The 57,671-nt window shown below is 42.8% G+C and carries 52 protein-coding genes and 1 pseudogene (1 of these 53 running past the window's edge); 19 read left to right on the top strand and 34 right to left on the bottom strand.

The window, feature by feature from the left end; genetic code table 11:
• Together VB836_RS07895 and VB836_RS07900 are read right to left on the bottom strand one after the other, a co-directional pair.
• Positions 1-124: helix-turn-helix domain-containing protein (locus tag VB836_RS07895; RefSeq protein WP_323218875.1), on the bottom strand; the 124-nt coding region annotated here is incomplete at its 3' end.
• A 197-nt stretch (positions 125-321) separates the two neighbouring features.
• Positions 322-1,359, bottom strand: a complete 1,038-nt coding sequence (locus tag VB836_RS07900; protein WP_323218814.1) for a tetratricopeptide repeat protein — start codon at positions 1,357-1,359, stop codon at positions 322-324.
• A gap of 542 nt (positions 1,360-1,901) precedes the next feature.
• Between VB836_RS07900 and VB836_RS07905 the strand changes: the two genes are divergently transcribed.
• Entirely contained in the window at positions 1,902-2,276 is a 375-nt protein-coding gene (locus tag VB836_RS07905; RefSeq protein WP_323218815.1) for a hypothetical protein, read from the top strand.
• Between the two features lie 57 nt (positions 2,277-2,333).
• On the opposite strand, the gene VB836_RS07910 is transcribed toward VB836_RS07905, so the two are convergent.
• The 3 genes from VB836_RS07910 to VB836_RS07920 form a co-directional block, all read right to left on the bottom strand.
• Positions 2,334-4,247, bottom strand: coding sequence for an ABC-ATPase domain-containing protein (locus VB836_RS07910; RefSeq protein ID WP_323218816.1), 1,914 nt, complete (start codon positions 4,245-4,247; stop codon positions 2,334-2,336).
• Positions 4,248-4,444: 197 nt separating this feature from the next.
• The gene (locus VB836_RS07915) at positions 4,445-5,527 is read right to left on the bottom strand and encodes a M28 family peptidase (protein ID WP_323218817.1); all 1,083 of its coding nucleotides are present in this window, start codon (positions 5,525-5,527) and stop codon (positions 4,445-4,447) included.
• 12 nt (positions 5,528-5,539) lie between these two features.
• Positions 5,540-6,088, bottom strand: a complete 549-nt coding sequence (locus tag VB836_RS07920) for a hypothetical protein (RefSeq protein WP_323218818.1) — start codon at positions 6,086-6,088, stop codon at positions 5,540-5,542.
• Positions 6,089-6,296: 208 nt separating this feature from the next.
• On the opposite strand from VB836_RS07920, the gene VB836_RS07925 reads away from it, so the two are divergent.
• A complete protein-coding gene (locus VB836_RS07925; RefSeq protein WP_323218819.1) occupies positions 6,297-6,824 on the top strand; it encodes a zinc ribbon domain-containing protein in 528 nt (175 codons plus the stop codon).
• 14 nt (positions 6,825-6,838) lie between these two features.
• On the opposite strand, the gene VB836_RS07930 is transcribed toward VB836_RS07925, so the two are convergent.
• The 5 genes from VB836_RS07930 to VB836_RS07950 form a co-directional block, all read right to left on the bottom strand.
• Positions 6,839-7,714: an SPFH domain-containing protein gene (locus VB836_RS07930; RefSeq protein WP_323218820.1), complete on the bottom strand. Its 876-nt coding sequence runs from the start codon at positions 7,712-7,714 to the stop codon at positions 6,839-6,841.
• A 137-nt stretch (positions 7,715-7,851) separates the two neighbouring features.
• Positions 7,852-8,340, bottom strand: coding sequence for a zinc-binding dehydrogenase (locus VB836_RS07935; protein WP_323218822.1), 489 nt, complete (start codon positions 8,338-8,340; stop codon positions 7,852-7,854).
• Between the two features lie 26 nt (positions 8,341-8,366).
• Positions 8,367-9,542: an RNA-guided endonuclease InsQ/TnpB family protein gene (locus tag VB836_RS07940; RefSeq protein WP_323218824.1), complete on the bottom strand. Its 1,176-nt coding sequence runs from the start codon at positions 9,540-9,542 to the stop codon at positions 8,367-8,369.
• A 3-nt stretch (positions 9,543-9,545) separates the two neighbouring features.
• Positions 9,546-10,172: an alcohol dehydrogenase catalytic domain-containing protein gene (locus VB836_RS07945; protein ID WP_323218825.1), complete on the bottom strand. Its 627-nt coding sequence runs from the start codon at positions 10,170-10,172 to the stop codon at positions 9,546-9,548.
• Positions 10,173-10,405: 233 nt separating this feature from the next.
• Positions 10,406-11,212, bottom strand: coding sequence for an SDR family NAD(P)-dependent oxidoreductase (locus VB836_RS07950; protein ID WP_323218826.1), 807 nt, complete (start codon positions 11,210-11,212; stop codon positions 10,406-10,408).
• Between the two features lie 248 nt (positions 11,213-11,460).
• On the opposite strand from VB836_RS07950, the gene VB836_RS07955 reads away from it, so the two are divergent.
• Positions 11,461-12,381 (top strand): DMT family transporter, encoded by a 921-nt coding sequence (locus VB836_RS07955; protein ID WP_323218877.1) that lies wholly within the window; start codon positions 11,461-11,463, stop codon positions 12,379-12,381.
• A 166-nt stretch (positions 12,382-12,547) separates the two neighbouring features.
• Positions 12,548-14,461, top strand: a complete 1,914-nt coding sequence (locus VB836_RS07960; protein WP_323218827.1) for a transketolase C-terminal domain-containing protein — start codon at positions 12,548-12,550, stop codon at positions 14,459-14,461.
• Positions 14,462-14,597: 136 nt separating this feature from the next.
• Here VB836_RS07960 and VB836_RS07965 read toward each other — a convergent pair whose 3' ends face one another.
• The 3 genes from VB836_RS07965 to VB836_RS07975 form a co-directional block, all read right to left on the bottom strand.
• Positions 14,598-14,981 carry a hypothetical protein gene (locus VB836_RS07965; protein WP_323218828.1) on the bottom strand — a complete coding sequence of 128 codons (384 nt, stop codon included), beginning with the start codon at positions 14,979-14,981 and terminating at the stop codon, positions 14,598-14,600.
• Between the two features lie 100 nt (positions 14,982-15,081).
• Entirely contained in the window at positions 15,082-15,414 is a 333-nt protein-coding gene (locus VB836_RS07970) for a XisI protein (protein ID WP_323218829.1), read from the bottom strand.
• Positions 15,415-15,484: 70 nt separating this feature from the next.
• Entirely contained in the window at positions 15,485-15,754 is a 270-nt protein-coding gene (locus VB836_RS07975; protein ID WP_323218830.1) for an element excision factor XisH family protein, read from the bottom strand.
• A gap of 291 nt (positions 15,755-16,045) precedes the next feature.
• On the opposite strand from VB836_RS07975, the gene VB836_RS07980 reads away from it, so the two are divergent.
• Positions 16,046-16,630 carry a hypothetical protein gene (locus VB836_RS07980; RefSeq protein ID WP_323218832.1) on the top strand — a complete coding sequence of 195 codons (585 nt, stop codon included), beginning with the start codon at positions 16,046-16,048 and terminating at the stop codon, positions 16,628-16,630.
• Positions 16,631-16,884: 254 nt separating this feature from the next.
• Here VB836_RS07980 and VB836_RS07985 read toward each other — a convergent pair whose 3' ends face one another.
• The 4 genes from VB836_RS07985 to VB836_RS08000 form a co-directional block, all read right to left on the bottom strand.
• Complete coding sequence (locus VB836_RS07985; RefSeq protein ID WP_046278717.1) at positions 16,885-17,343, bottom strand: DIP1984 family protein; 459 nt, start codon at positions 17,341-17,343, stop codon at positions 16,885-16,887.
• A gap of 39 nt (positions 17,344-17,382) precedes the next feature.
• Positions 17,383-17,637, bottom strand: coding sequence for a hypothetical protein (locus VB836_RS07990; protein ID WP_323218834.1), 255 nt, complete (start codon positions 17,635-17,637; stop codon positions 17,383-17,385).
• Positions 17,638-17,762: 125 nt separating this feature from the next.
• On the bottom strand, positions 17,763-17,909 hold the full coding sequence (locus VB836_RS07995) for a hypothetical protein (protein ID WP_323218835.1): 147 nt from the start codon (positions 17,907-17,909) through the stop codon (positions 17,763-17,765).
• A gap of 233 nt (positions 17,910-18,142) precedes the next feature.
• Complete coding sequence (locus tag VB836_RS08000; protein ID WP_323218837.1) at positions 18,143-19,624, bottom strand: DASH family cryptochrome; 1,482 nt, start codon at positions 19,622-19,624, stop codon at positions 18,143-18,145.
• A 166-nt stretch (positions 19,625-19,790) separates the two neighbouring features.
• Here VB836_RS08000 and VB836_RS08005 point away from each other — a divergent pair, with 166 nt between their 5' ends.
• Positions 19,791-20,012, top strand: coding sequence for a helix-turn-helix domain-containing protein (locus tag VB836_RS08005; RefSeq protein ID WP_046279434.1), 222 nt, complete (start codon positions 19,791-19,793; stop codon positions 20,010-20,012).
• Positions 20,005-20,847: a hypothetical protein gene (locus VB836_RS08010; RefSeq protein WP_323218838.1), complete on the top strand. Its 843-nt coding sequence runs from the start codon at positions 20,005-20,007 to the stop codon at positions 20,845-20,847. The genes VB836_RS08005 and VB836_RS08010 overlap by 8 nt, the downstream gene beginning before the upstream one ends.
• A 22-nt stretch (positions 20,848-20,869) precedes the next feature.
• On the opposite strand, the gene VB836_RS08015 is transcribed toward VB836_RS08010, so the two are convergent.
• The 3 genes from VB836_RS08015 to prfB form a co-directional block, all read right to left on the bottom strand.
• Positions 20,870-21,766, bottom strand: a complete 897-nt coding sequence (locus VB836_RS08015; RefSeq protein WP_323218839.1) for a DNA adenine methylase — start codon at positions 21,764-21,766, stop codon at positions 20,870-20,872.
• 248 nt (positions 21,767-22,014) lie between these two features.
• Positions 22,015-22,626, bottom strand: a complete 612-nt coding sequence (locus tag VB836_RS08020) for a hypothetical protein (RefSeq protein WP_323218840.1) — start codon at positions 22,624-22,626, stop codon at positions 22,015-22,017.
• A gap of 328 nt (positions 22,627-22,954) precedes the next feature.
• Positions 22,955-24,077, bottom strand: a protein-coding gene (gene prfB, locus VB836_RS08025) for a peptide chain release factor 2 (protein ID WP_152964658.1) whose coding sequence is annotated in 2 segments (ribosomal slippage) — positions 22,955-24,004 and positions 24,006-24,077 — 1,122 coding nt in all. Because the reading frame shifts where the segments join, the coding sequence is not laid out codon by codon here.
• Between the two features lie 96 nt (positions 24,078-24,173).
• Between prfB and VB836_RS08030 the strand changes: the two genes are divergently transcribed.
• The gene (locus tag VB836_RS08030; protein ID WP_323218841.1) at positions 24,174-25,883 is read left to right on the top strand and encodes an ArnT family glycosyltransferase; all 1,710 of its coding nucleotides are present in this window, start codon (positions 24,174-24,176) and stop codon (positions 25,881-25,883) included.
• A gap of 247 nt (positions 25,884-26,130) precedes the next feature.
• Here VB836_RS08030 and VB836_RS08035 read toward each other — a convergent pair whose 3' ends face one another.
• A complete protein-coding gene (locus tag VB836_RS08035; protein WP_046279426.1) occupies positions 26,131-26,535 on the bottom strand; it encodes a hypothetical protein in 405 nt (134 codons plus the stop codon).
• Between the two features lie 284 nt (positions 26,536-26,819).
• The gene (gene surE, locus VB836_RS08040) at positions 26,820-27,623 is read right to left on the bottom strand and encodes a 5'/3'-nucleotidase SurE (RefSeq protein WP_323218842.1); all 804 of its coding nucleotides are present in this window, start codon (positions 27,621-27,623) and stop codon (positions 26,820-26,822) included.
• Between the two features lie 140 nt (positions 27,624-27,763).
• Here surE and pheS point away from each other — a divergent pair, with 140 nt between their 5' ends.
• Positions 27,764-28,756: a phenylalanine--tRNA ligase subunit alpha gene (gene pheS, locus VB836_RS08045; RefSeq protein WP_323218843.1), complete on the top strand. Its 993-nt coding sequence runs from the start codon at positions 27,764-27,766 to the stop codon at positions 28,754-28,756.
• A gap of 48 nt (positions 28,757-28,804) precedes the next feature.
• Positions 28,805-29,446, top strand: a complete 642-nt coding sequence (locus VB836_RS08050) for an SH3 domain-containing protein (protein WP_046279423.1) — start codon at positions 28,805-28,807, stop codon at positions 29,444-29,446.
• A 90-nt stretch (positions 29,447-29,536) separates the two neighbouring features.
• Here the strand turns inward: VB836_RS08050 and VB836_RS08055 are convergent, their stop codons facing one another.
• The 3 genes and pseudogenes from VB836_RS08055 to VB836_RS08065 all read right to left on the bottom strand — a co-directional run bounded on the left by VB836_RS08055 (position 29,537) and on the right by VB836_RS08065 (position 35,316).
• Positions 29,537-30,058 carry a phycobiliprotein lyase gene (locus VB836_RS08055; RefSeq protein WP_323218844.1) on the bottom strand — a complete coding sequence of 174 codons (522 nt, stop codon included), beginning with the start codon at positions 30,056-30,058 and terminating at the stop codon, positions 29,537-29,539.
• 62 nt (positions 30,059-30,120) lie between these two features.
• Positions 30,121-31,375 (bottom strand): annotated as a pseudogene (locus VB836_RS08060) (RNA-guided endonuclease InsQ/TnpB family protein).
• Positions 31,376-31,530: 155 nt separating this feature from the next.
• On the bottom strand, positions 31,531-35,316 hold the full coding sequence (locus VB836_RS08065) for a diguanylate cyclase domain-containing protein (protein WP_323218846.1): 3,786 nt from the start codon (positions 35,314-35,316) through the stop codon (positions 31,531-31,533).
• Positions 35,317-35,650: 334 nt separating this feature from the next.
• Between VB836_RS08065 and petP the strand changes: the two genes are divergently transcribed.
• The 5 genes from petP (at position 35,651) to VB836_RS08090 (ending at position 41,382) form a co-directional block, all read left to right on the top strand.
• A complete protein-coding gene (petP, locus tag VB836_RS08070) occupies positions 35,651-35,857 on the top strand; it encodes a cytochrome b6f subunit PetP (protein WP_323218847.1) in 207 nt (68 codons plus the stop codon).
• Positions 35,858-36,090: 233 nt separating this feature from the next.
• Entirely contained in the window at positions 36,091-37,212 is a 1,122-nt protein-coding gene (locus tag VB836_RS08075) for a Get3/ArsA fold putative tail anchor-mediating ATPase NosAFP (RefSeq protein ID WP_323218848.1), read from the top strand.
• Positions 37,213-37,430: 218 nt separating this feature from the next.
• The gene (gene chlG / locus VB836_RS08080; RefSeq protein ID WP_323218849.1) at positions 37,431-38,429 is read left to right on the top strand and encodes a chlorophyll synthase ChlG; all 999 of its coding nucleotides are present in this window, start codon (positions 37,431-37,433) and stop codon (positions 38,427-38,429) included.
• Positions 38,430-38,576: 147 nt separating this feature from the next.
• Positions 38,577-41,075 carry a transglycosylase domain-containing protein gene (locus VB836_RS08085; RefSeq protein WP_323218850.1) on the top strand — a complete coding sequence of 833 codons (2,499 nt, stop codon included), beginning with the start codon at positions 38,577-38,579 and terminating at the stop codon, positions 41,073-41,075.
• Positions 41,076-41,172: 97 nt separating this feature from the next.
• A complete protein-coding gene (locus VB836_RS08090; RefSeq protein WP_046279418.1) occupies positions 41,173-41,382 on the top strand; it encodes a hypothetical protein in 210 nt (69 codons plus the stop codon).
• Positions 41,383-41,445: 63 nt separating this feature from the next.
• Here VB836_RS08090 and VB836_RS08095 read toward each other — a convergent pair whose 3' ends face one another.
• Positions 41,446-42,279 (bottom strand): DALR anticodon-binding domain-containing protein, encoded by an 834-nt coding sequence (locus VB836_RS08095; RefSeq protein WP_046279417.1) that lies wholly within the window; start codon positions 42,277-42,279, stop codon positions 41,446-41,448.
• 307 nt (positions 42,280-42,586) lie between these two features.
• Here VB836_RS08095 and VB836_RS08100 point away from each other — a divergent pair, with 307 nt between their 5' ends.
• A complete protein-coding gene (locus tag VB836_RS08100; protein ID WP_046279416.1) occupies positions 42,587-43,312 on the top strand; it encodes a Crp/Fnr family transcriptional regulator in 726 nt (241 codons plus the stop codon).
• 451 nt (positions 43,313-43,763) lie between these two features.
• Here the strand turns inward: VB836_RS08100 and secA are convergent, their stop codons facing one another.
• From secA to VB836_RS08140, 8 genes are all read right to left on the bottom strand, one after another.
• Positions 43,764-46,556, bottom strand: a complete 2,793-nt coding sequence (gene secA / locus VB836_RS08105; protein WP_323218853.1) for a preprotein translocase subunit SecA — start codon at positions 46,554-46,556, stop codon at positions 43,764-43,766.
• A 173-nt stretch (positions 46,557-46,729) separates the two neighbouring features.
• Positions 46,730-47,293 carry a cytochrome C gene (locus tag VB836_RS08110; protein WP_323218854.1) on the bottom strand — a complete coding sequence of 188 codons (564 nt, stop codon included), beginning with the start codon at positions 47,291-47,293 and terminating at the stop codon, positions 46,730-46,732.
• Positions 47,294-47,335: 42 nt separating this feature from the next.
• Entirely contained in the window at positions 47,336-48,244 is a 909-nt protein-coding gene (locus VB836_RS08115; protein WP_407659599.1) for an MBL fold metallo-hydrolase, read from the bottom strand.
• A gap of 153 nt (positions 48,245-48,397) precedes the next feature.
• A complete protein-coding gene (gene panD / locus VB836_RS08120; protein ID WP_323218855.1) occupies positions 48,398-48,757 on the bottom strand; it encodes an aspartate 1-decarboxylase in 360 nt (119 codons plus the stop codon).
• A 26-nt stretch (positions 48,758-48,783) separates the two neighbouring features.
• On the bottom strand, positions 48,784-49,323 hold the full coding sequence (locus tag VB836_RS08125) for an inorganic diphosphatase (protein ID WP_046280541.1): 540 nt from the start codon (positions 49,321-49,323) through the stop codon (positions 48,784-48,786).
• A gap of 253 nt (positions 49,324-49,576) precedes the next feature.
• The gene (locus tag VB836_RS08130; protein WP_323218856.1) at positions 49,577-49,774 is read right to left on the bottom strand and encodes a hypothetical protein; all 198 of its coding nucleotides are present in this window, start codon (positions 49,772-49,774) and stop codon (positions 49,577-49,579) included.
• 276 nt (positions 49,775-50,050) lie between these two features.
• Positions 50,051-50,635, bottom strand: a complete 585-nt coding sequence (locus VB836_RS08135; protein ID WP_323218857.1) for a hypothetical protein — start codon at positions 50,633-50,635, stop codon at positions 50,051-50,053.
• A 182-nt stretch (positions 50,636-50,817) separates the two neighbouring features.
• On the bottom strand, positions 50,818-53,916 hold the full coding sequence (locus tag VB836_RS08140; RefSeq protein WP_323218858.1) for a GAF domain-containing protein: 3,099 nt from the start codon (positions 53,914-53,916) through the stop codon (positions 50,818-50,820).
• 731 nt (positions 53,917-54,647) lie between these two features.
• Here VB836_RS08140 and VB836_RS08145 point away from each other — a divergent pair.
• The 3 genes from VB836_RS08145 to VB836_RS08155 form a co-directional block, all read left to right on the top strand.
• Positions 54,648-55,328, top strand: a complete 681-nt coding sequence (locus VB836_RS08145; protein ID WP_046281753.1) for a Crp/Fnr family transcriptional regulator — start codon at positions 54,648-54,650, stop codon at positions 55,326-55,328.
• A 110-nt stretch (positions 55,329-55,438) separates the two neighbouring features.
• Positions 55,439-57,241: a M61 family metallopeptidase gene (locus tag VB836_RS08150; RefSeq protein WP_323218859.1), complete on the top strand. Its 1,803-nt coding sequence runs from the start codon at positions 55,439-55,441 to the stop codon at positions 57,239-57,241.
• A gap of 94 nt (positions 57,242-57,335) precedes the next feature.
• On the top strand, positions 57,336-57,671 hold the 5' portion of the coding sequence (locus tag VB836_RS08155; RefSeq protein ID WP_046281751.1) for a tellurite resistance TerB family protein. 153 nt of this gene lie beyond the right edge of the window; 336 of the gene's 489 nt are visible here — the first part of the coding sequence; it begins with the start codon at positions 57,336-57,338; its stop codon lies off the right edge, out of view.

Here is a 57,671-nt window from a genome sequence, read left to right on the forward strand (position 1 = left end):
AGGTCTCGATTGACTTATTTAGAGCGTAATTCCACCACCATCTAGCACAACCAAAGTGCTGAGACAGTAATACCTGCTGGTTTGGTGTTGGATAGAGTCGAACCTTGAGCGCTTTGTGTAGCATCTTAATCCCTCCTTACCGCATTATACATAAAACAGTAACGATATCGGAAGATTTGGAAAACTACGTCCCTCCGTTTTCCCCGACTTTCATCCCACCACCAAGCTGAGTACAGCTATGGTGGGGGACTTCCCGTCGGCTTAGTTAAATTGATTTGGCAATTTAACCGTTACCCCTATCATTTTAATGGGTGACGGTGATTAATTTCCCATAAAATCTGAACGAACAGTGACTTGATTCCCCCAAGTAATCACTTTGTTCTGAAGCTTCCCGCAAGTAATTTCTTCACCGATTTCTGTGTAGATTTCGATCCAGTTCTCAAACTTTCCAGCCCCTGCAATTGCCATCGCTTCTAGAGCGTAAGTGGGCAAACCTGCGACAGAAACATGATAAATACAAACACAGCCAAAGCTTCCGGGTTGGGCGAAGTTTTCGCCGTAGAAGGCATAAGCTTCTCTGACGTTATCAGGAAGAACGATGGATGATTCTACAGAAGTTCCTAAATCTCCAACAAATACGAACTGCTGATCATCGTAATTTTTGAGAGCTTCATTAAAAAACTGTTGAACGGCTTCTACGTTAAATTCAGTTCCGACAATGGCTTTAAATCGTTCATCTGAACGAATATTGTCAAAATCTGAATCCGTTTTGGCTGACTTTTTGATTTCTGAATCTAAACTAATCGCTTTCTTTAAGTTGTCCAGAGCCAGTTCAACTTTGTTTTGTAAGCTATAACAGCAAGCTTTACTATAAAAGATTAACCCATTCTTCGGTGTATATTCTAGAGCTTTATCATTACTTTTGATCGCTTCATCATAGTTTTTAGAACAGTACAGAGCATATCCTCGATTACACCAATTTTGTGAGATATCTTTGATCACTTTCTCATTCCATTCCAGAGCTTTTTCATACCATTCAACAGATTCTTCATATTTTTCGAGCTGTAATAGAGTGAGGGCTTTATTTTTCTGGGCTGTATGAGCATCATAGGGATTTTTTTGGATTTTCAATGCTTGGTCAAATATCGTCAAGGCTTCTTCATATCTTTCTAAACTTAAAAGAGCGCATCCTTTTGTATTCATTGCAACAAAATGGTCACTAAAGAATTCGGGTTGTTGTTGGATTGCTTGTTCGATTACCGCAAGTCCTTCTTGGGGATTACCAGCCTCCCAAACTAGAGCTATTCCTTGATCCATTAACTTCTTCGCTTCCATGATAGATTCGTTGGCTGATGTCATTTTATATCCTCTATTTCTACAAATTATGTACAGAATATCTTCACTCAAACTTGATGAATTTGAGGAGTTGGGTTGTATCGGTGGGTTGGGTTCGGGGTTTGATCAAAACTCGACCCGTCGATCAGCCTGATTAAATCTATTCCTACAGGGGTGACTGTAAACAGTTAACAGTGAAAAAAAACGGATTGCTGTAAAGACTGGTACAGATAATTTATGAATGATCCCTACGGTGACGAGTCATAGGTGACTGATGACATGGAGCGAATCAAAGATCACCCATTTAGGTGAATTCAACTCAGTCTCGCTGACGATATATTGAATGTAACAACTGAGGAAGGAAATTGCAAGATGACAAATCCAACCTTAAACTCTCAACTTCAATCCTCGGTATAATCGAGATTGAAAACAATTTTTGCAACGCATCAAATCACTCGCAATGACTTACAAACGCTGATTCTTTTTATTAGAGGTTCTCAAGAATTACAAGCTGATGACCTGCATAAAATATATCAAAGGCTTTCACGATTTTACCGGGGGTAATTATGAACGATAAAAGCAGAAGTTCTTATTCAGTCTATGCCCAAATCATGCAATGGGAACGCGCAAAACGATTAGCAGAATATCAGGAAGAGGAGGAACTTGAAGGCTTTCTGACGACATCAAAGCTCTCTCCTCCGGCTAAAAAAACGACAACTCTTTCTCGTATTTCTAAACCCAAATCTTCATTAACTCCTGTTAAAAACACTTCTCAAGCTAAAATCTCGGCGGGAATTATCTTGATTTTGGGTTGGTTGATGGGAATAGTAACTTACTGGGGTTTTACTCTAGTTACGGCTAATTTTACCGCTCAAACTGAACAGGAAAGTTCGGTTTTATTGCAGAGTTCTTCTTTGATTCCTCGTCAATTTTTTCTCTAAATCGGTTAGGGGAATTCCGATAGAGACGTTGAAGACAACGCCTCTACATTTCTCTATTTAGGAATCTTCGTCAGTCGTCGTCACCTCTACAGATTCGACTTCTTCTGGTACAGATTCGACTTCTTCTGGTACAGATTCGACTGCTTCTTCTACAGATTTGACTTCTAATGTTCGGACTCGGTTAATAGCCGCCGCGAGTTCAAATCGTCGAAATAGGGCTAAATCTCCTTGAGGAAAAGGGGTAATTATATCTAATCCTTTTTCGGCGATATCTGCCATAACTCGATCTAAAATTTGAGATAGAGTATGTTCACCATTAATATACTGTTTTCTAGCATAAACCATTGCGGCTGCGATCGCTCGTAATTGATCTCTAGAAACTAACTGTTCGACTCCTGACAAATCAACATCTTCTGTTCCAAATGTGACTTCATCGAGATCGCGAACTTTCACCCGTACATCTCGCCGTCCGCGACTGGGATCTAAACTTTCTGGAAGGGGAACACGGGGTCGAATTTGACCAAATTGTTCACCGCCTTCGGAAGTGCGACCTGTTGCATATTCTGCGGCGATTTCTTTGGCTTTTTCGGTTAATTCTTGGGGTTGAAAATTGTCCATTGCAATCACCGTATCCGCCACATCAAAATAATCGCCACTTCCCCCCATAACTAAAATTGTAGAAACCCCATAATCGGTATAAAGTTGACGAACTTTATCAATAAAGGGTGTGATCGGTTCTTGGTCTTTGGCGATCAAGGCTTGCATTCGGCGATCGCGAATCATAAAATTAGTTGCAGCCGTATCTTCATCGACTAATAAAACGGGAGAAACCGCATCAGTAACCGAGTCATTTTCCGACTGAATTAACACCTCTAAGGCTTCCATAATATTGGCTGCTTGCGAAGTGCTTCCACTGGCGTTTTCGGTGGTAAATTCGGTGGTAGAACGGCTTTGAGGTAAGTGATTGACAAAAGGTGAAATATCAACTCCGGCAACGCTACGACCATCTTCAGATCTAATTTTAATGGCGGCTGGACTGGTAATTACAAATTCTCGTCCATCTCCTGAAAGATGATTATAAATGCCAAATTCTATGGCATTGAGTAAGGTTGATTTACCGTGATATCCGCCACCCACAATTAAGGTAATTCCTTTCGGAATACCTAAACCTTTAATTTCTCCTAAATTGGGGCGATTGAATTCAACTTCTAGAGATTCAGGAGATTGAAACGGCACAACATCAGTTTCTAAAGGTCGGCTATCAACGCCACTTCGTCGGGGTAAAATTGCCCCATTGGGAATAAAGGCAACTAAGCCTTTTTCGGGTAATTGTTGGCGTAACCAGTCGGCATCTTCTACGGTTTCGACATGAAGTTTACAGACTTCTGGATCGAAACTATTATATTTGAGAGAACGTTCAACAATTAGGGGAATATCATCACAAATCATCGCGGCGGCTTGTCGTCCTAATATTTGCCGTCCTCGGGCGGGAAGTCCGACAAAAAATCGCATTTCAACGCCTTTTTCTTTGGTAGAAGGCATGGGTTTAGCGCGTTGAAAGACGGGGTTTCCAATGGTTAGTTTGGGTTTAGGGGGGGCGACATAAATAAAGCTTGCAGAGGTTCGTTCTAATACCTCTTGTCCCATTTTAGTAATCGCAATCATCCCGCTTTTTCCGGTTCCTCGACGGCTGCTAATGTCACGGGCGTTTTTATCAAACTGACGGGTGAGATAGTCTCGCAAAGCGATTTCTCGAATGCGATTTTTGTAAAGTTCTGGAGGAAATCCGGCAATGTTAGGGGGGATGTGAACTCGAAACTTACTGGGAGCTGCAAAAGGATCGCCTTGAACGTAATCAATAATTAAGGTAAATTCCTCAAACTCATAAGTACCGAGAATATCTTTGTATGATCTGTAGCCTTGGTTGTCAAGGTCGAGTAATTTTCGGCGGAGGTCTTCTTTTGTGTTCATGAGTTAGATCTCGATGAGTGTATTATTCAGTGTTTCCTTGCGATTTGAGAGGATCTTGGTTTGAGCTGAACAGTTAATCCAATGTGCAAAGTTTGCCGAATCGGAAGACAAAGATAGAGCTTTTTTTTAGAGAATGACCTCATTATATCAGAGGATTTTGAGTTTATCTCGGGGGTTCATCCATCTAAATCGATTATTTAATTGTCCAATAAGCGACTGACGACATTGACAATTACTTGAGCCGAACCCATCAAAAATTCTCGATCAAGATGAGCCAGAGTATCACTCGGTTGATGATAGTGAGGAGAACGAAGATTAGCGGTATCTGTGATCAACACGGCGGGAATATTTTGATACCAAAAGGGAGCGTGATCACTTCGTAAAACATCAGGGGTCAGTACCCCTTTTAAGGGAATCGGTAAGGGAACAACGGGCGGTAAATTTAGGTTGGATAGGCTTGAGGATATTCCCTGAAATGATTCTAATATTTCGGGATGTTGAATTTCCCCGACAACGACTAAAAACTCTCCTTTCTCGGGAGAATTAACGCCACTGGCTTGTAAGAAAGGCTCAACATTTAAGCCTGTAGGATATTGTTGACAGCCATCTGTTCGACAGGCATAACCGACCATATCGAGGACAATAACATGGCGTAAATGTTGTAAGTTTTCGGGACGACCACTAAAGGCAAAACTCCCTAAAAGTCCTGATTCTTCTTGATCAAAGAAGACAATTTCTAAGGAATTTTTGCTGGTTTGTGAACCGAATAAACGAGCCACTTCTAGCAAAACAGCGATGCCACTGGCATTATCATCAGCTCCTGGTGAGTTGACAACGGTATCATAATGAGCGCCAATTAATAGGGTTTCTGCTTCAGGATCATCACCGGATCGTTTAGCGACAATATTAACACCTTGTTCAAAGGTTTGCAATGTCGGAGAAAAGCCCAATTGTTGTAATTGTTCGACTAAATAATTTCGCGTAAATTCCCGATCGCTTTCTGTATATCGTGAGCCAACTAGGGTTTCCATCTGACTCCAAATTTTCTCGGGGTTAATTTCAGCAATGTTAGCGGAATTAGAAACATTAACCTCAGACCATAATGGGGCTATGGGGTTGACATTCACCTCAAAATATGAGGTCTTTGATGAGTTGGGATCAGGGAGAACAGCCGGATGTTCTCGGGTCAATAAAACACTTGAAATCTCGGTCTTCCAGTTCAAGCTGCAAACCAGAAGACCTCCTAATAAAAACAACGCGATGAGGCTTTTCTTCATCATGTTTATCGACGCTTAATTTTCCTCAAAATCAATCTCTTGATTGAACAGTTGAAGTCCCTTTTCAGTCTGTTTGATCTTGGGAATGGTTATAATTTCTTCAAAACCAGCCAGTTTAGGGGGTGAGGGTAGCCAATCTTCTAAGCGGGGTTTAAAATCGTGAGCCATTTGCCAAAATATTTGGATTTCCTGGTCTAATTTTTGAGCTAATTGATTGATAATATTGGCTTGCTGACACAACTTTGGCCAGAGTTCTTGGGCTTGTAATTCATAAAGTTTAGCTTGTTTAACGGCAAGCTTTGCTTGGACTTTTTTGAGTTTCAGGTGAGTGGTTTTAATATTGCGATCAAGTTCCGACAGGTTGACTGACCATTCAGCAACTTGAGTTTGACAAATTTGATTAAATTCAGCTTTAGCTTCCGGTGAATGGTCTTTCGGAAAGATCACCGATACATAAAAACAGGAACGTTTGTCGCACAAAGAATTATACTCAGCTTGTACTTCATCAACTTGTGCTTTGATCTGGTTCCATTCCGATAGAAACTGTTCTATTACTTGACTCATGGTTTAATTACCAGTTCAAACAGAGGCATTTCTGAGTTTAGCAAAAATTTCGCCTCTAGGTTATGTTTATTTTCAGTAATCGCCGTTTAAAATTAGATTAGACTCTATTTTTCCCTGAATTTATAACGCAATAATTAAGAAATTTCGATTTCTGTTGACATCACTTTACTATAATTGAGTCAGATGTCAAGTAAAAAAGGGGGCAAATATGGCTTATCTGTGCGAACTGAGTCCCAGTCAAAAAGTCTATTTAGATGTTCAAGCCAACCAAACCGTAGTCACAACAGTTACCAGCAGTCCCGGACAACAACAGCAGTCAAGTAGCAGTTTTACGACTGGAAGTTGGACTTTCCTCCCCGTTATTTACCGCACTGACGCTGGAATTGTGATTGAAATCGAAACTGCACAGGGAAAACACTATGTTAATGTGCAGGGAAACAGCATGGGAGTAATGAATGATACACCTTCAATCACTCAGTCTGAGAGGCTACAACTTCAGCAAGTTTCCAGCATTCCCAACGCTACAATGTCTCCGATGAAACCGATGGAACCGATGAAAATGCAACCGATGAAAATGCAACCCATGCAAATGCGAATGGGAAATCTGGAAATGCAAATGAATTCTACTTCTGAAAGTTCAAGCTCTCAAACTCGACAATTTTGTAGTCAATGTGGAGCTTCTATTAAGCCAGAAGATCGCTTCTGTTCGAGTTGCGGTTATCGTCTCGATTCCTAAAATTGAGCGCGAATTTAGCTGGCACTATTGCTAATATCATTATCCGGTTTTTTGCTCATATCAGGCTTGACGATTTTGAGTTTGCGAGAAGCTGAACTATCTCTCGGGGTATTATCGAGATCATCTTCCATTAAGTTTCCGATTGCTTCATTGAGTTGACCAGGATTCATAAAGATAATCTTAGAATTGTTACTCTCGCTGAGTTTCTGATGAGCCTCGACATATTGTTTCGCAATCAGATATTGAATAAACTCCCGACTGTTGGGCTGTATTTGCAGGGCATCTGAGATAATCTCAATAGATTGGGCTTCACTGCGGGCAATACTAATTTCAGCTCGTTTTTTGTTTTCTGCGGCTTTTTCTTGCTCCATTGATTTCATAATTGCAGCCGGAGGCGTAACACTTTGCAGGTTTACCCGAATAATTTTAATCCCCCAATTGTCTGTGGCTTCATCTAAGGTTTTTAGGAGTAAATCGTTGATTTCATTAATCGAGGAAAACAGTGTTCTCATCTCAATGGTGGCAATTTTTGCCCGCAACGTTGTCAAGACTAAATTAGAGATTGATTCATCAACTTGTTCAACGTTGTAAAAAGATTTCTCGATATCTTCGATTTTCCAGTAAACAACTGCATCAATGGTTAAGGGAGTATTATCACTGGTAATCACTTCCTGGGGTTTGATATCGATAAACCGTTCACGAGTGGTATCATAGTGAACCACTTTTTCAAAGAAAGGAAGAATATAACGAACTCCTGGTTTTAGGGTGCGATGACGGCCATTTAAACCTTCGACAATGGCCTGATCTCCACCACTGACGACTTTAATTGAGGAATTAAACACGACCCCAATGACTAAAGCTGCAAAGAAGCTGAGTAAATATTGAGCCATAACAGTTAATAATGTGTCAAGTACCAAAATTAAGAATAGGTCTATAGTAGCACCGTTTCTCTAGCAATGACCTATTCTCTGATTTACTGTTACGTTAAACCCAATGCTTTATTTCGTCATCTTTTCTTAACCCAACGTTACACCTGATGACTCAAAACCGCCCGATAACGCACTTGATTATTTCTCACTTTTTCCAGGGCTTCCTGGGCTTTTTCCATCGGAAAAATTTCCACCTGGGGTTCAATGTGATAGCGGTCCGCGACTGATAACATTTCCTGCATCATCGCCCGTCCCCCAATGAGAGAACCCAAAATTCGCCGACGCTTCATAATTAAAGGAAAAAGAGGAAGTGTCAACGGGGCGTCAGGGACACCCACAATCGTTAAAGTGCCATCAGAGTCGAGAAAATTAACATAAGATTCCCAATCAATTGACACCGGAACCGTACTTAATAAAATATTAAACGGTTGAGACGGGGCAGAAGGGGCTTGATTTTTTTCGACAATGACAGTTTCCTTCGCCCCAAGTTCATGGGCAAATTCTGCTTTATCTTGGGAGGTGGTAAAAACAGTGACTCTGTTGCCTAATTTACTCGCAAATTGTACCGCCAGTTGACATCCTCCCATCGCTAAAAGCGAGGGATTCCTAAACCTCACGATTTAGGTTTCTGCTTCTTAGCACCTGCCTTCCGAGACTTACTCTGTTCGGGTCTTACGGTCGCTCCACAGACTGACACCGCAAGTCCTGCGGCCAAAATGTTTATACTTGCATTGAGATCTCGGTCATGGCGAGAATTGCACTTAGGACAATCCCACGCTCGGATATTTAACGCCATTTTTTCTGCGATATATCCGCAGTTGGAACATCGCTTTGAACTGGGAAACCAACGGTCTATTTTGATTAATTCCCGCCCGTACCACTCCGCTTTATAAGTGAGTTGTCGAACAAATTCTCCCCAGTTAGCATCGCTGATTGCTCTAGCTAATTTGTGATTTTTGACCATGTTCTTCACTGCTAAGTCCTCAACTACAATTGTTTGGTTTTCACGAATGAGTTGAGTGGTTAGCTTATGGGTATGGTCGCGCCTACAGTCGGCAATTCTTGCCTGAATCCGAGCTACTTTTACTCTGGCTTTCTCTCTATTCTTTGAGCCTTTAATTTTTCGGCTTAAAGACTTTTGAGCGGGTCGGAGTTTTTTGTACAGTTTGTCAAAATGTTTGGGGTTTGAAACTTTAACCCCATCGGATGTGGTAAACAGACTGCTGATGCCAAGATCTATCCCTACTTTTTTATCGACGGGTTTTAATTTGTGGTCGGTTGGGTCGTTAACTCTTAAAGACACAAACCATCTACCGCTCGGGTCTAATTTAACTGTAATGGTCGATGGTGTACAACCTTGGGAGAGTTGACGACTCCAACGAATGGGTAGAGGCTCCTTGCATTTGGCTAAGTAGACAAGACCTGCTTTGAACTTGAATGCCGACTTGGTAAATTCAGCACTGCCACCGTTACGCTTTTTCTTGAAATTTGGATATTTGGCTCTACCCACAAAGAAGTTGGTAAAAGCGGTTTGCAAGTGCCTTAAACTTTGCTGAAGAGGAACACAACTCACATCATTTAGGAAGTCTAGTTCCTCTAATTTTTTCCACTCTGTCAGCATTGAAGAAGTCTCGGAGTAGCTCACTCGCTTTTTCTCTTCATACCAAGATTGAGTCCGCACCGCCAGTGCCTTGTTATACACCAGTCGCACACACCCCAAAGTCCTCCTCAACAGAACTTCCTGTTCAGGAGTTGGATAGAAGCGGTAGCGGTAGGCTTTCTCTGTCATGTCTCACATTTTAACATACAGTCTGTGAAGTTTACAATTAAAAGAGGCGTTTCCTCCCATCGGTAAAACCGAGGGTCTCCACGCCAAATTCAGATGACCTAAACCGCCCACACCGATAATCCCAATTTCTAATCCTGAACCCATTCCCGCATATCGTAAGGCTGAATAAACGGTAATTCCTCCACAGAGTAACGGCCCTGCTACATTGGTTTTAATGCCATCAGGAATCGGAAAAGCAAAGCGAGAATCCATTTCTAAATAATCCGCAAATCCACCGGGTCCTGTGGCAATTAAGGCTTGAATATCATTGCAGAGATTTTCGTTTCCTCGCAAACAATCTCGACAACTTAAACAGGCGGTTCGTTGCCAACCCACACCCACGCGATCGCCAACTTTGATATGATGAACTTGGGAACCGATTTCAACCACTTCTCCGATGACTTCGTGACCGGGAATAATCGGATAATTGCTGATTCCCCAATCATTATCGATCATGTGGATATCGGAGTGACAAATTCCACAAGCCAAGACTTTGATCAGACATTGAAAATTTTCGGGAGATGGGCTTTCATAGCTGTAGGCTTCGAGTTGAGACCCTTTCGTTTTAGCGGCGAGTCCTTGAATTTTCATAGATTGTTTGGAGAAAAGATTTAAGTAGGGGCGGGTTCGCCAAAATGCTGATTTCTGACAAATCATCTGAATAAACCCGCCCTAATCGGATTCATCAATAATAATACTGTAGGGGCAAGTTCTGCAAAAATATTTTTTTTACAAATAATCTGTATAAACCCGCCTCTTAAGTTTCAAAACCTTTGGAGTAGGCTTTTAGTCCGAAGAAAGAGCGCTCAAGCGCAACAACGAACTTACTGATTTCGGCTTTGAGTCATTATAAACTGCATTAACCCTGGAAACAACCGATACGCTTCTGTCGCGATAGAAGTTAACCCAACAACGGTATCGGATTGTTTTTTATGAACGGCTTCCCAAATGGCTTTTGCAATGTCTTCCGGTTGACTAACAAAAGATGATTTTAACACCGTTTCCATTTGTTGGCGACGGTTCTCAACTTCGCTGTTATTTTCTCCACGAAATTGCGCTCTTTCCATGAAGTTACTGTTAATAATACCGGGATGAACAGCACCAACGTTAATCCCTTTGGGGGCGAGTTCTAACCGTAGGGTTTCTGTTAGTCCTGTTACTGCATATTTACTCGCACAATAAGCCGTCATATCGGGTAAGGGTATTTTCCCTCCAAAGGAACCCACGTTAATAATCGTTCCTTTTTCACGTTCAAGAAAATGCGGTAAAATGGCGTTAATTGTGTATACATAACCCCAGAAGTTTGTATTCATAATTTGATGCCAATCTTCTAAGGTTGTTTTTGCCATTGAACCGGTTAAACAAATTCCAGCATTATTTACCAAGACATCAATATTTCCGTAAGTTTCTAAGGCTTTGTTGACTAACTCTTGAACCTGTTTAGCATCACCCACATCCGTCGGAATTGCTAACACTGAACCGCCCAAACTTCGCACTTCGTTTGCTGTTGCTTCTAAACGCTCTAAATTGCGGGCTGCTAATACTACATTATAGCCTTTTTGAGCAAAGAGTAAAGCGGTTGCTTTTCCACTCCCTTGAGAAGCGCCAGTAATTAAAACCGTAGAAACCATAATAATTTTCAAACGATAAGATGTATGATCACAAACCCAGTGGGCGATAAAGTTACCGGGTTTCTAGAACTATTATGATAGATGATTGATTTTTCTGCAACAATTGAGAAGTTAACTGTAAGGAGGGCGGGTTTATATCGGTTATTGATGGGAAAGATAAATTTGTTCAGAACCCGCCCCTACGGTTTTCTTGATCATCGATATTTATGCAACAATTGAGAAGGTTTTTTCTGTTCCCTAATTTGATGATGCAACAATCAAATTCAACTTCTCCCTGGCTAATTGGGTTAATTGTATTTATTGGAGTGATTGCGGTTTCAACGGGTGCAATATTAGTCCGTTTAGCAACAACAACCGCCGCAGTGAATACAGTCGGATTTAGTTTAGTGATGTCTGCTTCTCGTTTAACGTTTGCGGCGTTATTGTTAGTTCCAACCTGGCATAAAATAACTTGGAATTCCCTACAACCCGGAGCGTTATTTTATGCAATAATAGCCGGAATTTGTCTCGCTTTTCATTTTGCTACTTGGATCACCTCTTTATCTTATACCTCAATCGCCGCTTCGACTACGTTAGTCACGACAAGCCCCGTTTGGGTAGCAATATTATCGGCAATTGGGTTAAAAGAAAAACCCTCAAAATTAACAATATTGGGAATCTTCATCGCTTTAAGCGGGGGGATAATAATTGCAATCGGCGATCGCAATACAACAGCCGTCAGTCAAAATCCCCTATTAGGAAACAGTTTAGCCTTAATTGGTGCTTGGGCAATTAGTTTTTATCTAATTTTCGGACGAATTGCCCAAAAACGCGGCTTTCAAATAGGCGGTTATATTGCAGTGGCTTATACCGTCGCCGCAGTGATATTACTCCCCCTACCCTTTTTCTTCGGAACCCAATATAGCGGCTATCCGAACTTAGTGTATGTTTACCTAATCTTAATGGCAATTTTACCGCAACTCGTCGGACATACCAGCTTTAACTGGGCAGTGACTCGCACCTCGCCGACTTTAGTCATGTTAGCGATATTATTTGAACCTGTGGGGGCAAGTGGTTTAGGATATGTCTTTTTTCGGGAAATTCCTTCTTTAACGGTTGTCGGAGGTGCTATTGTAATTTTAATCGGGGTAGCGATCGCTGTATTCGGTGCAAAATCGAATAGGGTTTAATCCCCAAATAACGCTAAACTTCAAAATGGCAGCAATTAACAAACTCTTCGAGACTCCGAACTTTTACCTAGAGGATTGGCAGATGTCACCCAAATCTATAAGCTTTAACTAAAGTTGATTGCTGCATTGATAAATTAACACTGACTCACTCTATAAAGTATTACCGATGACTGCGACTCAAATTCCTTCTCCGATCAACCTGGGCGGCTACAAACCCCTATCACTCGATCCCGCCAATTCTACCCTAACCGACGAACAACGGGAAACCCTGAAAGCGAATATTCAATTTTGTCGAGATTTAATTGTTTTCTTCACAGCAACCGGGGCGGCTAGAGGCGTAGGCGGTCACACAGGCGGCCCTTATGATACAGTACCGGAAGTGATGATCCTCGATGCTTTCTTCCGAGGTCAACCCGACAAATTTGTACCGATTTTCTTTGATGAAGCCGGACACCGAGTGGCGACTCAATACCTGATGGCGGCGCTAGCGGGTGAACTTCCTGCCGAAAAACTGTTACATTACCGTGAAGCCCATTCTACCCTACCCGGACACCCGGAACTCGGACTCACACCTGGGGTAAAATTTAGTTCCGGTCGTTTGGGTCATATGTGGCCCTATGTTAACGGTGTGGCCTTGGCAAACTCCGGTAAAACCGTTTTCTGTTTGGGTTCAGACGGTTCCCAACAAGAAGGAGACGACGCCGAAGCCGCCCGTTTAGCCGTGTCTCAGAATCTTAACGTTAAACTGATCATTGATGATAACGATGTCACTATCGCCGGACATCCTTCTGACTATATGCCCGGTTACACCGTTTCCCAAACCTTAGCAGGTCACGGCCTGAAAATCTTAGAAGGAGACGGCGAAGATATTGATGATCTCTATCGTCGCATCTGCGAAGCCGTGAATACTGACGGCCCAGTTGCCGTTGTCAATAAACGCCCCATGTGTGTGGGAATAGAAGGCTTAGAAGGGTCTGAACATGGTCACGACGTTATTTCCTTCGATCTTGCGATCAAATACCTAGAAACACGCGGTAAAACGGCTGAGGTTGAATATCTCAAGAATATTGAGAAGCCGAAACAAACCTATACCTTCCTGGGTTCGAGTGATAAACAAGGGTCGAACCGCAATGTATTCGGGGATGCAGTGGTTTCCGTTTTGCAGGGAATGAGCGATACTGAACGCAAAGAAAAAGTAATCTGTATTGACAGTGACTTAGAAGGATCTTGTGGGTTAAAAGCGATCGGTCAAGCGTTCCCTGATATTTATGTTAAAGCGGGAATTATGGAACGAGGCAACCTCTCCGCCGCCGCAGGGTTTGGGATGGAAAAAGGCAAACAAGGAATTTTCGCCACCTTCAGCGCCTTTTTAGAAATGTGTATTTCTGAAATTACAATGGCGCGGTTGAATTATTCTAATTTGTTGTGTCATTTTTCTCACTCCGGTATTGATGACATGGCCGATAATACTTGTCACTTTGGTTTGAACAATATGTTCGCCGATAATGGCTTGGATGATGGCTATGAAACCCGGTTATATTTCCCCGCAGATGCCAACCAAATGAAGGCTTGTGTGGAAGCAGTCTTTTTTGATCCGGGGTTGCGGTTTATTTTCTCCACTCGTTCAAAAGTGCCTTATATTTTGAATAGCGAGGGCGGGAATTTCTTCGGCGACGGATACAAATTTGTTCCCGGAAAAGATGAAGTCATCCGCGAAGGAACAGCCGGATATATTATTAGTTTTGGGGCGGCGTTGTATCGTTCTCTCGATGCGGTTGAACGTCTCAAACAAGAAGGAATTGATGTCGGTTTAATTAATAAGGCGACATTGAATGTTGTCGATGAAGACATGATCGCCAAAGTTGGTCAGTCTCCAATGGTTATCGTATCAGAAGCGTTTAACCGTCGCACAGGACTCGGTAGCCGTTTCGGAACCTGGTTACTCGAACGGGGTTTTGCACCCAAATTCGCCAGTTTAGCCACCCATCACGAAGGCTGTGGCGGGTTGTGGGAACAGTTCCCCCATCAAGGAATTGACCCCGATGGCATTATGAACAAGGTTAAACAGTTACTCGGTTAAAACCTCAAAAACCCGGTTTCTCAAGAGTTACCGGGTTTTTCTTCAAAGTAGGGAATAAGGAACAGTAGAGATAATATTGAATACAAACTTTGTGTCTTTGTTTCTTTGTGTTTTTTCCCCTTAAAATCGGGTATAATTAGTCATCATCACTAAAATTAAGACTCACCATTTCGTTAGAATTTCCCCGACGACAAAACACAACATTGTTGCTAGAACGATCTTCTTTTAAACAAGAAACTTGCTGTTCAAAGGCTTTGAGGTTATTCTGATAACGACCCGGATCAATTCCAAGTTTTTGTCTAAATTCTCCCCAAGTGACATCCACAACCGCTTCACCCCCGCAGATCATTTCTACTTCCCCTCTTTCGATATCCACATCGCCGAGATCGACTTCTGCTTCTGCATCTTCTATTTCTAAAATGCGACAGGCTTCGAGTTTATTATCTCCACAGGCGACGAGGCTGGTAGCAAGTGCGATCGCCAGGGTAAAAATTCCGATTGATTTGATAGACTTTAACACGGTAGTCTAGGTTTAATTTTACTCGATATGATTAACTACATCAATCTTCGAGTAATCTTCGGAAAGTTTCAAAAAGTTAAGCGATTCTCCTATTGAGAGGCTACGCGATCGCAAACCCAGTATGGGGACGCACATCCGGGAGGTGAAACCCCAAGACAATGCGATCTTTCGGAATTCCAGCTTCCATTAATTCGGGTGTCACTCCATCTTCTGTATCATCCCGTTGAACCCAGATTTTACCCTCAATAATATCTAAGTGAACCATACAACTATGGATTCGTTTGACTCCATCCCATCCCAAACTAATGATCAAATAACTATCTGTTTCGGAGTCAACAACTAACTTATATTGTACCTCATCAGTTGTATAAAATTTTGCATTAGCCGCTAAAACTTGTTTAATAATTTGTCGATCAGGGTTTAAGGTATCCATCGGACAATTACCTCTTGTTTGGGTTCAAAAATTAATAAATTTAGGTTCTCCGTTTCTATTAAAAGCTGACCTATCGGTTCTTCAGAAGAACAGCACGATACATCACAAACTGTCCGACTGCATTTCGCAAATCTTCAATATCAGAATAACCCATAAAGCTTTTAATTTCAACTGCTATTTTTCGGTCTTCTAATTCGGCTGCGAGTAGCTGTTTTGCACCCAAGTCTACATACATATCCTTAGTTCCCCACCTCAGATGTAAGGGCTCGTGAGTTATCGTCCAATTCTCTTTAATGAGTGCAGTTTTAACCGCATTATGATAGAGATCTAAGGCTGGCATAATTATCAACAGCAGCAATTGATATGAACTATTATACCTAATTTAGTCGATTTTTAAAATTCCTATTTTTTTGATTTGGCTAGAATAATATTCTGAAAGTAAACGTTCATAAGGCTAAATTTACGCTCAGAGTTTTCACGGTAATTCAATTATTATATCCACCACAATCAAAATATACAGTCCTTTTTAACTCACCATAAAAAGTCTGTTTTTTTCCAAAATTTACCTTTACTTTCGGAAATTGCCTAGCAAAAAGCTGTTGTTATCAATACTGAGTTAAAGCTTAGAAAGATGAACGTTAAAGAAATGATTCAAAAAGCCATTCGTGAGGAACTTGCAGGAACTCGTGAGAAATGGGTAAGATTTTCAAGACTAGCAGTAATATTAAGGGGTAATGGAATTTATATCAAAGCAGAATATTTTCACAAAAATCCTGATTTTCTGGTCTACCGAACCGAAAATATTAATGTTTTTTATGTTTCACTTCCTGAACGTTTCCCTTTTTCTCAAAATCCGAAAAAACATCCTCCAATCAAAAAAAGAACATCTCGATCTAAAAAAGTAATTTCTACATCACTTCATAAACTTTCTGTAGAAGATGCAACCTCAATTGATATCAATTCGCCAGACAGTTTTGAACAAGCTTTACGGAAGATTCTGATCTCTTTAACCGGAAATCAGCCAGATTATTTTATTCAGCTTGAAGTCTTGAGTCATCAATTTTATGAAATTTATCATCAACCGATTCGACAAGTGATGAAAAAATTTTATCCCAATAAAAAACTGAAGAATATATTAGCAGAAAGTCCTTTATTCCTCCTTCGAGAATCACCTGAAAAACCCAATAAGTGGGAAGTTGCAGTCAATGACTCCTGAAATACAGGTTGGAGTTAGTAAAACTAAAAATTTCCCCTATCCCACCCTCACCAAAAAAACAGATCAGTACGCGGTTGTAACATTTAACATTACCCAATACACAGGTAACAATACTGGGCGTAAATTGTACTTGGGAATCGAACCCTTTGACACTGCCCCGGTATCACCAATAATCACCTGAATAGGGTGAGAAATTCCAACTTTCCCAGTTGGCGGGTTGTACTCGCTTCTGCTGTTTTGGCTACCAACTATTTTTAAGCTTCTACTAACTCCGTTTGCCAGTTCATCGCTTGAATTTGTGAATCTAACTGTCGATATTCTCGCGCTAAGTTATCAATTTTTCGTTGTATTTCGGCAATATCAACGGTACTAATAAACCGCACTTCTGAACGAGAATAGCGATCTTGACGAATCGATGCAGTTTGAATTAGACTGTTGTAGGTGTTCCACATTTGTTGTAAAACATCCCGTTCCGCTAACGCATCAGCCAGAGTTTTGCCTTGAAATTCTGTGATAGAATTCGTGCGGTTAATACGCTGAATTAAACTCGTCAGTTCAGTTGAAATTGCATCCAACTCTACCATCAATTCTTGAGGATTTTCTGGCGGTTGTTCTCCTTCTTGGACTTTGGCACTTCTAACTAATCGTTGTTGCAATTGTGCGATGCGTTTCTGACAGTCTGCGCGTGAAATTAAAGCTTCTGCTAACTTCACAGTTATCACCTCCTTTATTAAAGTTATAAACGAAATAATTTAGTATGTTCCTAGTTTTGAATTAAAGTTACTTTTCCGATCAGGAACCCAACGACTACCACCATCACCTTCTGTTGGTGGCTTGCGGTTAGAAGGATGAAAATCAAACTCCACTGCTTCTTCTATTGCATTCTCTGGCGTGAAATTGGAATAACGATACAGTGATGAAGCCAAGTTTAATCCCATCGATGCGACAACAAAAGTCGTCGTTAATGTGACGAAGTGATAGACTCTTTTTTCTAATGTGATAGCCATTTTAATCACTCCTCTAGAAATATATATTATCTGTCCGGGCTACTGTAGAGTGTGTGATTAAACCCGGTAACAGTTGAAAGAGGAGTTGGCGATCTTTTAACAACAAAAAGGTCAAAGATCTAACTTTAAACTGCTTCCCAGGGAATCATCACATCTTGACTCAGTTGAGGATTAAACCCATCCAAACTGACAGGTTTTTCATTCCCTTTTAATGATTTCGCTACCCGTTTTTGAGTATCGCCCAAACGTCCTTCACATTTAATTTGAAGCATAATTTCACCTCGCTTTTCTTTAGCGTTATCAATATACTACACAAGTATTACAAGGCTGTCAAGTGGGTTTTCTGAAATTTTTGAGTGGTTTGTTGTCTCCAGTCGCTCAAAAGCCTTCACAGTAAGTGTTTCAGTAAATTATTTTTATCCAATTTTCAGGGAGGTTAAAGCAAACAACAGGGCGCAAGCCTTGCGCCCCTACAAAGTTGTATGATCAATCCTAGAATTTCACGTTATCGTAGAGGATGTTTAGCTTTATTTAAAGCCGCCTCATAGATTTTTTGATTGCTTTGAACCGACTTCATCAAATCAACAACAGGATGAGGATAATTCACGCCTAATTGTACACCAAATCGCTTTTGTTCAACCGGAAGTAACGTCCAGGGTTCGTGAACTTTTGATGCAGGTAAAGCTACTAATTCCGGCAACCAATGCTTCACATAATCCCCATTAGGGTCATAATCTTTCGCCTGTTTGGGAATATTAAAATACCGAAAACCTCGCGCATCATTTCCCACCCCTGCGGTATAGTTCCAATTTCCCCAATTACTACAAACATCATAATCAATTAACACCGACTCAAACCATTCCGCCCCCATTTTCCAGTTAATTCCTAAATTTTTAGTCAGAAAACTCGCCACATTTTGTCGTCCTCGGTTCGACATAAAACCCGTTGCTGCAAGTTCCCGCATATTCGCATCAACCAAGGGAAAACCTGTGGTTCCAGTCTGCCAACGTTCAAAGCGTTCCCAGTCTTTTTTCCAGGGAATAGGAACCCCTTGTAAACCCGATAAACGGAAAATTTGATTGCCATGTTTCAGACAAATAAACCGAAAATAATCCCGCCATAGCAACTCAAAAACTAACCAATAAGTCGAGTCATTTTTCACCCGATGTTCTTCATAATCTTGCACCTGATCATAAATAAACCTCGGCGATAAACACCCCATTGCTAACCAAGGAGAAAATTTAGAAGAATAATTCCCCCCTAACATTCCATTTCGGGTTTCTTTATAGTCTTTTAAACAATCTTCTTCCCAAATATAATTCTTTAACCGGGTTATTCCGGCTGTTTCTCCCCCTTGAAACTTTAAAACCGCCCGTTCATCAAACCTTGGTGTTTCCAAGCCCAAAACTTGCAATGTTGGTAACTCTCCAATATCAACTTTCGGTAAACTCGGTAAACGCTTAGGCGTGGTAAATGAAGCGTAAATTGTGCCGTTTTTCTCAACTTTTTTTCTAAATTGAGTAAAAACTTCAGGAATTCTGCTGATAGGAAAGGGTAAATCATCCAAATCATAAAGCGTCGCCCCCCAACAAGATTTTAACGCCACGCCTAAAGGTTTTAAGGCTTGTTCTAAAGCAGCTTCAACCGCTAATTCTTCTGAGGTGACTTCCCGATAATAGTAAACCGCATCAATTTTGAATTGTTTAACCAGTTCAGAAATAACGGTTTCTGGGAAATCAGAACGAACAATTAAATCACTCCCTAATTGTTGCAGAGATTGACGTAAATCTGTTATACTTTCTATTAAAAATTGAGCGCGAAATGCACCCGTTTTAGGAAAACCAAACGAGGTTTTACCAAATTGTCGAGGATCAAAGCAGTAAACCGGAATAATCTCTGCTTGGGCTTTTACTGCTAAATGTAGGGGTTCGTGATCATGGACTCGTAAATCGTTACGATACCAGATTAGCACTCGTTTATCACTCATTTTTCGTTAATCTGATTTGTCTTCGTTACAAATTTTAACAAATTTTTACTGTTTAGTTTCTATACCTGGAATAAAAAATCCAAACGAATGCTAACTATAGTATGTAGAACTTTAGTTATCATTTTTCATAAAATAGGTAAGAAATAATTTTTGGCTCCTCAAAGCCGTGAAAGAACCTATATTAGTTCAATTTGGTCAACAAGTTAGAAAAGCTAGGTTGAAACAGGGTTTATCTCAAGAAGAACTAGCTGAGAAAGCAGGAGTACACAGGACATACATTGGTATGATTGAGCGTGCCGAAAAGAATATTACCCTATTAAATATTGAAAAATTAGCGAAAGCTTTAGATATTAGTATTGTTGATTTACTGAGTGATAATAATGAATGATTTGATTAAAAATATAGAAAAATTTTGTCTTAAATATAATATTTTGCCTGAAAGTTTGCCGGACATTCTTCAAGATCCTAAAGTTTTACCGATGATTCGAGGCAAAGCTTTTGAGTTTTCTGCAATTGCCCAATTTGAGAAGTATCTCGATAAAAAATCGTGGAAAATAGTGAAACCGAAAATTAATCCTCAATTTGGTTCGAGCGATCAAGATGTGGTTATTAATCATTTAGAAACCCATATCAATGTTAGAGTAGAGTGCAAGCTAGCAGCAAAAGGTAGATATAGGAAAGTTAAAGCAAACACAGAAAACCAGACTCAATATTTTGAGATTGATGTAAAGTGTATGCGGAGTCGAACTTTAGGACCAGAAAGAGCTAAACAACTTTCTACTAAGGTCAATATTCCAGTTGATGTTATTATGATTCATAACGATCAATATTTACCTAATAGTTTTGATCTTGTTGTAACCTCAATTGCTAATGCTTTTTACGAAACCGATGAAGCAACAGGAAATTTTGAATGGCATCCTAAAGAGAAATCGAAAGAGTTTTTAGAAAAAATTAGTAACAAGAATATTATCGATTTACAAGACGAGTCTAATTTAAAAGATGTAATATTTGATAAAGTATATATCGCCAAGTCTAATGATTTAGCAGCCCTATTCAAGAACAATATCAAATGCACAAGACGAGAATGCAAAAACCCTTATAGTTGTGGATTTATTCCTAACTTTCCTAAAATCGTTTTTGATCTAAATACAGGCAAACCGCTACCTCCTTGGTTGGAAATTCAAGATTGTTTACAAGTTTTACAAACCTTTATAGAAAATTAACAGGGACATTGACTTGCTATTTTTAGCTATAAAGCGGTAATTCTAGCTGTTTATAAGAATGAGTCAAATTGAGTGAAGTTAATCCATAATTTGTGATAAAGATTTCTTTGCCTTTGTAGCGGCTGCCTTTCTTTTTTAATGATTTTAAGGAATTAGTATCTTTGTTTTTTTTCTGATCATCTGTTCTGCCTACTGTATAATTCCATTCTTTTTCATCAATTTGAGATGCCCATTGATAAAGCTCTCGAATTTCAGAAACATTATCATAAGTCAATAAAAATTTGAGTCGCTTGCTATGGAATTTAATAACTTCACATAATCTTAAGTGATCATCTTGAGTAAAGTGGTGAGTATAAAAATTATCTTGACGAGCATTAAAATAAGGAGGATCTATGAATAAAAACCCACCATCTTCAACTTGATTAAAAACTTGTTCAAAATCTAAGTTTGTAATTTTCACATTTTGAAGCTTTTCAGAGGTACGCAAAATATTACGAGGCCAGTTTTCAGGTTTCATACTATATTTATCCCCATATCCCCAATAGCAACTTTCCCGTTTCATAATACCAGAGTATGAGGTTCGATTTAAGTAAAACCATCTAACTGCTTTTTCTAAATCGTTAGTTGGCTGATATACGTTTTTATAATAGGTATGACGTTCTTTTGTGGCTTGTTCTCCTTTTAGTTTTTCAATTAAATCATCAGGTTGATCTCGAATAATCAAATAACAATTAATCAAGTCATCATCAATATCGTTTAACCAATTTTTATTCGCTTTTTCCTTTGCAAAAAATATAGAACCTCCCCCGGCAAAGGGTTCTATGTAGTGGGTATGATCAGGAATATATTCTAAGATTAAATGACGCGCATAAAATTTACCTCCAGGATATCTAAACGGGGAATTAATAGCATGATTCATAAAAAGTTTCTCCAATTCTTTAATAATTAACTTACTTAATAAATTTTAAGTATTTTTGTCGTAATGATAATGATAGTAGGCAGAATCAGTTCTGTCAACTGATACACTGATTCTGAATCCTTCCTTTACTTTTTTCCGTTTTTATCCAGTGATGAACTCACTCCATTTCTCGAACAAAACTAGACAATAGGAGAAATTACCCTGTTAAAAACCTTCAGAAATTGGGTAAAAAAACAGCTAAAAAACAGTTAACAAATTGGGGTTTTTCCCGGTTTAACCGCATGAAAAGATTCACTCCCCGAATGCGGCCAACCGCGACGATAAGACGCCTCTCCAGGCTGTCCCCAACCCAATTGTAATAAAACCTCTAAAAAATTCGACTTTTCCCATTTGAAAATACAAGCCCATTCCGTGCGTTGAGCGATCGCATCGATTTCCGCCGGATGAACTCGCCGATAATCTTTCCCCGCATTCAAACTCAAATATAAATCCATATCTACCGTCACCTCATACCAAAACTCAAGCAGTTGAGACTTCGCCGCTTTTAAAATTTCCATATCTTGAGGTAACGCCATCAACTGATCATCAACTCTCGGATAACAAAGCGTTTTTCCCTTCAACGTAATTTCTCGCCAAACAATCCCCGAAACTTGGTAATCCATCTGATATTGATGAACAGCCGCTTTAAAATCTTGATAAGCGGTAAACTTTTGAATGGCATCCGGCTTTAGAAAATAATCAACCACTGGGTTTCCCACCGCCGGAGTCGCAGACAAATTGAGACGCTCTCCATCTAAACACGCTTTGCGCTCACAATTCAAGATTTCAATCAGTTCATCGGTACTGTAGACTTTGGACATCTTTTGGCGTCCTTTACTCCTCAACAAATCCGTTGACTCGATTGTAGATTTTAGATTCAAAAATGGGAAGGGATAGCCAGTTTACAGTGACCAGTTTACAGTGACCAGTGACCAGTTACCAGGGAACAGTGAACAGTTAGAAGTTAGCAGTTAGCAGTTAGCAGTTAAAGACTTCCCCTCTAGCAAGATTGCCTTTTGCATGAGAGCAAGATTGCCTTTCCCCTGGTCACTGATAACTGTAAACTGTAAACTTGTCTTCACTGGTCACTGTAAACTGGTCACTGTAAACTGGTCACTGGTCACTGATAACTGATAACTGATCACTGAATTAAGCCGACTCACTCGCTACCAATTGATTTTCTTGACGTAGATAAGCTTGAATAAAATCATCCAACTCGCCATTCATCACATCATCAATTGCCGTCGTTTCCACTGTGGTTCGCAAATCTTTAACCATCTGATAAGGATGAAAAACATAGTTGCGAATTTGGTTTCCCCAAGCCGCATCCACTAAATCTCCGCGAATTTCTGCAATTTCTTTCGCCCGTTGTTCTTGAGCAATAATCAACAACTTCGCCTTCAACAACGCTAACGCCTTTTCTTTGTTTTGCAACTGCGATCGCTCTTGAGTACAACGCACCGCAATACCCGTCGGAAGATGAACCACCCGCACCGCCGTTTCCACCTTGTTAACGTTTTGGCCGCCTTTTCCACCTGCCCGAGACGTTGTGATCTCCAAATCTTTTTCAGGAATGTCTAACTGCACGCCTTGATCAAGCATCGGCATCACCTCCACGCCTGCAAAACTGGTTTGTCGCTTGCCATTAGCGTTAAACGGAGAAATTCGGACTAAGCGATGAGTCCCCTTCTCACACTTGAGATAACCATAGGCATAACGGCCTTCAATTTCCAGCGTTGCCGACTTAATTCCGGCTTCATCCCCCTCCGAGAATTCCGCCATATGTACTTTATAACCGTGAGCTTCTCCCCAACGAGTGTACATCCGCAGCAGCATCTCCGCCCAATCTTGAGCATCGGTTCCACCCGCCCCGGCATTAATCGTCAGAACCGCTCCATTTTGGTCGTAGAGGCCTGATAAAAGCTGTTGGAGTTCCCAACTATCTAAATCTTGATTGAGATGGGTTACATTCGATTCTGCCTCGGCTAATAGCGTCTCATCGCTTTCCAACTCCAGCAACTCCAAAATGGCACCTGTATCTTCTATCGTTTTGTGCCATTGTTGATATTGTTGCAAAATAGATTTAAGGTCGTTAAGTTCTTGGAGTGTTTTTTGAGCCGTGCTTTGATCCTCCCAGAACTCCGGTTGGGCGGCAATTTGTTCTAAATCTTCGATCCGGGCGTTGAGTGCGGGTAGGTCAAAGATAGTCCTGGGTTTTACCCAGGCGCTCAGACAACATTTCGAGTTCGCGCTTAATTTCTAATACTTCCATAGGGCGTTCGACTGACAACCTTTCTTTACAAAAGTTACACTGTAGATTTTAGCGGTAATTTATCGCTGCGTGTCTGCAATTTTCACTCCTCTAAGTATGTCTCGTCAAATTTTTGCTACAGGTCGCCCACGCAACCAGACTCATGCTCGTGATCAATGGATTGATTATTTGTGGATATTTGGACTGTTAACAGCAGCCCTATTATTATTTGGACTCAATCTCGGCGGTGTTGCGTTGCGAGACTGGGATGAAGGAATTGTCGCCCAAGTCGCCCGTGAAATTGCCCAAGGGGATCTCAATTGGCTTTATCCCACCTTACATGGAGATCCCTATTTCAATAAACCCCCGCTTGTTCATAATTTAATCGCTTTAGCTTACCAGTTCGCGGGAACTCACGAATGGACAGCCCGTTTCCCTTCTGCAATATTAACGGCAGCTTCTGTTCCCCTTCTCTACCGTTTGGGTTTAGAACTGTTTCGTCAACGAACGCCTGCGGTTTTTTCAGCTTTAGTCTATCTCACCTTGCTTCCGGTTGTCCGACAGGGACGGTTAGCCATGTTAGATGGAACGGTGCTATTTTTATTGATTTTAATGCTAGCTTGCGTGTTGCGATCGCGTCGAGATTTGCGTTACGCTCTCGGATCAGGATTGGCTTTCGGACTGTTATGTTTAACCAAAGGAATTTTACTAGGATTCTTGCTCGGTGCGATCGCCTTTTTCTTTGTATTATGGGATACGCCCCGACTGCTTCAGTGTAAATATCTTTGGATCGGGTTACTCTTGGGTTTAGTTCCCGTCACGCTTTGGTATACTGCCCAATGGCAACATTACGGTCAATCCTTTTTTCAAATTAATCTCAAAGATCAATCTTGGGAACGAATATGGCAGTCAGTTGAAAATCATCAAGCCGCCCCTTGGTATTATCTTTTAGAAATTTTAAAATACGCTTTTCCTTGGCACCTGTTTTGGATACCCGGACTGATTTTTACCTGGAAAAATCGCAATTTTAGCTGGGCAAAATTAATCTTAGTTTGGACAGGGATTTATTTCGTTTCGATTTCTCTGATGACCACCAAACTTCCCTGGTATATTTTACCCCTGTATCCCGCTTTTGCTTTAGCAGTGGGTGCTTATTTTGCCCAAGTCTGGCGAGAAGGCGATCAAGAAACCGGACAATGGCAAGGAAACCTTCATCAACTCGAAGATTTACCTTCTCCTTTACCCCATCAATTTACCCCGATTTTTGCCCTGCTTGCGGTTGTCGCCTGGTTAGGTTGTCTGTATTTTGGCCAGATCATTCCGGGTTTTAAAGTGGCGGAAAATGAGATGGATATACAGCTAACTTTCGCCGCATTATCAATCACTTTTGCCCTAACAACATTGCTGCTTCATCGCAAAGATAGACAATTTTTAATCATTTTGTTTTGGGGAATGTATGTTTCATTAATCCTGTTTGTGAGTTCTAATAATTGGGTTTGGGAACTCGCAGAAGATTATCCCGTTAAACCCGTCGCCGCTTTAATTCAACAAGGAACTTCTGCCAATCAACCCATTTATACTTCTCATCCCTACTCTCGTCCTTCCTTGAATTTTTATAGCGATCGCAAAATTCGTTCAGTCGAGGATGAGGAATTGAAACAAAAATGGCAAACTCCTAAACCCTATTTTCTACTCGATCGTTCTACCCTAAAACGCCTTAAACTGGATCAAGTTCAATCGATAGGTAGCGCCCAAGACTTAATATTAATCACGAAAAAGCCCCAGAATCCCTGTTGTGATACCCCAGTCAACGAATCGACAATTTAACAAAGGTTTAGCCAAAAATCCTCGCCTAAAGTCAATTCATCAAAATTACCATTGGAGAGTTAATCTAGTCCAATCAATCACCCAATTTAACTCAAAAAAATGCCCGAGTTTTAGACAAATCAAGCCAATTAAATTATCAGGTTCACGATAGCAAAATAACATCTTTTCGAGCTGTATTGCCCAAATAGACGTGTAAAATCTCATCAAAAATTGCAGTCAAAACTTGCTGAACCTTAATCTCAGTCACTCAATGAAAATCAGGAGATTGAGAATCAGATTCTTCTTCCTGTATAGACTCGGACTGCATATCGAGTGTACTTTGTTCAGTATTCAATTGATTAGTAGCAGCAATGGCTAAACTGATAAATAAAATGCCACTGACTAAAACCGCCAGGGGAAAACGTCGAGTCAGCCATAAATCTCGACGAATTCTCGCCCAAGGATGACTCTGACGGCGTAACATCTGCCCAACAGCCCACTTTTGTAGACAGAAAGGATCACGAACAAAATGGCCACTATTGCTAATCACAAAATGAGTATGACAATGGGGACAAGTGAACAGTCCACCAAACACCCCCATTGAGGAGACAATGCTTGTATGATGACAAATCGGACAAGTAACAGAGTATGTATTGAAGGTATCAGCGTTCATAGAATAAATGACTCAAAATGACTCAGGTAGACAAAACTGACGACCCCTTGCAAGCAAAAGTAACAACTCTCGTAGAAGCATCAGCGATGCGGCACAATGTTGCTCTCTATCTCTAGTCTAACTCTCCTGCTATTTCCATCAACCTCGAAAATACGGATTTTTTCGGTAAAAAAGATACAATCAGTCAACATCCCTAAAAAAGAAGCAGATCGAGTCTGACAAAAACCGAATCTTTTCATCACAACTGCTCTTTTTTGTCAACCGACTTAAGACTGTCTTAATTTTCAATCGGTAATTTGTTCATTGTGCCAGGTTTGCAATTCTTTTAATCCGGTCGTGTGAGTGAGATTGTATTGCAGGGGAGTCATAGTAATGTAATTTTGGCGTAAAGCCTGCACATCTGTTGGTAAATCATCATTAATCAAAGTCTTTTGAGGATCTTCGACCTCTTCTAAGACTTCTCCGGCTAACCAATAGTAAGTTTTCCCTCTGGGGTCAACGCGCTTTTCAAAAATATCAATATAGCGACGAATTCCTTGACGAGCGATCATCACACCCAGAATATCTTCTTCAGGCACCGCCGGAATGTTAACATTAAGCAGCATAACCTGAGATAAAGGACATTTTTCCAACTGTTTGAGCAAACGTTCCGCAAAACGAACAGACGCTTGAAACTGACGCGCCGAATAACTCCCCAGACTCAAAGCAATACTGGGAATGCCTTCAATCATCCCTTCCATCGCCGCAGAAACCGTACCCGAGTAGATAACATCCGTTCCCAAATTCGGGCCGTGGTTCACCCCAGCCAGAACAAAATCCGGGCGAGTATCGAGTAACCCAAACAAAGCCAACTTCACACAGTCCGCCGGAGTTCCCGAACAAGCCCAAGCCTTCACCTGGGGATGAAAAACCGATTCCACCTTCTCCGCCCGAATGGGTTGATGAAGCGTCAAACCATGACCTGTAGCCGATCGTTCTTGATCGGGACAAACCACCTTGACCTCGTGGCCGACTTCTGCGAGATGATTAGCAAGGCTACGAATTCCTTGGGCAAAAATGCCGTCATCATTACTGATTAACAGTTTCATGGATGCAATTTCTGATTATCGTGTAGGTGCAGGGCAGAAGATAGTAAGCGTCTTTAGTCTATAGTCTATATTGCGCGATATTCAATCTGCACGGCTAACTTTGCTTTAAACTTCCAAGTTGTATAGTAAACATTCCCGATATGACTACAGAAATTGACGCCCAACTCCAAGAACTGCGCCAAAATGCCCAAAGCGAGATTACCGCTTGCCAAAGCCTCGATCAACTCGAACAGTTACGAATTAACTACTTTGGCAAAAAAGGTCAACTCTCCCAAGTGCTTGGGGCAATGGGAAAACTCGATCCGAGTGAACGTCCCCGTATTGGTGCGATCACAAATGAAGTCAAACAAGCCATCCAAACCGACTTAGACGATAAACGCACTGCCCTACAAGCCGCCCAACTCGAAGCCCGACTGAAAAGCGAAAGCCTCGATGTCACCATGCCGGGAATTTATCGCCCCCAAGGTCAAATACACCCCCTCAACGGCATCATTGATCGCGCCCTCGATATTTTTGTCGGTTTGGGCTATACCGTCGCCACAGGGCCGGATATGGAAAGCGATTATTACAACTTTGCCGCGTTGAATATGCCTGCCGATCATCCGGCCCGAGATATGCAGGATACCTTCTATTTACCGGATGGGAACTTACTGCGAACCCATACTTCTCCGGTACAAATTCGCTACATGGAACAACAAAAACCCCCTTTACGGGTTATAGTACCGGGTCGGGTTTATCGGCGCGATACCGTTGATGCAACTCATGCGGCAGTGTTTCATCAAATCGAACTCCTAGCAGTTGATGAAGGATTGCGCTTTAGCGACCTCAAAGGGACAATTAAAGAGTTCCTGCGTCAGATGTTTGGGGATTTACCGATTCGCTTCCGGGCGAGTTATTTCCCCTTCACCGAACCCTCAGCCGAAGTAGACTTACAATGGCAAGGCAAATGGTTAGAAGTTTTGGGTTGTGGCATGGTTGATCCGAATGTGTTTAAAGCCGTTGGCTATGATTCGGAGAAATATACCGGATTTGCCGCCGGATTTGGGGTCGAACGCTTTGCGATGGTTTTACATCAGCTTGATGATATTCGCCGGGTCTATGCCAGTGATTTACGCTTTTTGCGACAATTTTAATCAATTTTCAAGTGTGTGGGTTGTGTGAGGAGTTGAACGAGAATAAATATGTTGTCTTATGAGTCTCGGTGGATACCCTGGCTGGGTAGTTTGTTAATCGTTGCGATCGCCATACCCTATCGGGCGATCGCCAATGAAAAAGCAGTTCCGTCTAAATTTTCCCCCTCTGAAGGCAGCGCTGAAACGACATCCGATCTGTGTCGTCAGGTGTTTGAACCTCAAGGCTTGGCGGTTCGCGCTCGACCTACTCCTAATTCTCCCCGAGTCGGGGGGGTTCGCCATAAAGATGAAGTCACCCTGGTTCGCAATTATCAAGGCATTCGGGGGCCTGATGGTCGAACTTGGATCGAAATTACCTATCCGATGCGGGGATTTATCTCCAATGGTTATCCGGGAGGACGCAGTAACTTAATGCTATGTTCGGATGATGTGATTTCTCAGCCGCCTCAACAACCTGCTTCTCTATGTCGTCGCATCGATCGCTTCGCTGCACCCAGAGGCGTGGCGGTTCGATCAAAACCCTCTAGTTCGGCGTCTCGTGTGGGAGGAATCGCTTCGGGCCAGGAAGTCTACCTCGTCGAAGGTTATAAACTGATTCGAGATCCGAATAATGAACCTCGCAATTGGGTCGAAATTGCCGAACCGTTAGCAGGTTTTATCTCCGCCAATACCCTAATTATGTGCCGATAATCAACAGTTATCAGTCAACAGTAACCAAGTTTCAGGGAACAGTTGATAGCTAATAACTGTAAACTGAAATAACTGGTTACTGTTCACTGTCTACTTAATGCCAATCCGAATTTCTGAACAAAAAGAAGCTTGGCTAAAACCATTGGTATGCTTGAAAATGCTGGTTCGCAGTCGCAAATTGGGCATCAGATACCATAACCGTTCTTCAACATAAAAGTTATCGGTTTCTGTAATCAAAACTAAAACTTCATCCTCTCCTAAAAAATAACTCCCTTTGAAGGCATGGTCATCATAACCTGGTCTTTTTTGTAAAAATTGACCTTCATGGGGTGAATCAGAGTCAATCAAGGGAACTAACATTGTTGAACCCGTCTGGCTTTGAGAGTCGCCCTCTACAGTTCCCTCCCAAGCCAGTTGTAATCCCCCCCAAGCCATTGTCGGATCAACTTGGTGATGTTCGCACAGTTGAGTAATGCTAGGTTCATTTTGAGGCAAAAGCGTAATCGTCAGGTTGGATTTACCTGCTTGCAATTGTCCAGAGGATAAGTTGTGAATAGTACGTTGAGAAAACCACTTACCCGCAGAAAGTTCAAGGAATTCTGAAATATCCATCAAGCTTGTTTATGTTTCTGGTCTAATTTGACATACTCCCCATTTCTAAAGAAAGGGGATTCTTAGCTATTGCTAATTCTTGGTTCATCAACACCACTTATTAAGTCGGATGTCTCCTGATTAACAGAGGTGGAAGTCTCCCCAAGCGTTTCCTCGAACGAGGCAGTTTCCGAATGCCCTTCGGTACTGTTATACTCAGCCCCTAAAATGCTCATGCCCTTCTTGAAAATATTCAGTGCCGCATTAGTATCCCGACAAATTTCTGTCTGACATTTAGGGCATTTGTGAGTCCGGGTGCTGAGTGATTTCTTCACCCGAAAACCACAGTTAGAACAATCGGCAGAGGTGAAGTTTGGACTAACAGAAATCACCGCTTTATCCCAAATTTTTCCAAAATAGTCTAACCATTGAGTGAATTGATACCAACCTGCATCGGAAATCGACTTAGCTAAATGATGGTTCTTTACCATGTTTTGTATCTTGAGGTCTTCATATACCACAACATCGTGATTATGTCACTACGCACCGAGCCAGTTTTACAGCCCAGTCTTTGCGTTGGCGTTGAACCTTCAAATGTGCTTTTCCAAGTCTAATTCTTGCTTTCTGGTAGTTTTTTGATTGGGGCTTTTTACCCTTAAAAAACTTCCTAGATAGTCGTCTCTGTAGCTTTTTAATTCGCTTTTCAGATGACCTTAAATACTTGGGATAGATGGCTGCATTGTCGTTAGTGTCTTTGTAGAAATAGTTTAAACCCAAGTCTAAACCGACTACTTTTCCGGTATAGTTTCCCGGTTCAGACCGATTAGCATTAAAGCAGAATTGTGCATAATACCCATCGGCTCGTCTGACTACTCTCACTCGATTGATCTTCAATGTAAACAAATCCCTTCTAACATCTGAGTTGCAGAATAAAGAAAATTCACCTGCTTTAAACCCATCTGTGAAATTAATTGATTTACAGTCAGTTGACAGTTTCCAGCCAGTAGTCTTGTACTCAACTGAGCGACAATGTTTCTTGAATTGAGGGTAGCCTTTTATCGACGCTCCCTCACGGCAACGACGATAGAAGCTAGATATTGAATTCCAAGCTCTTTCACCAGAAGCTTGACGTGCCATTGAGTTAAGTTTATTAGCAAAAGGGAATTCTTTCGCCAACTCTTTACAGAGGCGAGAAATGCGAGATTTATCCACATCCCGTTCATCTCGCCATAGTCTAACTGCCTTGTTTCTGATGAATTGAGCAGTTCTTATGGCATCATCAAGTCTTGAGTATTGAGACTTGGAACCGTTTAATAACTTAGCTTCTCGTACAATCATGGTATAATTTTGCCACACAACTCCCCGTATAACAATATCAATTGTTCGCTATCCATCCCCATGCCTAAAGGCTGGGGCTTTCCGCTCAACTTCGGTAAATCTGAGCGGCTAATCTTCTCAGTGTAGCAGTCGGAGGTGATCACAACAGAATTGTTTCAATTTGAAGACCCACAACTGCGATCGCGTCCCGTCGCCTTGGCTCGATACAACGCTTCATCTGCCGCACCAATCAGGATAGGAATTGATAAACTCGTATTGGGGATAACCGTCGCAACCCCCAAACTAAGCGTCACGCAGCCATAAACGGACTCAGCGTGAGAAATACCCAAGGCCCTCACCCGCACTCGAATTTCCTCCGCCACTCGCAGCGCCCCTTCTAAGGGAGTAGCGGGTAAAATCACAGCAAATTCTTCTCCTCCGTAACGAGCGACTAAATCGGCTGGACGTTTGACTCCCGCTTTGATCGCTTGGGCGACTTGGTGCAAACAATGATCTCCGGCTTGATGTCCGTAGGTGTCATTGTAGAGTTTAAAACTATCAATATCACATAAAATTAGCGACAGTTGATCTTGCGATCGCATTAACCTAGTCCATTCTTTTTCTAACACCCGATCAAAACAATGACGGTTCGCAATTTGAGTTAAACTATCACGAGCAGCTAAACGTTCTAATTCTTGATTAGCGGTTTCTAGTTGTTGATAAAGTTCCCCTTGATGAATGGCGATCGCGGCTTGAGCGGATAATTCACTCAAAAGCTTAATTTCATGTTGTTCCCAATGTCTAATATCCCGACAATGATGAGCAATCATCAATCCCCATAATTTATCTTGATAAACAATCGGAACCACCAAATTAGCCTTAACGGCGTAGCGTTCCAGGAGTTCGATATGGCAAGGGTTCAAATCAGCTTCCTTAATATTATCAATGGCTCTAATTCTTCCCTGACGATAATATTTAACATAGCTTTCTCTAAAACAAGGATCATCAATTTCATCCTCTAAGCTAGCTGGATAACCGGGTACAACCGACTCAACTACAACGGTTCCATTCCACTGAGCATCAAAGCGGTACAAAATCACCCGATCTGTTTCCAAAAGCTCTCGTACTTCTTGAGCCGTTGTATTAAGAATATCATTGAGATTGAGAGAATTGCGAATTTTCTGTCCGATTTCCATGACGAGTCTTTCTCGAATGGCTTGCTGTTTAAGTTCTTCTTTCAAATGAGCATATTCAAGAATTTTTTCAGCCAGTGTTTGTTGATCTATGGCTACCGTTTGAGCTAAAGGTTCGGGTGTAGAAACTGGAGTTCCGCTCAAAGGAATAATCGGGCTATTCGTTGTACATAATCTAGAATAAATCGGTGTCAGAGGTTGAGATTTCATCAACAATTTAATGATTCCTTCTGCCGATAAAGGATGACTAATCAGATAACCTTGAGCCTGATTACAACCAATAGATTGCAAAAATTCTAACTGTTGTCGGGTTTCCACTCCCTTCGCTAAAACATTAAATTCCAGAGCATTCCCTAAATTGACAAGAGCCTGTAAAATAGCACCTTGCTTCGGATCACTCATTAAATCTTCGACAAAAGACGAATCTATTTTTAAAGTTTGAATCGGTAAATGTTTGAGATAAATGAGAGAACAATAACCTCGACCAAAATTATCAATTGCAATCTGAATTCCGGCTTGCCGCAATTGCTTGAGTCGAATCATTGATCTTTCAATATCGCCCATAAGAGCAGTTTCTGTAATTTCAAGTTCCAGATATTTAGGTTCCATCTGGGCTTGTTGAAGGGTACTGATCAACACATCAACTAAATCCTCTTGTTGAAACTGATTCACAGAGAGATTGACACTAATTTTTGCAGGGGATAATCCTGTTAGTTGCCAAATGCGTTGTTGAGTGCAAGCCGTTTGTAAAACCCAAGCCCCAATAGCTTTGAGTTCGTTCATGTGTTCGGCGACTGGAAGAAAGTGATGAGGATATATCACCCCAAAGCGAGGATGATACCAACGAATTAAAGCTTCTAAACCGCTTAGTTTTCCTGTTGAGAGTTCGATTTGGGGCTGGTAGTGAATGGCAAACTCCTCTTGTTTTAATGCTTTCTGTAAGTCCATTTCTAGTGTCAGATGAACTGCATTGGTTGTTGCACTCTCAGGTGTATAGAGTTTGTAGGTGTTTTTGCCATATTGTTTGGCTTGATCTAGGGCAATTTCTGCGTGTTTGAGGAGTGTTGCTGCACTTTCTCCGTCGTAGGGTGCCAAAGCCACGCCGATACTGCCGTTGAGGTAAATAGCTTGAGTGTGAATGTACAATGGCTCTCGAAAGATGTCAAGCAAGCTTTGACACAGGGTTATCGTGTCATCGGCATAAGCCACCTGAGAAAAGATTAATGCAAATCCATCCCCATGCCAACGAGCCAGCAGGGTATTATTCAGTTGGAGTTGTTCTAGGCGACTTTGCAAACGAACAGCAACTTCTTGTAAGAAACTATCTCCGACTTGATATCCAAAAGATTCATTAATGGTTTTAAACTGATCTAAGCCTAAAACTGCTACTGCAACCATATTGCCGTTGTGCAGAACATCAATTAATGCTAGTGTTAGTTGTTGTTCTAAGACAATCCGATTGGGGAGTTTGGTGACTCGATCATAGGAGGCTTGATTCTCGATCAGATGAGTCAGTTGGCGTTGCGTAAAGCCAACATAAAGGTGTAGACTCAGCGATTGTCCTAATTTGAGTTCGTTAGGTTGCCAAATGGGAGCTTGTCGCCGTATTTCTCGCCAAGTTTCAAAGGAGCGTCGAGTGATTTGATTGCGTGGATCGGTGTTATGGTAGCCTGCCCACAGGATTTCGATTTCTCGTTGTGTTCTAAACAAGGTGAGATAACCGATTTCTTGCTGACGAGATCCCAGAGGAATGATCAGTAATGAGTGAATGGAAGTATTTGCAAATGCTTCCGTTAGGGGTTGCAAATGGGGATGTTTGGAAAACTCTAGAACTGTAAAAATACAGGGCTTGTTGTTTCCGATGGAATGACTCTCATCAACATTTTTAAACGGTGTGGAATCGGGTTTGGGCTTAATGGGTTGAGTGTTTTGCTGGATCAAATCTTGCCAACTTGAACTGTTTTCGAGTTCGGCTAGGCTCGGTTGTTCGCCACAGGTGTATAATTTGGGGGATTGACCAGTGAGATCCTCTGTGAAATAAACACGTCCTCCATCGCCTTTTAAGATCTTGATGCTTTCTTCAAGAACAGTTTGCCAGGTTTGATGTTCGTCAAGGTTTTCAGCGAAAATTTTGTTGATGCGAGCGATCGCTTTTTCTTGTTGTTGTTGTTGTTCGGCTTGGGCTATCAATGTAGCTTGGGCAATTGCCAGGGAAACTTGTTTACTTAAGAGTTCTACTGTTTGCAGTTCGGGTTCGCTAAAGCGTCGCGGTTCCGCATGATGAATGATCAATAACCCCCACAATTGTTCCCAGTGAAAAATGGGAATAGCCAAGGATGATAAAACTCCCATTCCGACTAAATATTGGAGATGACATTCATCGACTGGAGCATAGCGAATCTCAGTATTTAATCGATTCGGTTCACTTAATTGTGAGTTGGCGGAGTCGAGGATTTTTCGTTTGGCTGAGACATCTATGATAATTCGTTGATGGGCTTTATTGAATTGAGCGCGAGCAACAGAGGGAATATCTTGGGCTGAAAAATGCAAGCCGAGCAGTGAGGGTAATTGTTCTAATTTAACAGATTCAGCAATAACAACACCGCTTCCCTCTATTTGAAATTGATAAATTTTGACTCGATCTACGTTGAGAAAATCACGAGTTTCTTTGACAATTAGATTCAGTTTTTCTTGAAAAGAAAGATGATTGTTTTTCCAGTCTGCTAGTTGGAATAAAAACGGTTTTTGATAATTTTTTTTCTTTTTCATTCTGATGAAATTTAAAATGGGTTGATTAAAACTTACGAATAACAATGGAGTTTATCAATCAAATAGAAGTTTTTATTGGATTTAAAATGGCTCAAGATTTCACACAACTTATACATTGATTGAAAATCAATTGTTGAATTCTATGATTGTCAGTTTTCTCTTATGCTAACTCAATTAGATGTTTGATTCGATGGAGATCCGTATAAATTTGGAATTAACCTGAACGTTGAGTCACAGCAATCTCTGACCCACGTCCCTACCCCAAAAGATGGAGCAGAGGGTACAGATTCAGATAAACTGTGGATTGGTTAAACTCCTATGGAGAACACTGGAAGTGGCAATCGAAATCGGTCAGAAAGTCAAGGTACGCCGCATTAGAGATCGGATGCCTGCAAATGTTGTTAGTAAACTCAAACAAAATCCTTTCGGCATAGTCGAAGGCTACAAAATGGTTGATGGGAGCGGAGTTGGCTTCATGGTCAAACTTGATGGCAACCTATCGACGTGGTTCTTTGAAGATGAACTAGAGGTTGCGCCTTAACTCCCGGTAAGGCTTGGGTACTGGAGTCGGTGGCTATGACAGAGCAAGAACTTACACAAAAACCCGGTTTCTGTACCCGTTTTTTGTTTCTCGTCAGGTGCCTCCCCGACTTCAACCCTCTATCCGGGTGACTGCGGCGAAGGTGTCGAAAACAGTAAAAAACATACGCTAAGATTTCAAAGTGCAGTTAAACCGAAAAGATTTCAGGGATTTTAGCAGTAGGTAAAGAGTAAATGGCTTTAATACTAACCTTTTTGGGTAAAGGTGGAACCGGACGAACCACAATGGCAGTCGCAACCGCTAAACGGTTGGCACAGCAGGGAAAGCGAGTTCTACTTGCAACTCAAGACAACAGTCCAGCCCTTAGCCTGCTTCTAGGCGAAACGGTCGGTTCTCAACCGACTGAAGTCGCACCAAGTCTAAAAGCAACTTATCTCAAAAGTGCTGAATTATTAGAACAAAGTTGGGAAGAACTCAAAACCTTAGAAGCCCAATATGTTCGCACTCCCTTTTTTAAAAATGTTTACGGTCAGGAACTCGGGGTACTGCCCGGAATGGATAGTGCGTTGGCTTTAAATGCTCTTCGACAATACGAGGGCAGTAGAGAATACGACGTGATTATCTATGATGGGGTTGCAAGCCAAGAAACCCTGAGAATGCTGGGAATGCCAGAGGTTTTAAGCTGGTATGTGCGTCGGTTTCGTCAGGTTTTTGTGGAGTCGGACTTTTGGAAAGCTGTTTCTCCTTTTGCTCAACCCGTTAGCAGTGCGGTGTTGAGTGTGGATTTATCGGCAAATAATTTTGATCAACCGACCAATCAGGTTAATAATATTCTAGAAGAGGGAAAAGCAGCCGTTGCTGACCCAAATCGAGTTGTGGCTTATTTGGTGACAACACCTGATCCGATTGCGATCGCGACGGCTCGTTACCTCTGGGGAAGCGCTCAACAAGTCTGTTTAACGGTGGGTGGGGTGATTCTCAATCAAGCCAATTTAACGGATGAAATTACTCAAATCTTTTTAACGGATGAAATTACTCAAGCCTTTGACCCGCTCAAGGTGGATTCTGTACCGCAACTCTCAAGTCAAGACTGGCAACCCTTGATGTCAGCTTTACCGGACTTTAGCCAAGCCAGTTCAGCCCCTCGGTCGATCACCATAGACGTGGCTAAACGACAAGTGAGCCTATTTTTCCCCGGTTTTGATAAAAAACAAATTAAACTCACTCAATACGGCCCTGAAGTCACCATAGAAGCCGGAGACCAGCGCAGAAATATTTTTCTCCCTGACCCCCTACGGGGAAAACCTGTGACCGGAGCCAAGTTTCAAAACAATTACTTGATCATTTCTTTCTAAGGGAATAGGCAATCTTGCAATCTTGCAAAAAGACTTTTAACTGGTCACTGGTCACTGGTCACTGATAACTGGTAACTGGTAACTGGTCACTGATAACTGGTCACTGGTAACTGGTCACTGGTCACTGATAACTGGTCACTGATAACTGGTCACTGGTAACTGGTCACTGGTAACTGGTCACTGATAACTGTAAAAACTCCTCCCAACTTTCACTGATTATGTCTGATACACCAACTTCTGAAGTTCGCGAGAACTCAAACCCAAATCCAGATAGGAGTGCCAAAACTCGGCAACTCTTGGGTATGAAGGGGGCAGCCCCTGGAGAAAAGTCCATCTGGAAAATTCGTCTGCAACTGATGAAGCCGATCACCTGGATTCCTTTAATCTGGGGTGTGGTTTGTGGGGCAGCTTCTTCGGGAAACTATACTTGGACTGTGGAAGATTTTTTGATTGCAGCCGCTTGTATGCTGCTAGCTGGGCCGTTGATGGCTGGCTACACTCAGACTTTGAATGATTTTTATGATCGCGATTTAGATGCGATTAATGAACCCTACAGACCGATTCCTTCGGGCGCGATTTCGATTCCTCAAGTGGTAACGCAAATTTTGATTTTGCTAACCTTGGGGGTGGCTTTGTCCTATGGGTTGGATGTTTGGGCTGAACATGAATTCCCAACGATTACAATTCTATGTTTGGGTGGAGCGTTTTTATCCTACATTTATTCGGCTCCTCCCTTGAAGCTGAAAAAGAATGGTTGGTTAGGAAATTATGCCTTGGGAGCGAGTTATATTGCTTTACCTTGGTGGACGGGTCATGCTTTGTTTGGGGAGTTGAATACGACGATAGTGGTTTTGACCCTGTTCTACAGTTTAGCGGGGCTAGGAATTGCCATCGTTAATGATTTTAAGAGTGTAGAAGGCGATCGCCAACTGGGTTTACAATCGTTGCCTGTGATGTTTGGCGTGGGTGTAGCCGCTTGGATTTGTGTGTTGATGATTGATATCTTTCAGGCGGGTGTGGCGGTTTATCTGATCAGCATCCAGCAAAACCTGTATGCCACTATTGTGCTACTGTTGGTGATTCCTCAGATTACATTTCAGGATATGTATTTCCTACGCAATCCTTTGGAAAATGATGTGAAATATCAAGCCAGCGCCCAACCATTCTTAGTCTTGGGAATGTTAGTTGTAGGTTTGGCACTCGGTCACGCCGCCTAATCTTTTGAATAGACCCAATTTGAAAAGGTTGATTTTCAACCTCATAACAGATATCCTAAGCGGAAATACAGAAAAAGCGATTGACTGAGTATCTGTCTTTCCCTCTTGAGATATCCGTTTCCAACGAATTTTGGGAGCAGACCAGTGATGAAATTGCCTCGGGATACGGACAATCAATTTAAGCCGATGGGCAGCCCGGTTGATTCGGGTGACAAACGAACTGAGTCTAGAGATGCGCCAAAGCAAGTCGTAGGGGCAATTCATGAGCCTCTACAGGGTGGAGTGCAACTTCCGACTCTCTCACAACAGGAGCATTATACTGCCATGATTGCAGAAGGAATGAACTCGCAAAATCCTTCGACTTCGACTTCAGAAAGGTTCGAGTCGGACTCAGACAGGCAAGAAACCGATGCCAGTTCTCCGTTGTTACCCCAAGAATATCCTTTAGAGGAAACTTCTGAACTGGATGAGGACTCTGAGAATGGAGATCTTGAATCTCAAGAGGATCAAGACAATGACTCCAAGGCTACCCGTTGGTATGGTCGTGCTTGGGTTTGGGTCAGGTCGAAAATTCCCACAACCTCAGAAGGTAAAACTCCTTGGTATCGGCGGACGAGTGTTTGGGTGGGGATTGGTGTGGTGACGGTGGGCGGGGGATCTATTGGTTATGGCAGTTGGAAGTTTTATCAGCTTTACCAAAATTTGCCCGAGGTGACTGATCTTTCAACCTACAATCGGGATGAGACTTTAACCATTAAAGCCGCAGATGGCACGATTTTGATGCAGCGTGGCCCCGCAACTCGGGAACAGGTGAAGTTAGAGGAGATTCCCGAGCAGTTGGTAAAAGCGTTTGTCGCAACTGAAGATCGTCGCTTTTACGAACACACAGGGGTTGACTACCAAGGTATTGTTAGGGCTTTTGGCTCGAACTTGTTGGCGGGTGGTGTGGTAGAAGGGGGAAGTACGATCACCCAGCAATTGGCGAGGATGGTTTTTCTCGATCAAGAACACAGTGTTTGGCGGAAGCTGCGGGAGGCTCTACTGGCTCAGAAAATGGAGCGACAGATGAGCAAGGCAGAAATTCTGGAGCGTTATTTGAATTTAGTTTATCTGGGTTCGGGTGCTTATGGGGTGGCAGATGCTGCTCAGGTGTACTTTAGCAAGCCTGTTCAAAGGCTGACGCTCTCAGAAATAGCGACTTTAGCGGGTTTGCCTCCGGCTCCGAGTCAGTATTCTCCTTTGGTTGATGTGGAGGCTGCTAAACAACGCCGTAATGTGGTGTTGCAACGAATGCAAGATGCAGAGTTTCTAACACCAGAACGAGCCGAACAGGTGAAAGAACAAGCCTTAGCGGTTCAGCCGAGTTCGCCAAAACGTTTACAAGTCCGCGCTCCTTATTTTGCCAGCTACATTGAGAAGGAGTTGCCGAAATATATCTCCCCAGAAGCGATCGAGATAGGCGGATTGACGATTGAAACGAGTGTCAATCTCAAGTGGCAGGAAATTGCCCAAAAAGTGGTTAAAGAAGCGGTAGAACTTGATGGGGCTTCTCAAGGCTTTGATCAGGCGGCTTTAGTGGCGATTGATCCTCGCACGGGTGAGGTGAAGGCGTTGGTCGGCGGATCGAGTTATGCTGAAAGTGAATTTAATCGCGCTACTCAAGCTCAACGTCAGCCCGGATCGACGTTTAAAGGCTTGGTTTATGCGACGGCGATCGCCGCCGGATTTTCTCCCTATGATAGCTACCAAGATGAACCTTACCGAGTCGATGGCTATCGACCGATGAATTATGGCAATCGTCACTCGAATAATTGGCGTTCGATGGTTGATGCGCTCAGTAGTTCGGTGAATGTGGTGGCGGTGAAAGTCTTGGTTGATGTGGGTTTTGAACCTGCGATCAAAATGGCGAAGGATATGGGTATTCACTCGAAGTTACTACCGACTTATTCTCTGGCGTTGGGGGCTTATGAGGTGAATTTACTCGAGTTGACGAATGCTTACGGAACTCTGGCGGCTGAGGGGAATCATGTTCCGGTTCATGGCATTCGCCGCGTGATTAACCAAAAGGGTGAAACGATTTATCAAGCAGATTTTAAACCAAAACGAGTTTTAGATAAAGGTAGCGCTGCCATCACGACTTGGATGTTAGAAGGGGTTGTTCAAGGGGGAACGGGAAGTTCGGCTTCTTTGTATGATCGATCAGTGGCTGGAAAAACGGGAACTTCTGAGGAGGCGAGAGATCTGTGGTTCATTGGTTATATTCCTCAGATGGCGACGGGAGTTTGGTTGGGCAATGATGACAACCAACCGACTTGGGGAACCAGTGAAACCGCAGCTTACAACTGGCGCCAGTTTATGAAACAGGTGGTTGAGGATATTCCGGTTGAGGATTTTCCAAAATTACCGGAGTTGGAGGGTCGCAAGGGTAGTATTAAGGCTAAACCCCATCAACCGAACCAGATCCAAACGGGTAGTGCGGCGGTCAAACAAGATGATCCAGATTACCATCGCCACTTCTCAAATAGTCAGAATAATTCTGACTACAACTATAACAATGACTACAACTATAACAATGACTACAACTATAACAATGACTACAACTCCAATTACTACGATGATGGGAGTTCAGGTTATGAGAGCTATTAGAGATTCAGTCATTACCTGTTTTTTCACTGTACGCGCTAAGATTTTAGAAAAGGCAATCCTCGATTTGATTTGATTGATAAGGAGACTTTAAGTTGTCATGGATGAACTAAAGCCAATTTTTGAAGGATTGATCCAACAGCCCATTGCATTTGTCGGTGGGTTTGTCTCTGGTATTCTCAAGTTGAATTTGTCTGATGATCCGGTGAAAACCTGGTTAGAAAAGGAGGGAGCTTCTGTATCGGACACTTCCTCAACGACTTCTGTGAGCAATGGGAATAAGGGGCCGCAATCTATTACGATTGAGTAGAATTTTTTAGAGATATTTTAGCAAGCCTGTGACTTCAAAGCAGGCTTCTTTTCTGCACTATTTTCACAGTTCTAATGGTGCTATGATGCCGAGTTTTTCTTGTAAAATAAATTTTAAGATAGATTGGGTGATTAAGATTAATCCGAGTCTGGCTTGCGATCGCTGTGGGGTTTCGAGTTTGACTTCTCCCCAAATTTGACACTGACTGTAGAAGGCTTGAAAGGCTTGAGAAAGGAGATTAGCCTTGTTTTTCCAGAATCGTTGATCGGATGATGTGCAGCAAGCGTCTAAACTGGTGAGCAGATGCCAGATTAACTGACGTTCATCACGATGACTAAGTTGCAGTTTTCCCTCTGGATCAAGCCAGGGAATAGGACTAGGTTTGACGAATAACCAAAGCAGTGAAGTTGTTTGGGATGTTGCTTGAGTTAAGGTTATGATCCGATCGCGATCGGCTAACCGCAGTAAAGAACAGCAACGAGCATGACTGTATTGTACAGCAAATAATTTTTGATGGTTATTTTCGGGGATAATAACTTTTGAGGAAACCGGGAAACTCGATTCAGCTAAAGGGGTTTGAGTCATTTGTTGTAAACAAGTTGCGACTCGATGATCTGTTAATTGAAATTCTATCATTCCCGACGGAATGACCTGAATGCCAATGTCTCCGCACTTGCTTTTGAGTGAAAAACCGCGCAGCATTTCAGTGGCGATGTCTGTAGGCTGTTGAGCGATCATGGTAGCGAGTTTCAAGGCGATCGCTGATTGATATCGTATCGGCCAAGAGTCTTTAATCGGATGAATGGGAATATCCTGAGGGTCTAGGTGAATTCCTTGACTTTGGATGTGCTGGTGCAGCTTGTTAACCAAAAAACATTGAATTGCTGGGACTTCCATACAATTTATGTGATGATGCCTCAAAAAAGAAACAAGATCCTGACCCCAGATTCCGGAACTCAGACCCAATCGGGTGTAGGTTTGTGTACCCCATCTCTGTGAAAAACCGTCTATAGAATTTAATGGGAAATCCCGCAGATGATGTGTTTTTTGCTACATTAGTACAAGAGACCCGATTGAGATCAGCAATATCTCAAGTGTAGCTTCCTCCCTGTTCTGTTTTGAGTGCCAAGTTTAACCCTCAGCTTGTTCAAGAAGCCCAATCAGCTTCTGAAAATTGTCCTTGAACTCTCCCCCTTATCTTGCTATGCAGTCAACCCCTGTATCGTCTGAAACTACCAATCGACCTTTTTTAACCTGGCAGCGTATTATTGACTGGGCGCAGGAACATTATCGCTGTCGCAACTTTAATAAGGATGAACGAATTCCAGCCCGCCCGGGTTTGCTTTATCTCGTCCAACGAGGATCGGTGCGATTAGTTGGTAGCGCTCAACTGGGAACCTCTGCTCATCAATCTGAGGCTAAAGTCTCTCGTCGCGCTTTAGATGAGGCGTTTCTGGGTTTTGTCGGCGCAGGTCAACCGTTTGAGTTGGTCGCCCAGTCGCCTTTTTCACTACAAGCTTATGCCCATACGGATGATACTAATGTTCTGTGGATGTACTGGGAAGATCTGGATAATTGGCCGCACTTTCGCCGGGAAGTTTTAGATGCGTTCCGATATCAACATCAGCGAAAGTTGTTATGGTTAAGTACCTTGGGTCAGCGTCGAACGATTGACCGACTCTTAGGGTTTTTGACGCTTTTAATTGAAGAATACGGGGAATACTACGTTAGTGAGAGTGAAGAACATTCGTTTCGAGGTTACTGTTTGCCCTGGCCCTTAACTCACTCTCAAATTGGCAGTGCTATTGGTTCAACCCGTGTAACGGTGACGCGGTTGATGGGGAAATTGCGTACTTCTGGGTTAATTTACACCCAAGACGATAATTTAATCTGTTTACCTGCGCCAAGTGAGAAAGAACAGTCAGTTTAGAAGCGATGCTGTCAACCGCTCAAATCATTCAGCTTTCTGGAAGAGAACTTCTAGGACTTCAGGGGTATCTCATGCTGATCAGAAGATTTTATCATTTAACTTGGCAAAGATCTTTTGTCAAGCTTTTGGTTTGATATTGTTCTGCTTTATAAAACTGATATAACGCGGTATAAACCGTGTTAACGTTTATTTCCTCTCTTGCAAAGTTCCTTCTCGAGCGGTTTCCGCCAAGATCGGACTTTGCGCTCTAACACTCAAAGATCAGACTCTCGAATAGATGAAACCTCTCAAAACATCCATTTACTACCCCAGCAACGAAATTGAAAACAGAAAAAGTGCCTGGGAGTCTGGCCGTGTTTCGACCCCAAGCACTTCTTCTACAGACCTCACTCCTCACACTGATACTAATATACACGATAATCTCAGCTTGTCAAGAAATAAGTTCTGAAATCTAAATAGTCGCTGCGGGCTGAGGCTGGAACTGGAACATTGAATAAATCACATTCCGGCGAATGTCAGTCATCATGTCAAGGAACTGTTCGTAGCCTTCGCGTTTATACTCAATCAAAGGGTCTTTTTGCCCGTAGCCGCGTAATCCGACTGATTCGCGTAACGCATCCATCTGTTGGAGGTGTTCGCGCCAAAGGGTGTCTATTTGCTGCAAAATAAAGAACCGTTCAGCTTCTCGCATCAAACCCGATTTGATTTGATTGACTTGGGCTTCTTTAATGTCGTAAGCGTTGCGTAGCTGTTCGTGTAAGAAGGTCTTAATCTCATCAACGTTAAGATCAGCCAGTTGGTCTGCATTCAAGTCTGACAGCAAATAAACGAACTCTTTGACCTTACTGACGACATTTTCCACATCCCACTCTTCAGAAGGCAGATCAGGGTTAATGTAAGCATCAACGATATCATTCATCGTTTGTTCGCCGTACTTAATTACCTGTTCTTTCAAGTCCTGACCTTCCAACACCCGCCGCCGTTCCGCGTAGATAGCCCGACGTTGGTTATTCATCACCTCGTCATACTCAAACACCTGCTTACGGATATCGTAATAGTAGGTTTCCACCTTTTTCTGAGCATTTTCGAGCGATCGCGTAAGTATTCCCGACTCAATGGGCATATCCTCATCAACGCGGAAAGCATCCATCAAACCCGCAACGCGATCACCGCCAAAAATCCGCAGGAGGTTATCCTGCAAACTCAGGAAGAACCGAGTAGAACCCGGATCGCCTTGTCGTCCTGCCCGTCCCCGCAGTTGGTTATCAATACGCCGAGACTCGTGACGTTCAGTTCCGATCACGTGTAACCCCCCGAGTTCAACGACTTCATCGTGTTCACGATCGGTAAAGCTTTCGTATTCTGCAACCAGAGTCTTGTATACTTGCCGCAAGCGTTGAATCACCGGATCTGTGGTCGGCGCTTTTTCTGAGGCAATGGCAAGTTTATCTTCAGCCAACAATTCAGGTAGACTTCGTTCTCCATATTGAGATACGGCAAATTCCACCGCCTCTTTCAATTGTTGCTCAGTGTCTCGAGAGAGTTGAGTCGGAAAAATTTGCGGGGCGACTTTCCAAGATTTGCCTTTTTTGAGATCACCGCCAAAGCCCTGACCACCACTTCCACCGCCTCCAGAAAATACCCGCTTGATTTGCAATTCTCGTTCATCTTCAGGCTTAACAATGCGAGGCATAAAATATTCCCGCATTTTCAGTCGCGCCATGAAGTCAGCATTTCCCCCCAAGATAATATCCGTTCCGCGACCCGCCATGTTAGTGGAAATAGTCACAGCCCCTTTGCGTCCAGCTTGGGCGATAATTTCCGATTCCCGTTCAACGTTTTCCGGTTTAGCGTTGAGGAGATTATAGGGAATACGACGCTCTGCCAGCAAGCGAGAAAGCAACTCCGATTTTTCCACACTGGTGGTACCGACTAATACCGGACGACCAATTTCGTGCATTTTGGCACATTCTTCGGCGATCGCAGACCATTTTCCGCTTTCAGTTTTGTAAACGACATCGGATAAATCAACCCGACCTGTGACTCGGTTTGTCGGTACAATCGTGACTTGTAGGTTATAAATTTTCTCAAATTCAACTTCTTCGGTTTTAGCGGTTCCCGTCATCCCGGATAATTTGGGATAAAGCAGGAAGAAGTTTTGATAGGTAATGGTTGCCAGGGTTTGAGTTTCCGGCTGAATATCAACGCCTTCTTTTGCTTCAATCGCTTGATGCAACCCATCACTCCAACGACGTCCCGGCATCACCCGTCCGGTAAATTCATCAACGATCACCACTTCATCCTCACGGACAATGTAGTTTACATCTTTGATAAAAAGCTCTTTGGCTTTAACCGCGTTAAATACAAAATGCGCCCAAGGATCGTTAGGATCGTATAAATCTTTAACCCCAAGCAGTTCTTCTGCTTTAGCAAAGCCTTCATCTCCTAAAAGAACGTTACGGGCTTTTTCATCCACCTCGTAATGTTCTTCGGGTTGGAGTGTTCTGGCCACTTGAGCGGCGCGAATGTATTTTTGGCTGGGACGTTCGACTTGACCGGAAATAATCAAAGGAGTCCGGGCTTCATCAATCAGAACCGAGTCTACTTCATCAATGATGCAGAAATTAAAAGGACGCTGAACTACATCATCCATCGAGGTTGCCATATTATCGCGGAGATAATCAAAGCCCACCTCGCTGTTGGTTGCATAGGTGATATCGCAGCCATAATTTCTCTGGCGTTCATCTGGACTCATGCCCTGCTGAATTAATCCAACGCTCAACCCCAGAAAGCGATGAACTTGACCCATCCATTCTGCATCTCGTCGAGCGAGATAATCGTTAACGGTAATAATATGAACCCCATGACCGGATAGTGCATTGAGATAGGCGGGTAGGGTAGCGACCAGGGTTTTTCCCTCCCCGGTTTTCATCTCGGCAATTTCGCCTTTATGAAGCATCATCCCACCCAACAGTTGCACGTCGAAATGACGCATTCCCAAGACTCGCAGTGCCGCTTCTCGGGTGACTGCAAAGGCTTGAGGAAGAATTTCGTCTAAGATTTGCTCCCGCTCGTCACGCGATTTTGCTTTTGCTAGAATTTCTCTAAACTCTCCGGTTTTTGCCGTCAATTCCTCATCGGAGAGTGCGTGAATTTCTTCTTCTAAAACATTTATATCCGTTACGATCGGTTGATATTTCTTGAGTTTGCGAGCGTTTGGATCGCCCAGCAGAGCTTTCAGCATGGCAACAACAGGACCTTTACACCGACGAGAACTTATTGCTTATTGTAGCAATCGATGCCTCAAAGCTGGATCTTTAAATGGGTGAACCTTTACAATTGGTCTGTGATAGCGCCCAATTTTAGCTGCTAATCCTCTAATTTTCGAGGGCATGAAAAGAGCTGAGACTGATTCTCTCAAGGTGAATCAGCCCACTCTGAAGTTAAGTTTCGGAAGTTATACTCCGAGGCTGACGGATGACAGATCGAGCAATTATTAACGGAAATCGGTTGAGAAAATTCGACTCGCGGATGAATCGCCTTGAAAAAGCGTGATCGTTCCACCCGGAAGGGGAGTTGTTCTTCTTGGAGGTTGAGGGGACGCGAGAAGGTTTGTAGGTAGTTCCAAATCAGCAGACGGGGTGGATCGACAAGGGGGGGGAGTTGACGTCCGTAGTGTTGGCTATCTTGTAGGATTTGTCTCCAAGTTTGGGAAGGTAAGACTTGAGGCGGTAGGGCGATGTGACAGCCAGAACAGTTTTCCAGGTAGAGTTGTTGTCCGAGTTCAAACCGAGGGGGAAGCTGTTCAATTGTAGCGATTTGATTCGAGGCGATCGCGGTAGGCGGCTGACTTTGTGGCGATAGTTGCGTTGAACTCCAAGCGACCAAGTGACCGAAGAAGGAAAATATTGCGATCGCAAAGATTAGTACCCGCAAGGAACGACTTCTAAGCCTGGGAAAATGGGGTCTAAAATCGGACATAGGCAGTGGTTGAGATCATTTGATCGATAAGATGAACCATGACTAGGTAATTTTCAGCAGCATTCCTTCTCGGGCGACGATTCCTTCGGGGAAAACAGCTTGAACATCGGCTTCTACCTGATCGAGAAAGTCATCACTGTGAGAGGGGTCATGTTGATACATGACGATTTTTTTAACTCCGGCTTTTTTAGCCACTTCTACTCCTACTTCCCAGGTTGAATGTCCCCAGCCAATTTTGGGATATTTAGGGTGGTAGTATTCCTCGTTGGTGTAGGTAGCATCATAGATCAGGAGATCAGCGTCGCGAGCCAGGTGTAAAACGTTATCATCCAATCGATCTGGAAAATGTTCGGTGTCAGTACAGTAGACTACGGTCTGTCCCTGCCAGGTAACGCGATACCCCGTAGCCACGTTCGGGTGATTCAACGGTGCGGTCTCGATCTTGATATCATCGAGTGATACAATGTCTCCGGGAACGATATCATAAAATTTCATCTCCGATTGCATGACGTGCATGGGAACCGGAAAGTTCGGATGAACCATCTGATCGGCGAGTCTTTGTTTGATGGTGCTACCATCGGGAGCAATCGCGCCGTAAATATGAAAGCGATTAATCGGGATAAAAGCAGGCACGAAGAAGGGAAAGCCCTGGATGTGATCCCAGTGGGTATGAGAGAAGAACATATAGGCTTCGAGGGGCATTTCTTTGAGCAAGCTCATACCCAGGACTCGCAGACCTGTCCCCCCATCAAAAATCAGCAGTTTTTTCCCTAAGCGCATTTCCACACAGGAGGTATTGCCACCATAGCGAACGGTCTGACTGCCTGGAGTGGGAACTGTTCCTCTTACTCCCCAAAACTGCACATAAAAATCGGTTGAGGGGTTGGTCTCCATCTGGGCCTGTTCGGAAGGCTGTTGACTCTGAGCAGGTGGATCAGAAACTGACGACATCGTTGTGGTATTCAACCTTAAACGTTGGACTAAAAATGTAAGACATCAAGCCTCATCGAGTGCGCTGATGAGGACTGCTCTATCAAGGATTAGACAACTGCACCGCTGTAAGTAGCGTTATTCAAGACTCTATCTCTTCTAACCAGTCTTATTTTAGCCCCGAACCTCAAGAATTCGGTTTTTTTCATCTACAAAAACCACTTTAGGACTGTGGGTTTTGATTTCTTCGGGAGTCAACTGTCCGTAGGACATAACTATCACCCGATCGCCTGTCATCCCCAAGCGAGCCGCAGCACCGTTGAGTTCTACGGCTCCTGAGCCTGGGGGTGCAGGAATTACATAGGTGATCAGACGCTCCCCATTGGCAAGATTAACAACTTGAACTTGCTCATGGACGACAATACCTGCGGCTTCCAGTAGATTTTGGTCGATACTAATGCTACCAACATACTCTAGATTGGCTGCCGTGAGTTTGCAGTTATGAATTTTTGCCAAGAGGAGCGTTCGGTACATGGTTCTACCTCAAGCGATCACCGCTATTAATGTTCTGCATCGGAGTCCCGGCCTTTTGCATCTCCGGCGGCGATACACTGTTCTACTAAAGGGCTAACATGATCAACATCTTTCCAGCCCAGAATTTCGGTGACTTTTTTTTCTAGATTCTTATACGATCTGAAAAATTCAGCGATTTCATCTAAGCGATGAGGAGCAATATCATTAAGCGACTTCACTTGCTTATAGCGAGGATCTTTGTGAGGAACACAAAGAATTTTTTCGTCGCGATCGCCACCATCTATCATTTCTAACATACCAATGGGTCTAGCTGCGATCACACATCCGGGGAAGGTGGGCTGATCCATTAGCACCATACCATCTAGGGGATCTCCGTCATCGGCTAAAGTATTGGGAACAAAGCCGTAATCATAGGGGTACTGTACGGAGGAAAACAGCACGCGATCAAGGGCGAAGGCTTGCAAGTCTTTGTCATACTCGTACTTATTCTTACTTCCGGCGGGAATTTCGATGAGTACATTAATCAGTCCCGGCTCTGGCTGGGGTGGAATGCGCGATAAGTCCACTGATCGTTCTCCAAGCTATTTTTTTAGGGAGGAGTTGCATCGGCCTGTTGAGCGACCAACAGGTTGTGATTGATCATCCTCCATTTAGCATTCTAGGAGCGATCGCGCTCTCGAGCCAAGCCTGAAATTGATAATCGAGACGATGAGGCTGTTTCTAAAGGCGAAAAACCCTTTTTAAGCTGGGTTTTTCAGGGTTGAGAATTTTTGCTCAACGGAAATTTAGGAGATTTTGCTCGCACTCAGGAGGTTGCCACTAGGGTTGATTCGGGGTAAAACCTTGTATCGGGGGGTCTGGAGGAGTTGGCCAAGTTGTACCCTGACTGGGGGAATAGTGGGCAATGGCTAGCAGGGGTAGGGTTAGGGTTAGGAGTGCAATTACTGTTCCCACAAAATTCGCAAACCAGTCTGTAGAATGACTAGAGGCACTCGGAGGTTGACTATCGGATTCCATACAAAATGTCGTAAGCTTTGGAGCGTATTATGCTAACTATTACCTAGCGATTATAGCATGAAATTACTCAATTGCCTATCCTCCGGGAGATCGATCTTAGAGTTCTCTTGAGCTTGATAGGGGTGATCAAGTTCAGGGGAATTGAATCATTCTACCGATGGCGTAGAGAGGTTTATCTTTTTTAGAAATTAATTTAAACTTGATCAAATTGAAACGTTTTGATGGCATCATCATCGGGTGCCTGTGTGTTTTCTACTGCTATCTGTAATTCCCCTGTTAACGAGAAGTGTGATCAATTTTGCTGTAGATTTCTTGGACAATATCCAGCAGGGTTAAGACTTGTTGCCATTGGGGTAATTGAGGGTTGCTGCTGCTGGCTTGTTCGGCTTTGAGAAGGCTTTGTAATTGGTTGAGTAATTGTTCTGGAGAAGTCGGTGTTTCGTCTAGGTTCAAAGGCGGGTTGGTTGGGGGTTGGGGATCTGAGTCTTCTTCTTCCTCGTCAATGTTTTCGGGCAACTTTTCTTGAAGGTCTTGAGCGGTTTCTGCGAGCATCAATGCTCTTTGAGCGATGTTTTCCGGGGGTTTGGGATATTCGGATAAAGCGATGCGAGACAATTCAAGCAACAGTTGACGAACCTCTTCTAGCCATTGCTTTTGTTCCTGCCAGTTGAGGTGATGATTGAACTTAGCAGTATTTTGTTGAAGGATCTGTGCATTTTGTGCTAGGGGTAGTGCTTCTGTTGATACTCGCTCAGGAAGTCGAGGTAAATCAGAGAGTGAAGCTCGAGCGATTTCGATCAACAGATTGCGAACCTTCTCCAGCCATTCAACATCGGAAAAATGGGAACTCAGTTTAGTCATATCTCAAGCAGGCAGTCTCTCAAATTTTGAAGTTCATCGCCGGGATTTCATAGCGCGAAAATCTTCTAGAATTTTCTAATTCTATACCAATTTTATTCAGTTACACGCTCAAGGCGATCAAAATTGAATCGAAAATTAACATTGTTCTGGATGTCTGCACAGTCGCCATCTCCATAGTCTTTCTACTTTTCTGTCAATTTCCAGACTCCATCCCAGCTTTCATCGGGAGGTGTTGTTGTTTCGTAGAGAATACAACGGTCTACATGAAGTTTAGCGGCCTTATTTTTCGGATCGATTTTCAAAACCTCTAGGAATTCTCGTTTAGCATTTCTAAAGGCTTCTTTGGCATGAGCTGTAAATTCCTTTTTCGCGATATCAATCAGTTTTCTTAACTGAGGCAGTGACATTTCTTGAGCTTCATCTTCTAGCATCTGTTGAGTTTTCCAATCGACGCTGAATTGTTTAAGTTTAGCCGTTAATAATTTTCTCGCATCGCGAGGGGTAATGGCCTTGACTTTTTCTGTGACTTTTAGGCTGGCTTCTTCTATGGGCATTTGCTTGAACAGGGTGAGTTCTAGGCGGTTGACTGTATTTTCGCCGAGAATGCTGGTGAGTGCTTGCAGTGATAAGTCGAAAATCATATCGGCGAGCAGTTTTTTCTCATCGTAGGAGAGCTTTTTAATTTGAGCTTCGGGTAATTCTTCTAACTGCCCTAACAACTCGACAATCTTTTGTTCAGTGAGTTTTTCTCGAGCGGGTTTGAGATAATATTCTCGTCCTTTGTGATAGTGGTCGATGATTTGTTGTTGTGCTTCGGAGAGGGGACGAGCGAGTTTTCCTTCCCGAATTCCGACTAACTCATAAATTTTGACGGGTTGACTTTTTCCTTTAACGGTAATGTAGTCAAGTTCGCGAACAATTAAGCGTTCGGCGTAGGGATGATAAGCATTGTCACTAATAATAATATCAGTGCCATATTGTTTACTGGTTCCTTCTAGACGAGAAGCCAAATTAACGCCATCTCCGATAGAGGTTAATTCCATGCGTTTGCTGGAACCAATGTTACCACTGATCACTTCATCGGAGTGTAGACCCATGCCTATACTAATCGGCATTAACCCATTAGCAACCCGTAGTTCATTAAATTTGGCTAAACGGTAGCGCATTTCAACTGCCGCTTGCATGGCCATCCAGGGATGATCTTCTAGAGGAGCGGGGGAACCGAATACAGCCATTAACGCATCGCCGATGTATTTATCGAGGGTACCTTTGTAGCTGAGTACGGTGTCTACCATCTCTTCAAAATATTCGTTGAGCATCGTCACCACTTCTTCGGCTTGTAGCTTTTCGGTGAGGGTGGTGTAGCTTCTAATATCACTAAAGAGAACCGTGACGTGTTTGCGTTTACCGCCTAAGCCGATATCTCCACTGGCGAGTAATTGTTCGGCGACTTCTGGGGTCATGTAGCGGTAAATGAGATTTTTGACTTCTTTTTCGCCGCTAATATCTTCCATGACAACGAGAACCCCACTCACTTTGTCGGGATCATTAATATCAGACATGGAGTTGATCGACAGGTTGATGCTTTGAGGAGCTTCAGCCGCACCGGATAATAGGGTTTGATCGGGGTAGTATTGTTGTCTATCTTTGGCGTCTTTGGGGTGAAGAGCGTTTTCAAACCATTTGGTAAAATCCCCTTCTTTGAGGTGAATCAGATCAGGGACATAACGACCTTGGGTAACATCAACTGCACTTAAGCCGAGTAAGACTTGAGCGCATTCGTTGGTGGCGATAATTTTGCCATTTTTGTCGGTGGAAATAACTCCGTTGCTCAAACTGCGAAGAATATCGCGCTGCATTTGTTCTTGCTGACGGACGGTTTCAAACAGTTTGGCATTTTGTAGGGCAATTCCGGCTTGGATGTTAAAAGCCCGCATAAAATCCAAATCATTGCGGTTGAAGCTACTTTTCCACTGTTCGGGGGGTTCGGGCCAATTGTCAGGGTCATAGGGGGGATATTCGCCTTGTTTTTTCTTGTTGATCAGTTGGGTGACGCCGATTAATTCGTCATCAGAATTGAATACAGGGGTACACATGAGGCTACAAGTGCGATATCCGGTTTTTTGGTCTGTTTCTTTGGATTTGACGGAACGGGGATCATCGTAGACATCAAAGGGGATCAGCAGGGGTTCTCCGCTTTGGGCGACCATTCCAGCAAATCCGGCGGTGGCGGGAATGCGAATTTCGCTGAGTGTGCCTTCGATGGGAATTTTGGTCCAGAGTTCGCCCTTTTCAGCATCGAGGAGCCAGAGGGTACTGCGGTCGGCGTTCATCAGTTCTTTCGCCTGATCCATGACGTTTTTGAGGGTTTCTTCGAGATCCAGACTACATTTACTGAGGGAGTTGACCGCATTCATTAAGGCGGTGGCGGCGCGTTGTTTTTGAGTGGCGGCGTAGAAGGATTTGGAAGATTGAAGAATCAGGCGAATGGAGGGGGCAAATTCCTTGAACAGTTGCTCGTCTTCGTCGGTAAAGCCGATGGTATCGATTTTGTCCTCGAGGGGAACTTCCGGATCGCTTTCGAGTTTGAGTTTGTTGAGGAGTTGAACAACGGCGACTAATTCTTTTTCTTGGTCGAGGAGGGGCATCGCCACCATGCTGTAGGTACGATAGCCATTTTTGCGGTCAAATTCCTTGGCGGCATTGGAGCGGGGATCGTCGTAAAAATCGTAAGGAATATTAACGACTTCTTTGAGGGTGGCGGCTTCTCCAGCAATTCCGGCACTGCGAGGAATGCGGAGTTCTAGGGGTTTGCCATCTTTTCCTTTGGCAACAATAGACCAAAGTTCTTGTTTGTCATCATCGAGTAACCAGATGGTTGTCCGATCCGCGCTGAGGAGTTCTCCGGTTTTCAGGGTGATCGAACAGAGCATTTCATTGAGGATAGCCTCAAAGCCTTGGGAGTCCAGTAAGTTATCGAGGATCGAAAGGGTTTGATTGACGGTTTTGAGCTTTTCTTCAACGTCTTTGACGACTCCAACAAAGGTGTCTTTGGTCAGAGGAGCTAAAAAGGTGGAAAAGCTGCCGTTATTGTTTGACGGAACAATGGCGCTTCCACTTCCATTCGTTGTAGATTGACCGGAAGGTTTGGGGTCTGGAGTTGTAGATGATGTGACTTCCCGATGAGAATGATAACTTTTTGGGCTATCCGATTCAACAATGACATCAATGGTAGTCGAGACTGTTTGCTCTTTGGGATTGCCTGGAGATGCAGATTTCATAGACCTTTACCAAAAAGACCTTAAGTTTAAAATTATCTTTAAAATGCAGTGAACAGCAGGACTTGGAGAATCAGTCGATCTTTGTGAGTTCTGCTGACTGGCGATATTCCTCAGTTTACGTTGTCGGTAGGTCTGTTGTTAAATTGAAGAAGCTTTAAGCAATTTTGGCATTTAGACCCAGCTCAAAGATGTGTTTATTTCTACCAACTGTTGATTTTAGTTCCAAGAGAATGATTGAATCAGCCTTGAGCGGTGGGAATCGAATTTAGACAACAGACTGAAAAAACTGAGTGTTCAGAGTGTGAAGCCCAGAATACAAGTTAGTTAATAGTATAAAGGGAAAGGTTGACATCGGGAAGGAAATCTTGACCCTCTTTTGAATAGTGACCCGTCACTGGTGACTGAAAAACTGTCCCCTGTTCCCTGTCCCTTATTCCCTGTATAGTCTTTTGAGTATGGAAATCGGGAAACTGATATAATTGAGTAGCTTATTCCTGAGTGCTTCTGACGATCCCATAGGGCCATCGTGAACAACACTCTGGCTTTTGGTGATCACTGCCACCTGGCAGGATCAGCAAGTCTAGGCAATCAAAGCCTTTAGGTTCAAGGGGCTAGCTTGTCTAGCGCAGCAGGATGTCTTTGAAATGCAATTGACAATATACCCTCAGACCCCTTGCGGTTAACGCCGAACGTGTGTCAAGTTAGATTAATCTCCAACTGTAGCGAGTTCCATGCAGACTGAAGCTTTCAGTGAGCTTTTTCCCTTATTTAAAGGGGCAAATCCAGAGACATTAGAATGGCTCCTGTCCGTTGCGGTCAAACACGATTATCCGGACAATCGTGCGGTCGTAATGGAGGATGCCTGGGGAAACGCGGTTTATTTTATCGTCTCCGGATGGGTGAAAGTCCGACGATTGTCGGGGGATAATGTGGTGACATTAGCAATTTTAGGCCGGGGTGACTTTTTTGGAGAAATGGCAATTTTAGATGAATCGCCTCGCTCTAACGATGTGATCGCCCTCTCTCCAGTTCGGTTGATCAGCGTTTCTGCTCAACGATTTATTCAAACCTTGTTCAAAGATCCACAGTTGCACCATCGGATGTTGCAGTTGATGGTACGCCGTCTCCGTCAAACCAATCAACGTTATCAGATCCGTCATCGTCCTCCGGCTGTGAAGTTAGCAAATACTTTAGTGGAACTGGCTGAAAATTATGGTCAACTGACTGAAAAACGGGCGGATATCTTTAATATTCCTTACCAAGATTTAGCAGATGTGACGGATATTAGCTTGCAAGAAACTTGCAAAATTATGGAAAAATTGAACAGTAAAGGTTGGATAGAAATTGATGAAGAAAATCAGACGATGCACTTGATTAACCTCAAACACTTAAATCATCTCGCCAGTCAGTAGTTAGTTTAAACGTGAGACTATTGGAATTTCAAACTGAACTGAAGTCGAGAAATCCATAGGATTTTTAAGCCGTTTTTGAACTGAATTGTCCATCCAGAACTCAAAGTTAAATGACAGAAGCAACTCAATCTCGTCCCCGCCTCCAATCTGAACAAATGCCTACCCTGCAATATTGGGTGGCTATGTCTCAACCCCAATCTCATCTGTTTGAAGTCAGGTTGAGTATCCGGGTAGATCAGGAGTTGAGGAACTTAGCGAAATCTGGGGTTCTTGATTTAAAAATGCCTGTATGGACACCCGGTTCTTATTTGGTTCGAGAATATAGCCGACACCTGCAAGATTTTCAAGTCTATGATCAGCTTGGAGAACGTCGAACTTGGCAAAAAGTTAGTAAAAATCATTGGCAAGTTGATGTTAATAACGTTCGTGAACTGTTGATTGAATATCGCATTTTTGCCAACGAATTATCAGTTCGCACGAATCACTTAGATAAAACGCATGGCTATTTTAATGGTGCGGCTCTTTTTCTGTATATTCCCGGTTGGGAAAACCATTCGATTTGGGTGACAATTGTGCCGCCAGAAAATTGGGAAGTCACAACTATTTTACCCCCAGTTTTAGATCAAGTCAATACCTTTCAAGCGGCTGATTTTGACACACTGGTTGATAGTCCGTTTGAAATTGGCAATCATCAAATTTATGAGTTTAAAGCTTGTGAAAAATCCCATAAACTCGCTATTTGGGGCGAGGGAAATGGAAAAATTGATCGCTTAATTGCTGATTTTCAAAAAATTATCGCAGAAGAGGCTGAACTGTTTGGCGGTTTACCCTATGATCACTATTTGTTTTTATTGCATTTATCGAGTCAAGGTTTTGGCGGCTTAGAACACAAAGATTGTTGTTCGTTGAATTACCCTCGGTTTGGCTTACGCGACACGGAGAAATATAATCGCTTTATTCAGTTAGTGGCTCACGAATTTTTCCACCTGTGGAACGTGAAGCGAATTCGTCCGAAAGCTTTGGAAGTGTTTGATTATGAGCAGGAAAATTATACGGAGTCTCTGTGGTTTTGTGAAGGAACAACCAGTTATTATGATATTGTGATTCCTTGGCGAGCGGGAATTTTTGATGTACAAACCTTTTTTAAGGAACTCTCAAAAGATATTTCTCGCTTACAAATAACACCTGGACGTCAAGTTCAACCCTTGAGTGAATCAAGTTGGGATGCTTGGATTAAACTCTATCGCCGCGATTCTAATAGCGATAATTGTCAGATTTCTTATTATTTAAAAGGGCAAGTCGTCTCATTTTTGCTGGATTTATTGATTCGTGAACGTCATCGCAACCGTCGTTCTTTAGATGATGTGATGCGGCGGATGTGGGAGGAGTTTGGACGCTTAGAAATTGGCTATACTCCCGAACAACTTAAACAGGTGATTGAATCTGTCGCTGAAACGGATTTAACGGACTTTTTTGAGCGATATATTTACGGAACCGAAGAATTACCGTTTAATAAATTTTTAGAACCGTTTGGCTTGCGACTCAAAGCAGAAAAACCGGATAGCACTCCTTTTCTGGGTTTACAAGTGGCTTCCGATAGTGGACGAGAAGTGATCAAATTTGTGGAAGTGGGAAGTCCTGCACAGTTGGCTGGAATTGACACCGAAGATGAATTATTAGCCTTAAATGGGTTCCGGGTGAATGCTCAACAATTAAGCGATCGCCTGAAAGACTATAATCCAGGGGATAGGGTGGAATTAACGATTTTTCATCAAGATCAATTGCAAACTTGTTCTGTGATATTAGCAGAGCCTCGTCCAACGAGTTACAAAATTGCTTCGGTTAAAGATCCCTCTCCGCAAAATCAAAGAAACTTTTCAGGATGGTTAGGATGTCCTTACCACAAGTTGTGAGATGATGTGATATATCGAAGCAAAGCATGGAAATTAAATTTGCTTTTGTGGAGATTATTTGTTCTGTAAAAATCATACAATTATCGCTATGTCAATGCAAGCACCCCCTCCACCCCCCATTACCCCTCGTCAGATGAATTTGCTGCGAGTTGTGACTGCTATGGCTTGGGCTGATGGACATCTGGCTCAAGAAGAAGTGGCTTTGATGCTTGATGAATTCAGTCGTTTGTTTGCGGTAGGAACTGAACAAGAGAAACTTCAACAAGAATTAACAGAATATTTGATGCAAAATATTCCGTTAGAGGAATTAATTCCGAAGTTGAAAACTCAAGAAGAACGGGAATTAGTGTTGCGGTTAGGTTATGAAGTAATTGGAGCGAGCGCTCGGACTCCTGATGAACCGAATATTAATGAGGATGAAGCTGCTGCT

Origin of the sequence: Limnoraphis robusta BA-68 BA1, from assembly GCF_034932365.1 — a bacterium.
GTDB lineage: Bacteria > Cyanobacteriota > Cyanobacteriia > Cyanobacteriales > Microcoleaceae > Capilliphycus > Capilliphycus robustus.

Excerpts from the sequence above, each read along its gene's own strand:
- VB836_RS07970 (WP_323218829.1), bottom strand. The coding sequence starts at position 15,414 with ATGGATACCTTAAACCCTGATCGACAAATTATTAAACAAGTTTTAGCG.
- VB836_RS07940 (WP_323218824.1), bottom strand. The coding sequence starts at position 9,542 with ATGACAGAGAAAGCCTACCGCTACCGCTTCTATCCAACTCCTGAACAG.
- VB836_RS07980 (WP_323218832.1), top strand. The coding sequence starts at position 16,046 with ATGAACGTTAAAGAAATGATTCAAAAAGCCATTCGTGAGGAACTTGCA.
- VB836_RS07995 (WP_323218835.1), bottom strand. The coding sequence starts at position 17,909 with ATGCTTCAAATTAAATGTGAAGGACGTTTGGGCGATACTCAAAAACGG.
- VB836_RS08085 (WP_323218850.1), top strand. The coding sequence starts at position 38,577 with ATGAAATTGCCTCGGGATACGGACAATCAATTTAAGCCGATGGGCAGC.
- VB836_RS07960 (WP_323218827.1), top strand. The coding sequence starts at position 12,548 with ATGACTGCGACTCAAATTCCTTCTCCGATCAACCTGGGCGGCTACAAA.
- VB836_RS07975 (WP_323218830.1), bottom strand. The coding sequence starts at position 15,754 with ATGCCAGCCTTAGATCTCTATCATAATGCGGTTAAAACTGCACTCATT.
- VB836_RS08135 (WP_323218857.1), bottom strand. The coding sequence starts at position 50,635 with ATGACTAAACTGAGTTCCCATTTTTCCGATGTTGAATGGCTGGAGAAG.
- VB836_RS08100 (WP_046279416.1), top strand. The coding sequence starts at position 42,587 with ATGCAGTCAACCCCTGTATCGTCTGAAACTACCAATCGACCTTTTTTA.
- VB836_RS08035 (WP_046279426.1), bottom strand. The coding sequence starts at position 26,535 with ATGAACGCTGATACCTTCAATACATACTCTGTTACTTGTCCGATTTGT.
- VB836_RS08130 (WP_323218856.1), bottom strand. The coding sequence starts at position 49,774 with ATGGAATCCGATAGTCAACCTCCGAGTGCCTCTAGTCATTCTACAGAC.
- VB836_RS07950 (WP_323218826.1), bottom strand. The coding sequence starts at position 11,212 with ATGGTTTCTACGGTTTTAATTACTGGCGCTTCTCAAGGGAGTGGAAAA.
- VB836_RS07990 (WP_323218834.1), bottom strand. The coding sequence starts at position 17,637 with ATGGCTATCACATTAGAAAAAAGAGTCTATCACTTCGTCACATTAACG.
- VB836_RS08145 (WP_046281753.1), top strand. The coding sequence starts at position 54,648 with ATGCAGACTGAAGCTTTCAGTGAGCTTTTTCCCTTATTTAAAGGGGCA.
- secA (WP_323218853.1), bottom strand. The coding sequence starts at position 46,556 with ATGCTGAAAGCTCTGCTGGGCGATCCAAACGCTCGCAAACTCAAGAAA.
- VB836_RS07935 (WP_323218822.1), bottom strand. The coding sequence starts at position 8,340 with ATGGGAGGATGTCAACTGGCGGTACAATTTGCGAGTAAATTAGGCAAC.
- VB836_RS07955 (WP_323218877.1), top strand. The coding sequence starts at position 11,461 with ATGCAACAATCAAATTCAACTTCTCCCTGGCTAATTGGGTTAATTGTA.
- VB836_RS08115 (WP_407659599.1), bottom strand. The coding sequence starts at position 48,244 with ATGTCGTCAGTTTCTGATCCACCTGCTCAGAGTCAACAGCCTTCCGAA.
- VB836_RS07920 (WP_323218818.1), bottom strand. The coding sequence starts at position 6,088 with ATGAGTCAAGTAATAGAACAGTTTCTATCGGAATGGAACCAGATCAAA.
- VB836_RS07915 (WP_323218817.1), bottom strand. The coding sequence starts at position 5,527 with ATGATGAAGAAAAGCCTCATCGCGTTGTTTTTATTAGGAGGTCTTCTG.
- VB836_RS08020 (WP_323218840.1), bottom strand. The coding sequence starts at position 22,626 with ATGTCCAAAGTCTACAGTACCGATGAACTGATTGAAATCTTGAATTGT.
- VB836_RS08055 (WP_323218844.1), bottom strand. The coding sequence starts at position 30,058 with ATGGATATTTCAGAATTCCTTGAACTTTCTGCGGGTAAGTGGTTTTCT.
- VB836_RS08140 (WP_323218858.1), bottom strand. The coding sequence starts at position 53,916 with ATGAAATCTGCATCTCCAGGCAATCCCAAAGAGCAAACAGTCTCGACT.
- VB836_RS08090 (WP_046279418.1), top strand. The coding sequence starts at position 41,173 with ATGGATGAACTAAAGCCAATTTTTGAAGGATTGATCCAACAGCCCATT.
- VB836_RS07910 (WP_323218816.1), bottom strand. The coding sequence starts at position 4,247 with ATGAACACAAAAGAAGACCTCCGCCGAAAATTACTCGACCTTGACAAC.
- VB836_RS08095 (WP_046279417.1), bottom strand. The coding sequence starts at position 42,279 with ATGGAAGTCCCAGCAATTCAATGTTTTTTGGTTAACAAGCTGCACCAG.
- VB836_RS07925 (WP_323218819.1), top strand. The coding sequence starts at position 6,297 with ATGGCTTATCTGTGCGAACTGAGTCCCAGTCAAAAAGTCTATTTAGAT.
- VB836_RS08110 (WP_323218854.1), bottom strand. The coding sequence starts at position 47,293 with ATGTCCGATTTTAGACCCCATTTTCCCAGGCTTAGAAGTCGTTCCTTG.
- VB836_RS08150 (WP_323218859.1), top strand. The coding sequence starts at position 55,439 with ATGACAGAAGCAACTCAATCTCGTCCCCGCCTCCAATCTGAACAAATG.
- chlG (WP_323218849.1), top strand. The coding sequence starts at position 37,431 with ATGTCTGATACACCAACTTCTGAAGTTCGCGAGAACTCAAACCCAAAT.
- VB836_RS07905 (WP_323218815.1), top strand. The coding sequence starts at position 1,902 with ATGAACGATAAAAGCAGAAGTTCTTATTCAGTCTATGCCCAAATCATG.
- VB836_RS08075 (WP_323218848.1), top strand. The coding sequence starts at position 36,091 with ATGGCTTTAATACTAACCTTTTTGGGTAAAGGTGGAACCGGACGAACC.
- VB836_RS08030 (WP_323218841.1), top strand. The coding sequence starts at position 24,174 with ATGTCTCGTCAAATTTTTGCTACAGGTCGCCCACGCAACCAGACTCAT.
- VB836_RS08015 (WP_323218839.1), bottom strand. The coding sequence starts at position 21,766 with ATGAATCATGCTATTAATTCCCCGTTTAGATATCCTGGAGGTAAATTT.
- VB836_RS08000 (WP_323218837.1), bottom strand. The coding sequence starts at position 19,624 with ATGAGTGATAAACGAGTGCTAATCTGGTATCGTAACGATTTACGAGTC.
- VB836_RS07945 (WP_323218825.1), bottom strand. The coding sequence starts at position 10,172 with ATGAAAATTCAAGGACTCGCCGCTAAAACGAAAGGGTCTCAACTCGAA.
- VB836_RS07930 (WP_323218820.1), bottom strand. The coding sequence starts at position 7,714 with ATGGCTCAATATTTACTCAGCTTCTTTGCAGCTTTAGTCATTGGGGTC.
- pheS (WP_323218843.1), top strand. The coding sequence starts at position 27,764 with ATGACTACAGAAATTGACGCCCAACTCCAAGAACTGCGCCAAAATGCC.
- surE (WP_323218842.1), bottom strand. The coding sequence starts at position 27,623 with ATGAAACTGTTAATCAGTAATGATGACGGCATTTTTGCCCAAGGAATT.
- VB836_RS07900 (WP_323218814.1), bottom strand. The coding sequence starts at position 1,359 with ATGACATCAGCCAACGAATCTATCATGGAAGCGAAGAAGTTAATGGAT.
- VB836_RS08065 (WP_323218846.1), bottom strand. The coding sequence starts at position 35,316 with ATGAAAAAGAAAAAAAATTATCAAAAACCGTTTTTATTCCAACTAGCA.
- panD (WP_323218855.1), bottom strand. The coding sequence starts at position 48,757 with ATGTACCGAACGCTCCTCTTGGCAAAAATTCATAACTGCAAACTCACG.
- VB836_RS08010 (WP_323218838.1), top strand. The coding sequence starts at position 20,005 with ATGAATGATTTGATTAAAAATATAGAAAAATTTTGTCTTAAATATAAT.
- VB836_RS08050 (WP_046279423.1), top strand. The coding sequence starts at position 28,805 with ATGTTGTCTTATGAGTCTCGGTGGATACCCTGGCTGGGTAGTTTGTTA.